The 46563-nt window shown below is 60.6% G+C and carries 49 protein-coding genes, 2 tRNA genes and 1 pseudogene; 26 read left to right on the top strand and 26 right to left on the bottom strand.

All coding sequences use genetic code 11. From position 1 onward, the window contains the following. Window positions 1–183 precede the first annotated feature (183 nt). Entirely contained in the window at window positions 184–627 is a 444-nt protein-coding gene (locus AC2VNM_RS03480) for a rhodanese-like domain-containing protein (RefSeq protein WP_483189994.1), read from the top strand. A 55-nt stretch (window positions 628–682) separates the two neighbouring features. On the opposite strand, the gene AC2VNM_RS03475 is transcribed toward AC2VNM_RS03480, so the two are convergent. Then, window positions 683–1483: a DNA-formamidopyrimidine glycosylase family protein gene (locus tag AC2VNM_RS03475; RefSeq protein ID WP_483166170.1), complete on the bottom strand. Its 801-nt coding sequence runs from the start codon at window positions 1481–1483 to the stop codon at window positions 683–685. A gap of 124 nt (window positions 1484–1607) precedes the next feature. On the opposite strand from AC2VNM_RS03475, the gene apaG reads away from it, so the two are divergent. Further along, window positions 1608–1985, top strand: coding sequence for a Co2+/Mg2+ efflux protein ApaG (gene apaG, locus AC2VNM_RS03470; RefSeq protein ID WP_483189993.1), 378 nt, complete (start codon window positions 1608–1610; stop codon window positions 1983–1985). Next, window positions 1982–2590 (top strand): class I SAM-dependent methyltransferase, encoded by a 609-nt coding sequence (locus AC2VNM_RS03465; RefSeq protein WP_483166172.1) that lies wholly within the window; start codon window positions 1982–1984, stop codon window positions 2588–2590. The genes apaG and AC2VNM_RS03465 overlap by 4 nt, the downstream gene beginning before the upstream one ends. 20 nt (window positions 2591–2610) lie before the next feature. On the opposite strand, the gene typA is transcribed toward AC2VNM_RS03465, so the two are convergent. The 5 genes from typA to AC2VNM_RS03440 all read right to left on the bottom strand — a co-directional run bounded on the left by typA (window position 2611) and on the right by AC2VNM_RS03440 (window position 8968). Further along, entirely contained in the window at window positions 2611–4431 is a 1821-nt protein-coding gene (gene typA, locus AC2VNM_RS03460; protein ID WP_483166173.1) for a translational GTPase TypA, read from the bottom strand. A 145-nt stretch (window positions 4432–4576) separates the two neighbouring features. Continuing rightward, window positions 4577–5842 (bottom strand): porin, encoded by a 1266-nt coding sequence (locus AC2VNM_RS03455; protein ID WP_486912883.1) that lies wholly within the window; start codon window positions 5840–5842, stop codon window positions 4577–4579. 106 nt (window positions 5843–5948) lie between these two features. Then, the gene (locus tag AC2VNM_RS03450) at window positions 5949–6254 is read right to left on the bottom strand and encodes a hypothetical protein (RefSeq protein ID WP_483166175.1); all 306 of its coding nucleotides are present in this window, start codon (window positions 6252–6254) and stop codon (window positions 5949–5951) included. A gap of 114 nt (window positions 6255–6368) precedes the next feature. Beyond that, window positions 6369–7457, bottom strand: coding sequence for a cytochrome d ubiquinol oxidase subunit II (cydB, locus tag AC2VNM_RS03445; protein WP_483166176.1), 1089 nt, complete (start codon window positions 7455–7457; stop codon window positions 6369–6371). Between the two features lie 53 nt (window positions 7458–7510). Continuing rightward, a complete protein-coding gene (locus AC2VNM_RS03440; protein WP_486912882.1) occupies window positions 7511–8968 on the bottom strand; it encodes a cytochrome ubiquinol oxidase subunit I in 1458 nt (485 codons plus the stop codon). A 300-nt stretch (window positions 8969–9268) separates the two neighbouring features. On the opposite strand from AC2VNM_RS03440, the gene pgi reads away from it, so the two are divergent. The 5 genes and pseudogenes from pgi to AC2VNM_RS03415 all read left to right on the top strand — a co-directional run bounded on the left by pgi (window position 9269) and on the right by AC2VNM_RS03415 (window position 14857). Continuing rightward, entirely contained in the window at window positions 9269–10888 is a 1620-nt protein-coding gene (pgi, locus tag AC2VNM_RS03435) for a glucose-6-phosphate isomerase (protein WP_486912881.1), read from the top strand. Between the two features lie 69 nt (window positions 10889–10957). Further along, on the top strand, window positions 10958–12109 hold the full coding sequence (locus AC2VNM_RS03430; protein ID WP_486912880.1) for a D-alanyl-D-alanine carboxypeptidase family protein: 1152 nt from the start codon (window positions 10958–10960) through the stop codon (window positions 12107–12109). Between the two features lie 35 nt (window positions 12110–12144). After that, window positions 12145–13467, top strand: a pseudogene (locus AC2VNM_RS03425) (transglycosylase domain-containing protein); the annotation flags it as partial. A gap of 413 nt (window positions 13468–13880) precedes the next feature. After that, window positions 13881–14624, top strand: coding sequence for a penicillin-binding transpeptidase domain-containing protein (locus AC2VNM_RS03420; protein WP_486912879.1), 744 nt, complete (start codon window positions 13881–13883; stop codon window positions 14622–14624). 8 nt (window positions 14625–14632) lie between these two features. Then, a complete protein-coding gene (locus tag AC2VNM_RS03415) occupies window positions 14633–14857 on the top strand; it encodes a hypothetical protein (protein WP_483166181.1) in 225 nt (74 codons plus the stop codon). Window positions 14858–14860: 3 nt separating this feature from the next. On the opposite strand, the gene AC2VNM_RS03410 is transcribed toward AC2VNM_RS03415, so the two are convergent. From AC2VNM_RS03410 to AC2VNM_RS03390, 5 genes are all read right to left on the bottom strand, one after another. Continuing rightward, window positions 14861–15808: a ribose-phosphate pyrophosphokinase gene (locus AC2VNM_RS03410; RefSeq protein ID WP_483166182.1), complete on the bottom strand. Its 948-nt coding sequence runs from the start codon at window positions 15806–15808 to the stop codon at window positions 14861–14863. Between the two features lie 39 nt (window positions 15809–15847). Then, a tRNA-Gln gene (locus AC2VNM_RS03405) sits at window positions 15848–15922 on the bottom strand. Continuing rightward, window positions 15913–16779: a 4-(cytidine 5'-diphospho)-2-C-methyl-D-erythritol kinase gene (gene ispE, locus AC2VNM_RS03400; protein ID WP_483166183.1), complete on the bottom strand. Its 867-nt coding sequence runs from the start codon at window positions 16777–16779 to the stop codon at window positions 15913–15915. The genes AC2VNM_RS03405 and ispE overlap by 10 nt, the downstream gene beginning before the upstream one ends. After that, window positions 16776–17390: a lipoprotein insertase outer membrane protein LolB gene (gene lolB / locus AC2VNM_RS03395; RefSeq protein WP_483189989.1), complete on the bottom strand. Its 615-nt coding sequence runs from the start codon at window positions 17388–17390 to the stop codon at window positions 16776–16778. Before lolB ends, ispE begins: the two co-directional genes overlap by 4 nt. Beyond that, window positions 17387–19036, bottom strand: coding sequence for a tetratricopeptide repeat protein (locus tag AC2VNM_RS03390; protein ID WP_483189988.1), 1650 nt, complete (start codon window positions 19034–19036; stop codon window positions 17387–17389). Before AC2VNM_RS03390 ends, lolB begins: the two co-directional genes overlap by 4 nt. Before the next feature lie 122 nt (window positions 19037–19158). Here AC2VNM_RS03390 and hemA point away from each other — a divergent pair, with 122 nt between their 5' ends. Genes hemA through AC2VNM_RS03365 form a run of 5 tightly spaced genes read left to right on the top strand, consistent with a single transcriptional unit; the run spans window position 19159 to window position 25146 of the window. Beyond that, on the top strand, window positions 19159–20418 hold the full coding sequence (gene hemA, locus AC2VNM_RS03385; RefSeq protein WP_483166227.1) for a glutamyl-tRNA reductase: 1260 nt from the start codon (window positions 19159–19161) through the stop codon (window positions 20416–20418). Then, window positions 20415–21512 (top strand): peptide chain release factor 1, encoded by a 1098-nt coding sequence (gene prfA / locus AC2VNM_RS03380; protein ID WP_486912878.1) that lies wholly within the window; start codon window positions 20415–20417, stop codon window positions 21510–21512. Before hemA ends, prfA begins: the two co-directional genes overlap by 4 nt. Then, window positions 21502–22362: a peptide chain release factor N(5)-glutamine methyltransferase gene (prmC, locus tag AC2VNM_RS03375; RefSeq protein WP_483166228.1), complete on the top strand. Its 861-nt coding sequence runs from the start codon at window positions 21502–21504 to the stop codon at window positions 22360–22362. Before prfA ends, prmC begins: the two co-directional genes overlap by 11 nt. Further along, entirely contained in the window at window positions 22355–23167 is an 813-nt protein-coding gene (gene mutM, locus AC2VNM_RS03370; protein WP_483189986.1) for a bifunctional DNA-formamidopyrimidine glycosylase/DNA-(apurinic or apyrimidinic site) lyase, read from the top strand. Before prmC ends, mutM begins: the two co-directional genes overlap by 8 nt. Window positions 23168–23187: 20 nt before the next feature. Further along, window positions 23188–25146 carry a dynamin family protein gene (locus AC2VNM_RS03365; protein ID WP_483189985.1) on the top strand — a complete coding sequence of 653 codons (1959 nt, stop codon included), beginning with the start codon at window positions 23188–23190 and terminating at the stop codon, window positions 25144–25146. A 26-nt stretch (window positions 25147–25172) separates the two neighbouring features. On the opposite strand, the gene AC2VNM_RS03360 is transcribed toward AC2VNM_RS03365, so the two are convergent. From AC2VNM_RS03360 to rsmD, 3 genes are read right to left on the bottom strand one after another with little or no spacing between them, the layout of a single operon-like run. Continuing rightward, entirely contained in the window at window positions 25173–25424 is a 252-nt protein-coding gene (locus AC2VNM_RS03360; protein WP_483166189.1) for a YfhL family 4Fe-4S dicluster ferredoxin, read from the bottom strand. Between the two features lie 43 nt (window positions 25425–25467). Then, window positions 25468–25971 (bottom strand): pantetheine-phosphate adenylyltransferase, encoded by a 504-nt coding sequence (gene coaD / locus AC2VNM_RS03355; protein WP_483166190.1) that lies wholly within the window; start codon window positions 25969–25971, stop codon window positions 25468–25470. Then, window positions 25968–26537, bottom strand: coding sequence for a 16S rRNA (guanine(966)-N(2))-methyltransferase RsmD (gene rsmD / locus AC2VNM_RS03350; protein ID WP_483189984.1), 570 nt, complete (start codon window positions 26535–26537; stop codon window positions 25968–25970). Before rsmD ends, coaD begins: the two co-directional genes overlap by 4 nt. A 42-nt stretch (window positions 26538–26579) precedes the next feature. Here rsmD and ftsY point away from each other — a divergent pair, with 42 nt between their 5' ends. The 6 genes from ftsY (at window position 26580) to AC2VNM_RS03320 (ending at window position 31833) form a co-directional block, all read left to right on the top strand. Beyond that, window positions 26580–27848, top strand: a complete 1269-nt coding sequence (gene ftsY / locus AC2VNM_RS03345) for a signal recognition particle-docking protein FtsY (protein ID WP_483189983.1) — start codon at window positions 26580–26582, stop codon at window positions 27846–27848. Continuing rightward, complete coding sequence (gene ftsE, locus AC2VNM_RS03340) at window positions 27845–28504, top strand: cell division ATP-binding protein FtsE (RefSeq protein WP_483166193.1); 660 nt, start codon at window positions 27845–27847, stop codon at window positions 28502–28504. The genes ftsY and ftsE overlap by 4 nt, the downstream gene beginning before the upstream one ends. Further along, the gene (gene ftsX / locus AC2VNM_RS03335; protein WP_483189982.1) at window positions 28501–29406 is read left to right on the top strand and encodes a permease-like cell division protein FtsX; all 906 of its coding nucleotides are present in this window, start codon (window positions 28501–28503) and stop codon (window positions 29404–29406) included. Before ftsE ends, ftsX begins: the two co-directional genes overlap by 4 nt. Before the next feature lie 98 nt (window positions 29407–29504). Then, window positions 29505–30362 (top strand): RNA polymerase sigma factor RpoH, encoded by an 858-nt coding sequence (gene rpoH / locus AC2VNM_RS03330; protein ID WP_483189981.1) that lies wholly within the window; start codon window positions 29505–29507, stop codon window positions 30360–30362. Continuing rightward, the gene (locus tag AC2VNM_RS03325; RefSeq protein WP_483189980.1) at window positions 30359–30697 is read left to right on the top strand and encodes a DsrE family protein; all 339 of its coding nucleotides are present in this window, start codon (window positions 30359–30361) and stop codon (window positions 30695–30697) included. The genes rpoH and AC2VNM_RS03325 overlap by 4 nt, the downstream gene beginning before the upstream one ends. 47 nt (window positions 30698–30744) lie before the next feature. Then, entirely contained in the window at window positions 30745–31833 is a 1089-nt protein-coding gene (locus AC2VNM_RS03320) for a mechanosensitive ion channel family protein (RefSeq protein WP_483189979.1), read from the top strand. Here AC2VNM_RS03320 and hslU read toward each other — a convergent pair. The 6 genes from hslU to dapF are packed head-to-tail and all read right to left on the bottom strand — an operon-like array spanning window position 31830 to window position 36299. Next, window positions 31830–33158: an ATP-dependent protease ATPase subunit HslU gene (gene hslU, locus AC2VNM_RS03315; RefSeq protein WP_483189978.1), complete on the bottom strand. Its 1329-nt coding sequence runs from the start codon at window positions 33156–33158 to the stop codon at window positions 31830–31832. The two genes, AC2VNM_RS03320 and hslU, sit on opposite strands and share 4 nt — an antisense overlap. Then, on the bottom strand, window positions 33155–33697 hold the full coding sequence (gene hslV / locus AC2VNM_RS03310; protein WP_215871363.1) for an ATP-dependent protease subunit HslV: 543 nt from the start codon (window positions 33695–33697) through the stop codon (window positions 33155–33157). The genes hslU and hslV overlap by 4 nt, the downstream gene beginning before the upstream one ends. Next, window positions 33690–34595, bottom strand: a complete 906-nt coding sequence (locus AC2VNM_RS03305; protein ID WP_483189977.1) for a tyrosine recombinase XerC — start codon at window positions 34593–34595, stop codon at window positions 33690–33692. Before AC2VNM_RS03305 ends, hslV begins: the two co-directional genes overlap by 8 nt. After that, window positions 34588–35253, bottom strand: coding sequence for a DUF484 family protein (locus AC2VNM_RS03300; RefSeq protein ID WP_483189976.1), 666 nt, complete (start codon window positions 35251–35253; stop codon window positions 34588–34590). The genes AC2VNM_RS03305 and AC2VNM_RS03300 overlap by 8 nt, the downstream gene beginning before the upstream one ends. 3 nt (window positions 35254–35256) lie before the next feature. After that, entirely contained in the window at window positions 35257–35433 is a 177-nt protein-coding gene (locus tag AC2VNM_RS03295) for a hypothetical protein (protein WP_483166201.1), read from the bottom strand. Continuing rightward, window positions 35430–36299 (bottom strand): diaminopimelate epimerase, encoded by an 870-nt coding sequence (dapF, locus tag AC2VNM_RS03290; RefSeq protein ID WP_483189975.1) that lies wholly within the window; start codon window positions 36297–36299, stop codon window positions 35430–35432. The genes AC2VNM_RS03295 and dapF overlap by 4 nt, the downstream gene beginning before the upstream one ends. 150 nt (window positions 36300–36449) lie before the next feature. Between dapF and AC2VNM_RS03285 the strand changes: the two genes are divergently transcribed. Together AC2VNM_RS03285 and fdhD are read left to right on the top strand one after the other, a co-directional pair. Beyond that, window positions 36450–37346: an NAD(P)-dependent oxidoreductase gene (locus AC2VNM_RS03285; RefSeq protein WP_483189974.1), complete on the top strand. Its 897-nt coding sequence runs from the start codon at window positions 36450–36452 to the stop codon at window positions 37344–37346. A gap of 14 nt (window positions 37347–37360) precedes the next feature. Beyond that, entirely contained in the window at window positions 37361–38176 is an 816-nt protein-coding gene (gene fdhD, locus AC2VNM_RS03280) for a formate dehydrogenase accessory sulfurtransferase FdhD (RefSeq protein WP_483189973.1), read from the top strand. A 961-nt stretch (window positions 38177–39137) separates the two neighbouring features. On the opposite strand, the gene AC2VNM_RS03275 is transcribed toward fdhD, so the two are convergent. The 6 genes from AC2VNM_RS03275 to AC2VNM_RS03250 all read right to left on the bottom strand — a co-directional run bounded on the left by AC2VNM_RS03275 (window position 39138) and on the right by AC2VNM_RS03250 (window position 44184). Then, a complete protein-coding gene (locus AC2VNM_RS03275) occupies window positions 39138–41282 on the bottom strand; it encodes an AAA family ATPase (protein ID WP_483189971.1) in 2145 nt (714 codons plus the stop codon). Further along, window positions 41269–41562 (bottom strand): hypothetical protein, encoded by a 294-nt coding sequence (locus AC2VNM_RS03270; RefSeq protein WP_483189970.1) that lies wholly within the window; start codon window positions 41560–41562, stop codon window positions 41269–41271. The genes AC2VNM_RS03275 and AC2VNM_RS03270 overlap by 14 nt, the downstream gene beginning before the upstream one ends. A 1-nt stretch (window position 41563) precedes the next feature. Beyond that, on the bottom strand, window positions 41564–41773 hold the full coding sequence (locus AC2VNM_RS03265) for a hypothetical protein (RefSeq protein WP_483189969.1): 210 nt from the start codon (window positions 41771–41773) through the stop codon (window positions 41564–41566). Window positions 41774–41964: 191 nt separating this feature from the next. After that, the gene (locus AC2VNM_RS03260; protein WP_483189968.1) at window positions 41965–42672 is read right to left on the bottom strand and encodes a hypothetical protein; all 708 of its coding nucleotides are present in this window, start codon (window positions 42670–42672) and stop codon (window positions 41965–41967) included. Further along, window positions 42669–43718: a tyrosine-type recombinase/integrase gene (locus tag AC2VNM_RS03255; protein ID WP_483189967.1), complete on the bottom strand. Its 1050-nt coding sequence runs from the start codon at window positions 43716–43718 to the stop codon at window positions 42669–42671. The genes AC2VNM_RS03260 and AC2VNM_RS03255 overlap by 4 nt, the downstream gene beginning before the upstream one ends. Before the next feature lie 392 nt (window positions 43719–44110). Beyond that, window positions 44111–44184: transfer RNA gene (locus tag AC2VNM_RS03250), tRNA-Gln, on the bottom strand. A gap of 155 nt (window positions 44185–44339) precedes the next feature. On the opposite strand from AC2VNM_RS03250, the gene mntA reads away from it, so the two are divergent. The 5 genes from mntA to AC2VNM_RS03225 all read left to right on the top strand — a co-directional run. Further along, entirely contained in the window at window positions 44340–44735 is a 396-nt protein-coding gene (gene mntA, locus AC2VNM_RS03245; protein WP_483189966.1) for a type VII toxin-antitoxin system MntA family adenylyltransferase antitoxin, read from the top strand. Then, window positions 44725–45153, top strand: coding sequence for a type VII toxin-antitoxin system HepT family RNase toxin (gene hepT / locus AC2VNM_RS03240; protein ID WP_483166206.1), 429 nt, complete (start codon window positions 44725–44727; stop codon window positions 45151–45153). The genes mntA and hepT overlap by 11 nt, the downstream gene beginning before the upstream one ends. A gap of 166 nt (window positions 45154–45319) precedes the next feature. Then, window positions 45320–45868 carry a GspH/FimT family pseudopilin gene (locus tag AC2VNM_RS03235; protein ID WP_483166207.1) on the top strand — a complete coding sequence of 183 codons (549 nt, stop codon included), beginning with the start codon at window positions 45320–45322 and terminating at the stop codon, window positions 45866–45868. Between the two features lie 32 nt (window positions 45869–45900). Continuing rightward, entirely contained in the window at window positions 45901–46323 is a 423-nt protein-coding gene (locus AC2VNM_RS03230; RefSeq protein WP_483189965.1) for a type IV pilus modification PilV family protein, read from the top strand. Between the two features lies 1 nt (window position 46324). Continuing rightward, window positions 46325–46563: PilW family protein (locus AC2VNM_RS03225; RefSeq protein WP_486912877.1), on the top strand; the 239-nt coding region annotated here is incomplete at its 3' end.

Below are 46563 nucleotides of genomic sequence, written 5' to 3'. Positions count from 1 at the left end.
CCACCGTAGATCGTCCTGGAAAGTAATCCATACCCAGGAGAACCGGACATCTCTATCTTGCCCAACACCGGACATTTCTAATGTGCTTTGACAGGGCTTGATCGAGCCGCCAAGCGCGTCGCTACAGCCGAACGCGACAATTTCTCTTATACTACAGTGCTACGCAAAATTAGGAGGCACACTATGGACACTGCAGAAATCCTCGCCCGCGCTGCGCAGCGGACCCAAGACAAGAAGCACGCAGGAGACCTGACTCCGGAAGAGGCCCATGCGCTTCTACGCGAGCATCCCAAGGCCAAATTGATCGATGTGCGCTCGCATCCCGAGCTGGAGTTTTCCGGCTTTGTCGAAGGATGTTGCCATGTGCCTTGGAAGCTCTATCCGGGCATGACCCCCAACCCGGATTTCGACCGACAGATCCAGTCCATCGCTCAGCCAGACGCTTTGTTGCTGCTGCTTTGCCGCACCGGCGGCCGCTCCACCGAGGCCGCCGAGCATCTGGCCGACCTGGGATATACGCACGCCTACAACATCCTTGGCGGTTTTGAAGGGAAGGGCGACGAACTCGGACAGCGCGGCAAGCTTGAGGGCTGGAAGGCTAGCGGTTTGCCCTGGCGTCACCCGTGAGCAGCACTCGGCCTGGCGCGGACTGATCCTCGCGCCGCACCAGCAGCAGACCCTTTCAGATCTGGCAGGCAGGGCAAAACAGCGCCGTTTTGCCCCCGACCGGCAACGACTCCAACGCTCCCCCACAGGTCGGACAGTGCCCATCCTCCCGATGGCGAGTGAGGAAGGTCTTGGGCAACAAGGGAATCTTTGCCTGCGAGCGTAGCGCCCGTTGCAAGACCTGCGGAATCTGTTCAAGAAAACGATCCCGTTCCTCTTCACTGAGGCTGGGAACCGTCCGATCTGGGCGCAAACGCGCCTGAAACAGAATCTCATCGGCCCACAGAGGACCGATGCCGGTCACGAAGCTGTCATCCAGCAGCACATTGCGCAGGGCGCTACGACGCCGCGCCAACGATTCGCGCAGATGACTCAGCCCATCTGCCGGAACGAGCAACGGATCCGGCCCCAGCTTGGTGAGAAAATCCACATCACTGCTCTCGTCCAGCAGGCGCAGGCGACTCCCCAGTTGGGTCCCCTGCAAGCGCAGGCGCAACTGTGCATTGATGGCCAGTTCCAGGCCCGCGCGGTTATCGTTGCCTTCTTCCGCTGGAGCACCGCGCTCCAGATCCATTACCAGATCTCCGCCCAACTGCAGGGCAAGGATCTCGCGTCGGTCCAGCTCGCAAAAGACCTGGGTACCGTAGCGATGGATATCGGTGATTTCCTTCCCTTGCAAGGCATCCTCCGCCAGTCCACCGGCCTCGGCAAGCTGCTCGCCCTTGGCATTCTGCAGACGCAAGGCACCGAGCTTTTTGCGCAGCACACTACGTTGCAGTTTTTGTTTGAACAATTCGATTTCGGGCAATTCTGCCATAGTCTGTACTCACTTCATTGTCATCTCGGCCCTAGTCTACCGCGCGCACCGGCCAGTCGGAAACTTGGCAGGCCGAAAGCGGGGGAATAGACTGGCAAGAACGCTAGTGAAGGAGCCATGATTTATGAGCGTCCCGACCGAGATCCAGATTCAGGTCGACACCCGCTATATTCCCGAGCAATCCAGCCCGGAGCAGGAACATTACGTCTTTGCCTACCATATTCGCATCGAGAACCATGGTCCGAAGACGGCGCAGCTGCGCAACCGCCACTGGATCATCACCGATGCGGAGGGGCGAATACAGGAAGTGCGCGGCCCCGGCGTCGTCGGCGAACAACCCACCCTCGCGCCAGGCGAGCGCTTCCAGTACACCAGCGGCACCGTGTTACCTACCCCAGTCGGCAGCATGCATGGCAGCTACCAATGGGTAAGTGAAGACGGCGATGAGTTCGAGACCCCAATCCCCGCCTTTCGCCTGGCCGTGGCCACCGTCTTCCATTGAGCTACCGGAGCCTGCAGCGCGCCTATGGTTTGTGGGCGCCCATCTACGACCGCGCAGTAGCGGGCTTTTCAGCGGCCGCACGGGCTGCCAACATTGCCAATATTCCAGCAGAGGCGCAGCGAATCCTGATCATCGGCGCCGGAACCGGTCTCGATTTTCCCTATCTACCTCCACAGACCTTCAACGTTGCAGTGGATTTCAGCGCGGCTATGCTCGCGCGAGCGCGCTCGCGGGCAGCGCAGGTGCGCCTCCTGCAGGCCGACGCCGAGCGTCTGCCGCTGCGGGATGTCAGCTTTGACGTCGTTTTACTACACCTGATTCTGGCAGTGGTACCGCACCCTTCTCGGGCCCTTGCCGAGGCGAGTCGCGTGCTGCGCCCCGGCGGCACGCTGCTGATCTTCGATAAATTTCTGCGGCCGCAGCAAAGGGCACCCCTGCGCCGACTCCTGGCCCCCCTTTCGGCGAGTCTGGCGACGCGCACCGACGTCGTCTTCGAGGACTTGCTGGCGCAGCGCCCGGAATTACGTCTGCTGGACGACCAAGCGGCCGCCCTGGGCGGCTGGTTTCGTCGCCTACGCCTGAAAAAGGCAGAAAGTCCCGCCTAGAGCGGGGCCACGTTAGCAGCTCAAGCGCCGCTGCGCGCCGCTTTTTTTCGATCGTTTTCCTTGAGAAAGCGCTTGCGGATGCGGATCGATTCCGGCGTCACTTCCACCAACTCGTCATCGGCAATGAACTCCACTGCCGCTTCGAGGCTCATGCGGATCGGCGGCGTGAGCAGGATGTTTTCGTCCGAACCCGAGGCGCGCATGTTGGTGAGTTTCTTTTCCTTGAGGGGGTTCACCACCAGATCGTTGTCGCGACTGTGGATACCGATGACCATGCCTTCATACACCTTGTCACCCGGGCTGACGAAGAGCCGCCCGCGATCCTGCAGGTTGAAGAGGGCGTAGCCCACCGCTTCCCCCTCCTCGGCCGAGATCAGCACTCCGTTGATGCGTGCCGGAATGGCTCCCTTCACCGGACCATAGCCATCGAAGATGTGACTGATGACACCGGTACCCGAGGTAGCGGTCATGAATTCCGTGTGAAAGCCAATGAGGCCACGAGCGGGGATCCGATACTCCAGACGCACCCGACCACGGCCATCGGGCTGCATGTCCTGCAACTCGCCGCGCCGCGTCCCCAGGCGCTCCATGATCGTGCCCTGATGGGTCTCTTCGACATCGATGGTCAGCGCTTCATAGGGCTCTTCCGCGACGCCATCGACAACCCTCTGAATGACCCGGGGGCGGGAAACCGCCAACTCATAGCCCTCGCGGCGCATGTTCTCGATAAGGATGGTCAGATGCAGCTCCCCCCGACCGGATACCTGAAACACATCGGCGTTGTCGGTATCTTCCACCCGCAGGGCGACATTGGTGAGGAGCTCTTTGTAGAGCCGCTCGCGCAGTTGGCGGCTGGTCACGAACTTACCCTCGCGCCCAGCAAAGGGACTGGTATTGACCTGAAAACTCATGTTCAGGGTAGGTTCGTCGATGGGTTTCCATGGCAGCGGTTCCGGTGCTTCGGGGGCAGCGATGGTGGCACCAATGGACGGCGCATCGAGGCCAGTGACGGCAACAATATCGCCAACACCGGCACCATCCTCCCAGGGAATCCGCTTCAGGCCCTCAAAGCCCAGCACCTGCAGAATTCGGCCTTTTATGGGCTTGGCTTCCTGCCCCTGCAGCATGACCACGTCCTGGCCTGGTCGGATGCGTCCGCGACGCACCCGGCCAATGGCGATCTGTCCCACATAGCTGGAGTAGTCCAGATCGGCAATTTGCAGTTGCAACGGCGCTTCCGGATCGCCCTCGGGCGCTGGTACATGGCTCAGAATCAGTTCGAAGAGCGGGCGCATATCGCCTTCGCGCACGCTTGGGTCTTCTCCGGCATAGCCCTGCAAGCCCGAGGCGTACATCACCGGGAAGTCCAACTGCTCCTCCGTGGCACCGAGCTTGTCGAAAAGGTCCAGCGTCGCGCTGATGACGTAATCGGGACGCGCGCCAGGCCGGTCGATCTTGTTGATGACGACGATTGGCTTGAGCCCTAGCTCCAGGGCCTTGCGCGTCACAAAGCGGGTTTGCGGCATGGGGCCTTCTACGGCATCCACCAGCAGCAACACCCCATCCACCATTCCCAGTACCCGCTCTACCTCGGCACCAAAGTCGGCATGGCCGGGGGTGTCGACAATATTGATGTGGGTTTCACCCCACTGCACCGCGGTGTTCTTGGCCATGATGGTGATGCCGCGCTCCTTTTCCAAGGCGTTGCTGTCCATGACCCGCTCTTCCACCTGTTGATGCGCGGCGAAGGTACCGGATTGCTTGAGCAGTTGATCGACCAGGGTGGTCTTGCCGTGGTCGACGTGGGCGATGATGGCGATGTTACGAAGTTGACGTGACACAAATTTCCCCAATAAAGACAGAGCCGGCTGGCAGCGGGCTCTCTTATAACGACATGCCCCCCAAAAAGCAAACCGCCCCGCCACGAAAACTCGTGACAGGGCGAAGAAACGAGGCGCCGAAGCGCCCCGCTAGGCTTAAGCGAACTTAGAAGCCAGCCTGGAACTGCAACATCAGCGTGTTGTAGGCCATGCCGTTGATGGGGGCACCATTGCCGCCAAAAACGCCACCCAGGGTCCCAGTACCGAATTTGCCGTTGCGAGCCGTGGGGATGATGTAGTTCACCTGAATCTCCGCTGCGTGCGGGTTATTCGGATTGACATAATAATTCAAGCCGACCGTGGTGTTATCCAGCTTCGCATCGTAACCCTGGTAATTGTTGTAGCTGAAAGAATCGAAGCGAACCGCAGGCTCAATATCGAGCCATGATGGCGTTAGCGTCATCTGGTAAAGATTTACGCCAAGTCCAACATTCCAGTCCTGCGCCATGTAGCCAGGATTGCCGTCGCGGGTCTGACCGGTATGCAGGTTGGTATAACCGGCAACGTAGTGGATGCCCATCAGTCCACCGTGGACGCCGACGTTCCAGGTGTAAAGGGAATCAACGTTGTTGGCAACACCAAGGGCATTCGGCTTGTTTGGCAAAGTCATACGAGAGCCACTGATTTCAGCTTTGACCAAGGGACCCATGAAATCGTAGGTTAAGCGTGCAGATGCCAGATAGCCGCCACTACCATTCAGGAAGCCACCCTGACCACTACCAAAAGGATTGGAACCGGAAACCTCCCAGTTGTAGGCGCTGCCGTAATCCAGAGAGGTCTCATCGGCGATAGCGACAGCGTAGCCAATACCCGTGCCCATTACGTCATTAGCGTGCAGCATCGCACCGGCACTACGTCCCGGCAACAACGACTGGGCCATAGAACGAAAGATAAAGGGCAAGGCGTTGCCTTGCGTGTCGATATACTCATTGCCTACAGGCTGCTTGAACTTACCCACCTCCAGCTGCACGAAGGGAACTGGGGCAAAGTTGATCCAGGCATCCAGAATGGAAGCATTGCCACCATTACCCAGACCATTGTTCAGAGCATTGGTACTATATCCAGGAATGCCTTGATTGCCAGCATTGTTCCCACTGATAGCGGCATTATCCCAGCCAGCCATGATGTTATACGTCACACCATCCGTTGCCTCACCCTTCACACCCAAGCGGATGCGATTGGCACCGAAAACTAGGCCATTGGAGCCAGACTGAGAGCCGTTCGTTGACGTACCAAACTGCTGGCTGCCGGTGATCTGGGCATAGCCATACAGGATCGGGCCGTTGTCCTTGGCGGAACTGTCGGCCGCAAAGGCCGCACCGGGGACCAGTACTGCAGCAGCAACTGCAAAAGCTACAAGATTCTTCTTCATGACAAAGCTCCTCCTCATGAGCCGTTGTTACAATACAACGATAGAAGTTATAGCACCCCTTTTGCGCCTTTGCAACGGCACGCCAAGAACTTTTTGCAACGAGCCACTAAGAAAGGGAATTCTGCGGGACCCGTACGCTTTCCCCGCTCGCCATAGCGGCGCGACGCGCGCTCAGGTTGGCGCGCAAAAAGGTGATGGCGCGGCGGTACTGTCCGAGTTCGCGGTCCACCTCCAAGACCTGATCGAGGAGCTCCGCTGGCGAGGCACCCGGCAAACCGCGCAAGAGGCGGTGCCAGCGGTCGTCGACGCGCTCCTGGCCTGCGAGCAGGGCATCCAGAACGGAAAGGGAGTCCAGGCACTCGGCCGGACACTGGGAGTCACAGAGCTGATGAAGGAGATGAATGCTATCCATGGCGGTCTGCTTTGCGGTGACTAGGGTTATAACACTACGACCGTGGGCAAAACGGAAAGTTGCGCGCCCACAAAAAAACCGGGGCAGTGCCCCGGTTCTTTGACACTGCCCCGATCAGTGGGCAGCGTAGATGCTCTTTTTGGTGAAGCGTCCGCGGAACACCCAGATCTGGTACCAGTTGTACATGATCATGATGGGTACAAAACCCGTCATGAACAAGGTGAATACCGCCAGCGAATTGGCAGGGTTAGCGGCCTCCTGAATCGTCCAGGTGCCGGGCACGATATAGGGGTACATGGTTGCCCACATGGCAGCCCAAAGGAGTACTACTACGCCTTCTCCCCAGAGCAGAGCGACGAAGTTGTGCCCTGCCGAATGATTGCTCATCGACTTGAAGGCAAAGAACAGCACAATCACCATCCAGGCCGCCCAGACCCACCAGTTCGGCCCGGTCCATTTGGCCGCAGCCCAAGGAAAGATGGCGTAGGACCAGACGAGGGTTACCACGATGGCAGCCAGGGCCAGGAGCGAGAAGAGGCTGGTCCAGCCCTTGGCGCGCTCGTGGATCACATCGCCGGGGACAAAGCGCGCGCAGAGGTACAGGCCACCGGCCAGCCCCGCGGCGATGACCGCACCAAAACCCGTCCAGATGCTGAAAGGCGTCAGCCAGGTCAGTGCGGTGCCTGAGAAGTGCATGACCGGGGTGCTGTAGTCCCTCCCGGCAATATGCGCCATGGCCAGGCCGTTCTGCATGGGGAAACCCTGCAGGCTAGCGCCCAGGGCGACACCAGCAAAGAACGGCGCCAGCAGACTGCCGATAGCAAAGAACCAGCCCCAGACCTTGCGGCTGGAACGGGCATGGACATGGAACTCGAAGGCCACAGCACGCATAATGATGGCCCAAAGGGCGATCATCAGCGGGATCATCAGGTAGTTGAACGCTGAGCCATAGACCAGCGGAAAGGCGCCAAAGAGCACGCCGCCGGCCACGACCAGCCAGGTCTCGTTGCCGTCCCAAAAACCAGCCATCGACGCCATGATCGCGCCGCGCTCGTCTTCATCCTTAGAAAACAATGCAAAAATTCCGGCACCCAGATCGGCGCCATCCAAAGCGATATAAAACAGAAACATCAGCCCCAGCAAAATCCACCACCAAGTAGATAGAGCTGAGGTAATCCGCACGATGTCGTGGGTAAAATCCATGGTAACCTCCGTCAAAATCAGTAAATGGAGTGGCACAGGCCACCCCACGAGGCTTAGCGCTCAGCCTTCAGCATTGGCTTGGCGAAGCTGGCCTGCGCGTGTCCACCGCCGGCGTGCGCATCGCCCTCTTCCCCGTGGTGGAAGAGCTGATCCGATGGGGCAATACCGTCCACCCCCTTGGCAATGACGCGGGCGAAGAAGTACCAGGCACCCGCCCACACCAGAAGTTCAAAGACGATGTAGCCAGCAAACCAGATGACTTCCTGGGCCACGCTCATGTGGCTGACCCCCTGATAAGTACGCATCAGGCCGTAGACCACCCAAGGCTGGCGGCCGATTTCACGTACCCACCAACCGGTCCAGATGGCGAGGTAGGGCAGGAAGGCAGAGAAGACTACTACCCGCAGGAACCAGGGACTTTTACGGAGCGATTCAGCATGGAGCTTGCCACGCAGGCGCAACCAGTTGCCCCAGAACGCCACGAAGAAGAGGAAGAAACCAATCGCCACCATCATGCGGAAGGAGTAGAAGGGCACCCAGACATCCGGGCGATCCTCGGGCGCAAACTGGTCCATGCCCTTCACCACACCGTTCCAGGTATGCGTTTCCAGTAGACTCAAGACATGCGGGATGGAGATCTGGAAGAGGTTGCCGTCGTTGTTGGCATTGGGGATGGCGATCAGGTTCCAGCTGGTGTTCGGCTTTCCATCCGGCAAATAGGTATGGTAGTGCCCTTCCATGGCCGCCAGAGAGGTCGGCTGGGTATCCGCCACATCCTTGCCAACGCTATCACCGATAAAGATCTGGATGGGCGTCACGATGAGCAAGGCGAGAAGGGTGGGCTTGAGCATCTTGGTGAAGAGATCGGCGTTGCGATTCTTGAGAATGAACCAAGCACTCACGCCAGCCATGACGAAGAGAGACAACTCCACCGTTGCCACCCACATGTGCGGGAAGCCCCAGACAAAGTTGTCATTGAGGATGGCGTGCCACCAGTTCTCGACCTGGAAGAGGCCATCCTTGAGCACGACACCGTTGGGGGTCTGCATCCAGGAATTGGCGACCAGGATCCACATTGCCGAAAGACTAGAGGACAGGCCGACGTTGAAGGTGGCAAAGGCGTGCATGCCCTTGCTGACCTTACCCCAGCCAAAGACCATCAGGCCAATGAAGCCAGCTTCGTACATGAAGGCGGTAATGGTCTCGAAGCCCAGGATATTGCCAAAGAACGGGCCCGCGGCCTGAGAGAAAGGGCCATAAAGGATACCGAAGGCCATCTCCATGGTCACCCCGGTCGCCACACCGGCACCAAAGTTGATGATAAAGATCTTCTCGAAGAAGCGATTGAGCTTATACCAGCGCTCGTCACCGGTACGCAGCCAAGCAATCTCCAGGAAAAATAGCAGCCAGGACATGCCGATGGTCAACGGCGTCCAGAGGATGTGCATGGTCGTGATCCACGCAAAGTCCAGCCGACTGAGCAGGACGGGTAAACTGTTTTCGATGATCATTGCTGATTCCTCGACTCGCTAAGGTTATAGGTGAACTACTGCCCCCTGGCGAGCAAAGGGCGTGCCACATTTCTGGCGGAGGGAACGGCAGAAAGAATAAGGAATTGGTGATATAGCCAGTCGCAGCCCGTTCAAATGCACCAAAAGCATCGGTTCATTTGCACCGCACCCGTCCAAATAACCCAATATAATCATATATCTAGATATTTTGTTCAATTTTTATCCTTGCGCCTGCCATGTCCTTCTCCTACTCTTTCTGAAGAATCTCCCAATCAACTTGGCAAGCCCAGGAGAGTGAACATGTGCGCAACAAGATTGCAGGATTTATCGGCCTGGCAGCGAGTGCAGAAGCAACGAGAGGATTGGGGTAATGCGAAGATCGTCGACCTCTTCGACGCGGATCCCGAGCGCGGCAGCCACATGACCGCCGAGGCCTGTGGCATCTACCTGGACTATTCGAAGAACTGGCTACGGCCGGAAACTCTAGCGGCACTGATCGATCTGGCGCGAGAGCGCGGTCTGGAAGCGCGGCGCGCCGCCATGTTCGCTGGCGAGCATATCAATAGCACCGAAGATCGCGCTGTCCTGCATTGCGCCCTGCGCGCACCGAAAGATGCCCAGATCTGCGATCAGGGCGTCAACGTCGTGCCCGAGGTGCACGCGGTTCTGCAGCGCATGATGACCTTCTGCGACAAGGTCCACCAGGGCGAGTGGCTAGGCGCGACGGGCAAAGCCCTGCGCCAGATCGTCAACATCGGTATCGGCGGCTCTTACCTGGGGCCGGAGATGGCCTATCGGGCCTTGCGCCAGCAGCGGATGGCAGGTATCCGCGAGCACTTCGTGGCGAACGTCGATGGTGCGGCGCTCGCTGCGGTACTCGCCGAGATCAACCCCGAAGAAACTCTGTTCATCATCGCCTCGAAGACTTTTACTACCTTGGAAACCATGACCAATGCCCACGCCGCCCGACGCTGGCTGGTAGCGGCCCTGGGCGAGGCGGCGGTGGAGCAACACTTTGTTGCAGTCTCTACCAATGACAAGGCGGTCGCCGCCTTTGGTATGAATCCGGAGCATAGCTTTGGCTTCTGGGACTGGGTAGGCGGGCGCTACTCGATGGATTCCGCCATCGGCCTGGCCACCATGCTGGCGATCGGTTCGGCGGCCTTTACCGAGATGTTGCGCGGTTTCCATGCCATGGATGAACACTTTCGGCATGCCGAACTGGCGCAGAACCTGCCTGTCCTGCTAGGTTTGATCTCGGTCTGGTACAACAACTTCTGGGGCGCTCAGAGCCAGGCGATCCTGCCCTACGCCCACGACCTCGCCCGCTTTCCCGCCTATCTGCAGCAACTGCAGATGGAGAGTAACGGCAAACGGGTAGATCTGGCAGGGAACCCTCTCTCCGTAGATAGCGGCCCGATCATCTGGGGGGAACCAGGCACCGACGGCCAACATTCCTTTTATCAGTTGCTGCATCAGGGAACCCGTTTGGTGCCCTGCGATTTGATTGGTTTTATTGCGCCCCTCAGCGAATACCGCGATCAACATGACCTGCTCATGGCCAATCTCTTTGCACAAAGTGAGGCCCTGGCCTTTGGCCGTTCGGCGGACGAACTGCGTGCCCTGGGGGTACCCGAAGCACAGATTCCCCACCGGGTTTCCCCCGGCAATCGGCCCAGCAATCTGCTCCTCGTCGATGCCCTCACACCGTTTTCTCTGGGTGCCCTGGTCGCCCTCTACGAACACAGCGTCTTCACCCAAGGGGTGATCTGGGGCATCGACTCCTTTGACCAGTGGGGGGTAGAGCTCGGTAAGGTCTTGGCCACGCGCGTCGAATCGGACCTACAGGGCAAAACCCATCATCCCCACGACAGCTCTACCCAGGCACTGATCGAGCGCTACCGCGCCAGTCGCAGCTAGGCGGCGGGAACTTTTCCCGGCGGCAGTTTTTCCAAAGGGAAATCTTTCCTGAAGAGTTCTGCCGCCCCTATGAAGAAAACCGCCGCGTTTTTTGCTGTTTTGCTGGTCTCCAGCACTGCCTATGCCGTCGTACCCACCCCCACCCTGCCCGCCGCACCCCCCATGCCGGCGCCACAGATTTCTGGGGTCAAGGCGGCGGTGCTGATCGACGTGAATACCGATCAAGTCCTGCTCGACCAAAATGGGCAAGCGAGCCATGACCCCTCGGGCCTGGTAAAACTAATGACGGCCTATCTGCTCTACCAGGCAGAAGCGCAGAAGATGTTGCAATCCGACCAGCAGGTCTCGGTAAGCGTCGATGCCTGGCATGCCCCTGGCTCGCGCATGTTCATCCAGCCCGGGCTGCCGGTTACCGTCGACCAGCTTACTCATGGCCTGCTGATCGACGGGGGTAATGACGCCGCCATTGCCATCGCCCAATCAGTGGCAGGTAGTGTTGCCGGTTTTGTCGACCTGATGAACCGCGAAGCCGCCAGCATGGGGCTGGCCCAGACCCATTTCGTCAATCCCGATGGCATGCCGACGCCCGGACAGCGCAGTACGGCGCTCGACATCGCCCGCTTGGCACGCGCCCTGGTGGTGAAATTCCCGCAGATAGAGAAGGTCGCAGGGCAGGCAAGTTACCGCTACAACCACATCACCCAGTACAACTACAACCCGCTGGCAGGGCAGCACGGTATCACTGGTCTGGGAGTGGGCTTGGCCTCCGCCAACAACTGGGATCTGGCCGTCAGCGCCAGCCAGGACGGCCGGGGCCTAGTAGCGGTCATCCTGGGCGCCAGCTCCCGTGCCGTCGCCGGTACCGATGCCGCCGCCATGCTCCACTACGGTTTTCATGGCTGGCAGCAACAGCAGGTCTACCCGGCCGGCGCGATGGTGGCACAAATCAAGCGGATCGGCTGGAGCCCGGAGACTCTCTCGATCATCACCCCCAAAGCGATCAACGTGGCCATTCCCCGGCCCAGTCAAGGTAAGGTGGAAAGCCGCTTCGTCGCCGCCAGCAACCTGCAGGCCCCGATCAAGGCCAACAGCAACGTGGGCACCCTCGACATCCTCTGGCAGGGCAAAGTCCTGAAGTCGGAGCCGGTTCTGGCGAAAAATGCGGTGGCCAAGGCCGGCTGGTTCGGCCGTCTCTGGCATCGCGCGCAGGGTGCATTGTGAGCGGCGTACGATCGCGCTCCCGCGAGGCCTGAACGATGACTGCGACTACCTTCTTCCGCCAGCGCAGCTGGCGGTTCTGGCTGGTCTTTGTCGTTCTCTTCGTATTGGTGAACGCCGCTGTTGCCGTTGCTTTCTGGACCTATCGTATCTACCAGGAACTTCCTCCGGTGCAAGCACTGGAACATTGGCATCCGGCCGAGCCGCTACGAATCTATGCCGGCAACGGTAAGCTCCTGCAGGTCATCGGTCCGCAGTTGCGCTACGCCCTGCCCATCCGTCAGGTTCCGAAGCGCCTGCAAGATGCCTTCATCGCCGCCGAAAATTCCAAGTTCTACAGCCACAACCCGCTGTATTATCCGGTCAGTTTTCCCGGCATCGTTCGCGCTGCCTGGGTGGACCTCATTCATTGGGGACCAGTGCAGGGGGCCAGCACGATCACCGAGCAGGTTGCCCGCAATTTTTATCTGACCCCCAAAAAGACCATCACCCGCAAGGTGGCAGAGATCCTGCTCGCCTATAAACTGGCGCAACATCTCGATCGCGCGCAGATCCTCGATCTCTACGTCAACAAGATTTATCTGGGCGAAGGCGCCTACGGAGTGCAGGCCGCCGCCGAAACCTATTACGGCAAGACGGTCTCGCAACTGAGTTTGGGCGAGATGGCGACTCTGGCAGGCTTGCCGGCTGCCCCGTCGGTGTTCAACCCCATCGCTTCGCCGGCCTCGGCCAAGACCCGGCGCGATTATGTACTGCGACGCATGGCAAAACTGGGGTTCATCAGCGAGGCTGCTGCGCAACGCGCCATGGCCGAGCCGATTCGCGCCCGCTACCACGCCCCGGCAAGCAATCTGGCTCCCTACGCCACCGACTGGATCCGTAGCTGGCTGGAAAAGCATTTTGGCCCCGACTTTACCTATCGTAGCGGCCTGCGGGTCTATACCAGTATCGATCCGCGCGATCAGCGGGCAGCCAACCAGGATGTGGCAATTGGCCTGGAAAATTACGCCATGGGCCTCGATAGTATGGACCCGAAGGCTTGGCGTGGCCCGATTGCGCAACTGCGCGGAGAGATGCTCCAGGCCGCTCTGCATGGACAGCGTCCGCCCATGTTACCGGACTTCGACCCGGCCAACCTGCGCTGGGCGGTGGTGGAAAATGTCGATGCGCAGAGAGCGCGAATTGACATCGAAGGAGAACGGCAGGCCGACCTGCGTCTTCCAGACGTGGCCTGGGCCCGGCTACGCCCCAACGGCCAGCGCCCGACGAGCGTGAATCAGGTACTGGCAGCTGGCGATCTCATCTGGGTACGGCACTATGTCGCCGCAGCGACGGAAGGCACCGGCAATCCTGTCTGGGGTACCAAGGTCTGGCACGCTGTTCCGCACCCTGGCTGGCAGTTGGCGCAGATCCCCCACGTCCAGGGCGCCCTGGTTTCGCTGAATAGCCACAGCGGCGCCATCCTTGCCCTGGTCGGCGGCTTCAGCTACGAACTCAGTCATTTTGATCGCGCCCTGTATTCTTACCGACAACCGGGATCCGGCTTCAAGCCCTTCGTCTACGCCTCTGCCATCGACGCGCCAACGCTGCTGGCCAGTGGTCACAAGGGCTACTACACCCCAGTTTCGTTGATTGCTGACACGCCCCTGATCATCCATCTGGCAGATGGACAGATCTACGCGCCCACCAACTACAGTCCACCTTTTCCAATACCCCCTTCCCCATTTGGGAGGATCTGGCAGATTCCCACAATGTGCCGAGCGTGCGCCTGCTCATGGATGTGGGCATTCCTTATGCGAAAACCTACGTGCACCGCTTTGGCTTTCCCGCCAAACAGGTACCAGCAACCCCGTCCATGGTGCTCGGCGCCGGCGATTTCACGCCCCTACAAATGGCGCGCGCCTATGCCACCTTCTCCAGTGGCGGCTTTCTGCCCCATCCCTATCTCATTCGCAAGGTGGTCACCGCCAACGGCACCGACGTGGCGCTTCTGCACTGCCCCTTGGCCTATAAGCCACCCGCCCGGCAGACGGTCATCCCCCCGGGGGTGGCCTATCTGATGACGCGGATGATGGAGAGGGTGATACGGGTCGGGACGGGGGTCGCCGCGCAGATCCTGCATCGCCATGACCTCGCCGGAAAAACCGGCACCACCAATGCCGAAGAAAACGCCTGGTTCAATGGTTTCAATCCGGATATCACGACCTCGGTATGGGTGGGCTACGACGATAACCATAGCATGGGGACCTGGGCGGCGGGGGCCCGCGAGGCCCTGCCGATCTGGATACGCTATATGGGGACGGCTCTACAGGGCATGCCGGATACCGGCTTTTTCCGACCGCCCGACGTCGTCACCGCGCGCTACGATCCGCAGACTGGCACCCTGGCCGATCCTGGGACAGATGGCAGCCCTAGCAAGCTGGGATACTTTTTGGCGGGCTATCTGCCTCCCGCAGCCCAGACGCCACGACAGGAACAAGAGCAGAGTTTCGTGCGCGCATTGATGAAAATTTTTTAGGAGCAAGAATGACGAAAGAGGGCAATAATGCCAGCGCTTACGCCTGGGTTTGGAGTACGCTGGTCCTTCTCTTAGCGGTGGTCGCGTACTTTTTTCTGCATACTTGGTTGGTGAACGATGTTGACCGGCCCGACCCACATCCGTTGACTGTCATCGAAGGAAACGCCGCAACGCCCGCCCCGCAACTCCCCAATCACAAAACCCTCGACGGTCAGGCCGCTCCGTACTCCTGAAAATCAGTCCATGAACAGGGAACTGACGGAGTCTTCCTCGGCAATCCGGCGGATGGTTTCGGCAAAGAGTTCAGCGACCGAGAGCACGCGAATCTTGTCACAGGCGCGCGCCTCGCTGCTCAGGGGGATGGTATCGGTCACCACCAGTTCGTCGAGGTCGGAGCCGCTGATGCGCTCGATCGCCTTGCCGGATAGCACCGGGTGAGTGCAGTAGGCGCTCACGCGCAGTGCCCCCCGCGTCTTCAGGGCATGGGCTGCCTCGCAAAGGGTATTGGCGGTATCGACCATGTCATCCACCAACACACAACTGCGCTCATCCACTTCACCGATGATGTTCATGACCACCGATTCGTTGGGACGCGGCCGGCGTTTGTCGATGATGGCGAGATCGACTTCCAGACGCTTGGCGATGGCACGGGCGCGCACCACACCACCAACGTCGGGGGATACCACCATGAGATTTTCCGGATTCTGCCGCCAGATGTCGCCGAGCAGAATGGGGGAGGCGTAGATGTTGTCTACCGGAACGTCGAAAAAGCCCTGGATCTGGTCCGCATGCAGGTCCATGGTCAGGACGCGGTGCGCGCCGGCGGTGGTTACCAGATCGGCGACGAGTTTGGCGGTGATCGCTGTGCGGGCACGGGATTTGCGATCCTGCCGCGCATAGCCAAAGTACGGCATGACGGCAGTAATGCGATTGGCCGAGGCGCGCTTGAGGGCGTCGATCATGGCCAACAGTTCCATGAGATGATCGTTGGTCGGGGCACAGGTGGGTTGCAAAACGAAAACGTCGTGACCGCGGACATTTTCCAGAATCTCGACGAAGACCTCGCCGTCACTGAAGCGGCTGACCTCCGCCCGCCCCAGGGGGATCTGGAGAAATTTGACGATCTGTGCTGCCAGGGCGGGATTGGCGTTCCCGCTGAATACCATCAGGCTACCGTGAGACATGAAAGGATGGATACCTCTGCACTGTCCGCAAAAATAAAATGGCTGGGGCGCCAGGATTCGAACCTGGGAATGCCGGAATCAAAATCCGGTGCCTTACCGCTTGGCTACGCCCCAGCAGGGATTTCCGGGAGAAGTTCGAGAAGCGGGTGGCGGTTACATCCTCTCACCAACCACCCACGCCACGACGCTGGCAGACGGTCGAGAAGGACGCCATTCGCCGTCTCTTCCGGAACTTCGGCAAAACAGCAGGCACCGCTGCCCGTCAATCTTGCATTCCGCAGGCCCTGGGCACGCAGCCAATCGATGCACTCGGCAATGACAGGGTAGCGACTCCGGACCAGGGGCTCCAGGGTGTTCTCCTGCTCTCCCCCCAAAAACGCCGATATTGTGCTGGGCGGGTGTTGGCGTGTCAATTCGGGGGCGCGGAAAATTTCCGCGGTGGCGACGGATACGCCGGGGTGCACGAGCAGATACGGGAGCTCCGGGATCGGCGGCATGGGCTGCAGGATCTCGCCGATGCCTTCCGCCCAGGCGCTGCGGCCAAAGAGGAAAATGGGTACATCGGCACCGAGGGTAGCACCCAGAGAGATCAATTCCGCCCGTGACAGGGCGCAGTTCCAGAGATGGTTGAGCACCAGCAGGGTAGTGGCGGCATCAGACGAACCTCCGCCCACGCCGCCTCCCTCGGGCAAGTGCTTGCGCAGGGTAATCTCCACGCCTTCGCGCACGCCGCAGCGCTCGGCGAGGAGGCGCGCAGCGCGCAGAGTCAGTTCCTTTTCCGGCGCCAGGCCTGCAGGCCCGCCAAAGGAGCGAAACACGCCGGATGGCGCCGAGGCAAAGTGCAGATCGTCGCGCAGGTCCAGAAACTGAAAGACGCTTTGCAGAAGGTGATAGCCATCGTCGCGCTGACCGATGACCCGCAACATCAGATTCAGTTTGGCCGGCGCCGGATACCATTGCTCGTACATCATTGCCCCAGTTGCCAGTTGCTGACCGCGATGCGCAACTGCAGGTCATCTGGCCCGGAGGCCTGCAGAAGGGCCGGCATCTGCAAGCCTCCCACAGCGTCAAAGCGCAGATATTGCAATTGCCAGCTGCCCCAGCGCGCACGCTGCGGCAGCCCGGCGGCATCGTAGGCATCCACTTGCCCGGCTGGCGGAATGCCGAGCAGCCACTGGGGGAGTTCCGCAACGGGCAATGCAACCCCGAGTAGCCGTTCGAGCAAGACGCTCATGGTACTCGCCGTCAGGCGCTTACCACTGGCTTCCAGCAGCTCGGCCTGCGTACCGTCATCGCGTAATTCGGCGACCGTGTTGCCCAGGGGCCCCAGAATACGGAGCTGCTCGCCGCTTGCCTGCTGCCGCCAGACAAAGCCAAAACTCTGGCTCTCACGCGGGCTGCGCAGGGAGGCCTGGCCCGTAGCCGTCCAGCGCGGTACCGAGGCGAGAACCTGCGCCCGCTGCTGCGCCGGCAGGACGAGCTGCGCCCGCCCCGTCGGGGCGGGTAGCTGGGCGCAGGCGCCGAGCAAAAGCAGGGCGGGAATGGCCAAGGCCCGCCAGTTCTGCCGCATCAGACCTTTCATGGGTGCAACAGGGCCTCCTGTAACTCCTTACTGTCGGGATGCTTTTCGAGGCCACGCTGCCACAGGGCACGCGCCTCCTGCTGACGCCCCAGCTGCCAGAGGACCCGACCCAGATGATCGAGTACTTCCGGCTCGTCGCCCAGCTGGGCATGGGCTTTTTGCAGGTAGACCAGAGCCTTCTTTTGATCACCCTGCAGGTGGTAATACCAGCCCATGCTATCCTGGATGTTGGCGTCTTCGGGGGCCAGCTGGATGGCCTTTTCGAGATACGCCCCGGCCTGCGCCAGTTGCTGGCGTCGTTCGAGCAGGCTGTAACCGATGAAGTTATAGGCTTGCGCATCATCTGGGCGCAGCTCGATGACGATGCGCATGGCCTTTTCCATGCCGGCATAGTCCTTTTGCAATTCGGCGATGGCGCCACGGGCATACCACAGGGCGGCATCGCGGGGGTGGTGCTCCAGGGCCTGATCGAGCAGCTGCGCGGCAGCGGCATAATCGCCCTCTTCCTGCAGTAATTGCGCACGCAGGAGAGGAATCTGCGCATCGTTCGGGTGTCGTGCCTGCAGTTTCTGCAGCTCCGCCAGCGCCTTGCTCTTTTGCCCTTGCGCATAATAGGTCTGGGCGATGCGCAACTGCGCCTCATCTGCCAAAGGCGTACCAGCCAGCTTGGCATACGCCTCCCGCGCCTTCGACCATGCCTTTTGACCTTCCGCGATACGCCCTTGGTAGTAGGGAACCAGTGGCGAGTGCGGAGCCAGCTCGCGGAAATGCTCCAGCGCCTGCTGGGCCCCCGGCCAGTCCCTTTCGGCAATGGCCAGGGGTAGCAACTGGTTCCAGACCTTGGGTTGATCCGGCTGCAACAGGCTGATCTGCTGCAATACCCGATAGGCTTGTGTTTGTCCACCGAGACTGAGGTAGAGCGTGGCCAGATAGCTACGCGCCTGCACGGCGCTCGGATGTGCGGCACAGAAGCCCTGCAGCATCTGCAACGCCGCCAGGGAGTTCCCCTGTTGGCGTAGACTTTCGGCCTGCAATACCGCCGCCTCTTCCCAGTCCGGGCGCAGTCGCAGTGCCGCAGCAAAGGCCTCGGCTGCGCGTTTCGGCTGCTTCTGCAGCAAGGCAAGGCGACCCAGGGCGAGCTGCGCGGCAGCAGAATGGGGATGATTCTGGATGACCGTGTGGAGCAGTCGTTCTGCATCACCAAAACGGCCATGCTGTGCCAGCAATTCGGCCAGTTGGCTACTCACCCGCTCCTCATCGGGAAAACGCGCCAGCGTCGCCTGCAGCAGTTCCAGGGCCGCCGGCTCCTGACCATCGGCAAGGAGCAGACCGGCTTCAAAGCGCGCGGACTCGCTGTCCTCGGGTGCCAATTCATGCCATCTCTTGGCCCAAAGCAGTGCCTTGGGCAGATCTCCAAGCTGCGCTGCGGCCTTGGCTGCCGCCGCCAATATGGGCGCCGTGGGGAGTTGGTCAACGCTGTGCTGCCAGGCCGGGATGGCGACTGCGGGATCCTGTTGTTGGGTGGCAAACTCTGCACTGAGGAGGTAGTACAGACTCTCCCCCGTCAACTGGACGCTCGCCCCGGCCCAGGGAGACAACCCAAATACTATCAAGGCCAGCCAACGCCACTGCATCTTCCTGCCCATACCATTCCCTGCCCACCGCGATGCGCCGACAATAGCGCCAGCCCCAGCGGCTTGCAATCCGGACACGCCTTGCGGACAATGCGCGGGTATTATCAGGTCCCAATGTTACGGATGGTACCACCATTTTTTGCTACGGTTTGAGTCATCACAGCGCACCCATCGAGGTTCGCGAAAAAGTCGCATTTGCGCCGGAGCAACTGGCAGCGGCCCACCGGGATCTACTGGCCCAAAATCTGGCCAGGGAAGCCCTGATCGTTTCCACCTGCAACCGCACCGAAATCTACACCTACGGCGGGTCGGGCCCCAGAGAAAGTCATCTGCAGCATTGGCTGGCCGACTTTCACGGTATCGACGCCGATCTCTTGACCGGCAACAGCTTCAGCTTTCATGACGCGGCAGCCGTACAGCATCTGTTTCGCGTGGTTTGTGGCCTCGATTCCATGATCATCGGCGAACCGCAGATTTTGGGCCAGGTGAAAGACGCCTACCAGATCGCAGCGGACAGCGACAGTACCGGGCCCGTCCTCAACCGTCTGCTGCACTGGGCCTTCCGTGTCGCCAAACAGGTGCGCACGGAAACCGCCATTGGTGCAGCGCCGGTGAGCGTGGCCTATGCGGCAGTGACCCTGGCGCGGCAGTTGCTGGGTTCCCTGCAGGGCAAGCGGGTGCTGCTCATCGGTGCGGGCGAGACCATCGAACTGGTCGCCACGCACCTGCGCGAGCATGACCTGGATGGATTTCACGTCGCCAACCGCAGTCCCGAGCGCGCTCGCCTGCTCGCCAATCGCCTGGATGGGCAGGCGCATCCCCTGGAAGATGCGGCGGCCCTGCTTCCCAAAGTCGATCTGGTTCTGAGCTGTACCGCGAGCCCCCAAGTGATCCTGCACTCCGCTGACGTTCAGCCCGGGTTGCCACACGAGCGTGGCAGTCTACTCTTTCTCGATCTGGCCGTGCCGCGTGACCTCGACCCTGCCATTGACGAGCTCGACGGCTGCTATCTGTATACCATCGACGACCTCAACGACATCGCCCAGGCCGGCATGCAGGCGCGGCGCGAAGCGGCGACCGAGGCGGAGCAGATCATTGCCCAAGAGGCCGATGGGTTTCAGCAATGGCGCGACAGCCTGGAAGTGGTGCCCGCCATTCGTCGCTTGCGGGAGCACGTCGAGCAGGCGCGGCAGGTGGAGTTACAGCGTTTCCGACACTATCTGCAGCATGGGCAGGACCCCGAGGCAGTGCTGGACGCCTTCTCGAAGGCGCTCATGAACAAGGTCCTGCACGACCCCATCTCGACCTTACGCCAGCCCTGCCAGGAAGCCACCAGCGAGGCCCTGGTCGCCTCTCTCGACATCCTCTTTCATCTCAGCGACGCAGAAGGATGAGTCTTAGCCCCCGTTTGGCGGGCCAGCTCGAGCAGTTGAGCCTGCGTGCCGAAGAACTCGAACATCGTCTTGCAAGCCCCGAAGTTTTACAGGACCCGCAGCAATATCAAGCCTTGTCCCGTGAGCTGGGCGAACTGCAACCGTTGCGTGACCTGCTCGCGCAACAGGAACGCCGGCAGGCAGCACGTGACGATGCCCTGCGCATCCTGCGCGAAGAGAGCGATGTCGAACTGCGCGGCCTGGCGAGCGAAGAACTGGCCGCGGCGGAGAGCGAACTTGCCGAACTCGAGGCGGAGCTGCGCCTGCGCCTGCTCCCCAAGGATCCGCAGGACGAACGCAACGTCTTTCTGGAGATCCGTGCCGGCACCGGTGGCGAGGAGGCAGCGCTGTTTGCCGGTGATTTGGCGCGTATGTATACCCGCTATGCCCAGACCAAGGGTTTCGGCGTCACCATCCTTTCCGCCTCGGAGTCCGAGCGCGGCGGCTACCGCGAGGTGGTACTGGAAATCTCCGGGCGGGGCGCCTATTCCCGCTTCAAGTTCGAATCCGGCGGGCACCGTGTACAGCGGGTGCCGGATACCGAGGCGCAGGGGCGCATTCATACCTCGGCCTGCACCGTGGCCGTTCTGCCGGAGGTGGACGAGATCGAAGGAATAGAGATACAGAGCAGTGACCTGCGCATCGACACCTTCCGCGCCAGTGGCGCCGGCGGCCAACATGTCAATAAGACCGATTCGGCGGTGCGCATCACCCATCTGCCCACGGGGCTCGTGGTCGCCTGCCAGGAAGACCGTTCGCAACACAAAAATCGCGCCAAGGCCATGGCCCTGTTGCAGGCCCGCCTGATGGAAATGGCGCAGGAAAAGCAACAAAGCGCCACTGCCGCGACACGGCGCTCCCTGGTCGGCTCGGGTGACCGCTCGGAACGCATCCGTACCTACAATTTTCCCCAGGGCCGCGTAACGGACCATCGCATCAATCTGACCCTGTATCGCCTGGAGGCAATCATCGCCGGGGATCTGGACCCTCTCTATGAGGCACTCCTGCGTGAACATCAGGCCGATCTTCTGCAAAATCTAGGTGATGATGCCTGAGGTACCCGCCGCCGAAGATTCTCTGCGGCACTGGCTTGCCTGGCTCGGCACCCAACTTGCGGCGCGTAGCGATGCGCCGGCGCAAGAGGCCCGCTGGCTTCTGGAGGAGATCCTGGACAGCGGCACCGAACTCTGGAGCCATCCCCAGGCGCCTCTAGGAGAAACGCGCCGTAGCCACTTGTTGGCGCTGCTTGCCCGCCGCATGGTTGGCGAGCCTCTACCCTATTGCCTTGGCCACTGGTCGTTCATGGACCTCGATCTGCGCGTCGATCCCCACGTCCTCATTCCCCGCCCAGATACAGAAACCCTGGTACGTTGGGCCCTGGAGCATCTGCCCGAGAAGGGGTCAGTGCTCGATCTCGGTACCGGTAGCGGCGCCATCATCCTCGCCCTGGCTCGGGCGCGACCGGATCTGGAGTACTGGGCCGTGGACCGGTGCGAGGACGCCCTGGCCGTCGCCCGCCAGAATGGGGCGGCCCTGGGGCTGTCGGTGCATTGGTGTGCCGGAGACTGGTGTCAGGCGTTACCGGCAGGACAGCACTTTTCACTCGTGTTGAGCAACCCGCCCTATCTGGCGACTGATGATCCCCATCTGGCCGAGCTCGGCGCAGAGCCCATCAGCGCCCTGGTGGCCGGAGAGACCGGACTGGAGGCCTACCAAGCCATTCTCGCCGGACTCCCCGCCCACCTGGAGCCCCAGACCCAGATCGCTTTCGAGCACGGCCACGAGCAAGGGCCGGCGCTACGCCAACTCTTGCGCGCGTATGGCTGGGAGGGAGTGGAGACGCATCGGGATCTGGCCGGTCGCGAGCGGGTGAGCAGCGCCTTCTGGAGTACTCTATATGCCTGAATTGCCCGAAGTGGAGGTCACGCGGCGCGGCATCGAGCCGCATCTCGTGGATCGGCGCATCGCGGCGGTCACTGTGCGTGAAGCGCGTCTGCGGCGCCCTGTCAATGACGATCTCGCCGCCCGCTTACAGGGACAAAGGATCGCCCGTCTGCGCCGTCGCGGGAAATACCTACTGGCCGATCTCGATCAGGGCCAACTCCTGCTGCACCTGGGCATGTCCGGGCATTTGCGCGTCGTGCCACAAGATACCGTCGCGCAGCGACATGACCATGTCGATCTGCTTCTGGAGGACGGCAATTGCCTGCGTTTTCATGACCCCCGACGCTTCGGTCTGTTCCTCTGGGGCGAGGACTGGGCCAGCGATCCGCTGTTACAGGGCCTCGGGCCGGAACCCTTGGGCAGCGAATTTGATGCAGATTATCTCTTTGCTCGCAGTCGCGGGCATCAGCAGCCCATCAAGAGCTTCCTCATGGATGCCCACGTTGTGGTCGGCGTGGGCAATATCTACGCCAACGAGTCGCTGTTCCGTGCCGGGATCGATCCCCGCCGGGCGGCCGGGCGCATCGCTCTGCCCCGCTTTCGCCGCTTGCATCAGGCAATCGTGGAGATCCTACAGGAGGCTATCACCGCCGGCGGCACCACCCTGCGCGACTTTACCCGCCCCGATGGCAGAAAGGGCTATTTTCGACTATCTCTGGCCGTGTACGGACGCGAGGAGGAACCCTGTATCCGCTGCGGCAAAGCTCTGCGCGCCGCGCGTATCGGGGGCCGCTCGTCATTTTACTGTGGACATTGCCAGCGCTAGAGGCAGCGAACGGGAGCGACATGCCAAATTCATTGAATGATTCGCCGATTCTGCAAGGCTTGCGATCCTTTCGGCTGTGGCGAGAGGAGGTAGCACAATCGCTGCATCAACTGGCCGAGCTCACCGGCGATCTCGGGTTGCTTCCCGGGGGGAGCATTCTTCAGCTTGAAAACCTCGCCTTCGAGGTCGAACAGGACAATCTACGCCTGGCGGTGGTGGGTGAGTTTTCCCGTGGTAAGACCGAACTGATCAACGCCCTATTGTTTGCCGATCTCGGCCAGCGTTTCCTGCCCTCCAGCACCGGCCAGACCACCATGTGCCCAGTAGAAATCCGCGGTGCCCCACAAGGCCGCGCGGGACTGCAGCTCTTGCCCATCGCCAGCCGCAGCATGGATGTCAGCATCGAAAAGCTCAAACGGGCGGGCAGCGCGTGGGTACGGCTCAGTTGTGAGGAAGGCGGCAACCAGGGCCAGCGTTTGAAGGTCTTGACCGAGACCATTTGTGTCGCAATCGAAGAAGCCAGGCGCCTGGGACTCTGTCCACCCCTCAACCGCGTGGCCAAGGGTCAGGAGAGCAGCGTCTGTCCCTCCTGCGGGCTGGGCAAGGTCCTGATTCCGCGCTGGCGGCACTCCATGCTCTTTCTGCCCCATCCGATCCTCGACGCCGGCCTGACCGTGCTCGATACGCCCGGTTTGAACGCCATCGGCGCGGAACCCGAACTGACCTTCAGCATGCTCGCCAATGCCGATGCCCTGCTCTTCATTCTCGGGATCGATACAGGGGTTACGCAAAGTGACCTGACCATTTGGGAGCAATACCTCAAACGCAACCGGAATCAACACCAACTCGTCCTCTTGAACAAGGTCGACACCCTCTGGGATGAGCTGCGTGATCCCTTCGAAATCGAGGAAGAAATCGAGGCCCAGGCACAGCGCACGGCGGAGCGTTTGGGAATTACCCGTGCGCAGGTGATCCCCATCAGCGGCCAGAAGGCGCTTCTGGCTCGCATCCGCGGCAATGAGGAAGTATTGCAGCGCAGCGGCATTCTGGAGCTGGAAAAAGCCATCGCCGAATTGATCATCCCGGGCCACCGCGCAGCCCTGGAGCAGAAGAGCAGGACTCTAGCAAAGCGCATCCTGACCGAGCAAAAAGCACAGCTGGCCGAGCAGGACCGGCATCTGGTCACGCAAATCCAGGGCCTGCAAGAGCTCAAGGACCGCACCGGCGAAAAAGTACCGAAACTGGTTCGCCAGCATCAACAGCGTCTGGCGCATTTCGAGCAAGACCGAAGCACCTTCGAGGGACGGAAGCTGGCCTTTCAGGAATCTGTCCAGGAACATTTGTTCGCCCCGCTCTCCACCGCCACCTTTGACTTGATCATCAGCAATGCCAAGGGCGAGATGCTTTCCGCCTGGACCACGGCGGGTATCGTCGATCGCTTTCGCAACTTTTTCGCCGAGGCCACCCGGCAATTCGACCTGGCGCTGGCTGGTGCGGAAAGGGTCAATGGTGAAATCACCAAGGAGTACGCCGCGTTGCAGCAACGCTATTCCTTACCGGCCTTGGCCACCATCCCCTATGCCATACTTCCCCGTCGCGCCGAGCTATTGGCCATGGCAGAGAGTTACGAACGTTTCGGCATGATGCTGGAAATTGCGGTGAACACGCAAAGCTCCGTCGTTCGCAAGGCGTTTCTCACGGTGGCTGGCAAGGTGCGTGACTATATCGTCGACACGCGCCGCGACGCGCAGAACTGGGTGGACGAGGTCATGGCCGTCATGAATCAGTACCTGGAAAGCTACCATCGCAAAGCGGCCGAAGAGCTCGAGGCACTGGAGCGCATCTCACTGGCCATGGATAGCATCGACGGTCGGGTAGAACACTTGCAGACACAGCGCAGCAACACGCAGCAGCAAGTTCAGGAACTGGAAAGAGTCAGCAATTTGGTACAGAACGCCCTGGACGCGAAAGCCATCTGATTCAGGCAGCGTCGCTGCCGCAAAGATCAGATCTGGCCGGTCAGGAGCAGGAATTTTTCCTGCAAGGCCTCTGCCGATTCCGGGTTGGCGGGATCGAGCTCGATGCAGTCTACCGGACAAACCTCCTGGCACTGCGGGGTATCGTAGTGACCCACACACTGGGTACAAAGCCCTGGCTCAATGACATAGATCTGCGGCCCCATGTGAATGGCACCGTTGGGACATTCGGGTTCGCAAACGTCACAATTGATGCAGTTGTCAAGAATGTGCAACGACATGGAAAAGCACCCCAAGAAGAAACTGGACTGATTCTACGCTTTCCTAGCCTTGCGGGGCAAAGCGCCGACGCAGGGCATCGGCAACGACGGGCTGCACAAAGGCGCTCACGTCACCGCCCAGACGACTGATTTCGCGCACCAGACTCGACGACAGGAAAGTGTGGGCGTCCGAAGTCATGAGAAACAAGGTCTCCACACGCAGATCCATGCGTCGCTGAATCGATGCCAGCTGAAACTCATGCTCAAAATCGGAAACCGCGCGCAGTCCACGGAGAATGACCCGTACCCCCTCAGCCTGCAGCAGATGCAGGAGGAGCCCCTGAAATGGCCGGACCCGCACCCCCGGGATTCCCGCCAAGCAGGCCTCGGCCAACGCTACCCGCTCGTCCAGAGGAAAAATGGTCCGTTTGGGTGTCTCGGCGGCGACGGCGACGACTACCTCATCAAAAAGGCCGGTAGCACGACGCACCAAGTCCTCATGTCCGAGAGTGATCGGATCGAAGGTGCCAGGATAAACGATACGGCGCGGACTCTCGTTCTGGCTCATGCTTCCCCCTCCTGCAAGTGCAGCAGCACATAGTGGCTGGCGCCGCAACGACCGCTGCGATACCACTCCCAGCCGGCGGGTAGTTCGCTTTCCCGCCAGAGCTCCACAGCATTGGCCTCCAGATATAGCCACCCTCCCGCATGTACCGGGCTGTTTTCGCCCAGCAGGAGGGGCCGCAGGCGCTCCGGCCAGCCCGCCGCAAAGGGCGGATCGGCAAGCACCAGATCGTACTGCCGTGCCAGCCGGGGTAGGATGCTGAGCGCATCGTGGCCGAGCAGGCGGAGCTTTGCGTCGGGGTCACAACTGGCAAGGTTTTTCTCCAGAATTCGTCGGTGCGCGGCCGCACTCTCGACAAAGTCCACCCGTTCGGCACCTCGCGACCAGGCCTCCAGCCCCAAAGCGCCGGTCCCAGCAAAGAGGTCGAGCACCCGGGCACCCGCATTTTCCGTCGCCAGCCAGTTGAACAGACGCTCGCGCACTACGCCTGGTGTAGGCCGGATACTGGCACCGCTGGCCGTCTGTAATTTCTTGCCGCGCAACTTCCCGGCAATGATGGCAACCGACATCGCGTCTCCAAGAGATTGTTCGAGTTCGTCCTTCGCGAGATAATGCGGGCCGACAGCGACAATGAGGTTGGCCCACAGATCATGGTTTTTTCTTGGTTCAAGCGTAACAAAAGCACCCCCGCAGAGGAAACGCCATCGGTTCCCGAACCCGCGGAGCCAAGCCAAGAGCCGCTACCTTCCGTACCCGACACTCCGACCAGCCCGGTTCCTGCCGCCGAGCCCCCAGAAGAAAGCCAGCCGGCGCCGGAAGCGCCCCTCGCGGAGCCCGGGACTACGCTGAACGAGGCGCAGCCGGCTCCCGCCACGACCGCAGGCGATGAGATCGAGAGGGCGGCTTCCCCGACGGTAGGGGAAACCGACACGCAACCGCCTGCAGAGGCACCCAAGAAAAGCCTCTTTGCCCGTCTGAAAGCGGGACTGAGCCGCTCCCGCGAACAACTGAGCGAGGGTGTTGCACGCCTCGTGCTCGGCAAAAAAGAAATCGATGACGAGCTTCTGGAGGATCTGGAGGCCATCCTCTTGCAGTCTGATGTCGGCGTGCCTGCCACCCGCAGCATCATGCAAGCTGTCACCGAAAAGGTCCGTCGCAAGGAGCTGAGCGACCCGGCGGCGCTGCAGCAAGCCATCCGTCAGTCTCTCCTCGATCTCTTACAGCCCCGTTGCGAGCCTTGGGCGCCAAAACAAGGGCAAACCCAGGTGCTGATGATGGTGGGCATCAACGGTGCCGGCAAGACCACCACCATCGGCAAGTTGGCCGCGCGCTGGAAAAGGGAGGGCTTTGCGGTTCTGCTGGCGGCTGGAGATACCTTCCGCGCCGCGGCAGTGGAGCAGTTGCAGGGATGGGGGACGCGGGTGCAAGTACCGGTGATTGCCCAAGGCAGTGGTGCCGATAGCGCCTCGGTGATCTTTGATGCCTTTGCCGCGGCCCGCTCGCGCGGTGCCGACCTCCTCATTGCCGATACGGCCGGGCGCCTGCATACCCAGGGCCATCTGATGGAAGAGTTAAAAAAGGTGAAGCGCGTTCTTGGCAAGCAGGATCCCGGCGCCCCGCAGCAGATCTGGCTGGTGCTGGATGCCGGTACCGGCCAGAATGCCTTGCAGCAGGCCCAACAGTTTCACGCTGCGGTAGGCCTCACCGGCATTTGCATCACCAAGCTGGATGGCACCGCCAAGGGCGGCGTGGTGGCGGCCATCGCTCAGGCGCTGCCCATTCCTATCCGTTTCATCGGCGTCGGCGAGGGGGTGGAAGACCTCCGTCCCTTCGATGCCGAGGCCTTTGTCGATGCCTTGTTTGCGCGGGAGTCTGCATGATCGAGTTCATCAATGTCACCAAGCACTATCCAGGACGTCGTCACGTCCTGCGCGAGCTCAATCTGCAGTTGGGCAAGGGCGAAATGGCCTTGCTTACGGGTCCATCCGGCGCGGGCAAGAGTACCCTGCTGAAGCTGTTGACCCGGCTGGAAGCGGTGAGCCACGGCACCCTGCGCGTCGCCGGGGTAGACTTGGCCACCCTGCGTCGCCGCCACATCCCGGCGTATCGACGGCGCGTCGGGGTCGTCTTTCAGGACCACAAGCTGCTCATGGACCGCACCGTCTACGCCAATGTCGCGCTGACCTTGCAGGTGGCGGGCATGTCCGCGCGGCAACTCGACCATCGCGTGCGTGCTGCCCTCGACAAGGTAGGGCTGGGAGAACACTGGCGGGAATTTCCCGAGACCCTCTCGGGCGGTGAACAACAGCGGGTGGGTATTGCCCGGGCCATCGTGCACACCCCGGAGATCCTGCTGGCCGATGAACCGACCGGCAATCTCGATCCCGAACTCAGTAGCGAAATCCTGGACATGTTCCGCGATTTTTATCGGCACGGCACCACGGTGCTGGTGGCAACCCACGATCAGGGTCAGGTGGACCGCATGGGCGTACGCACCCTGCACCTTGCCCACGGACAGTTGCAGGAGAAAGCATGAGCCTTCACATACGCCTGCAGGCCCTTGGCAATGCGCGGGATACGCTGCTGCGCCAACCCATCGCCACGGCACTCACCATCATCGCCCTCGCAGTCGTATTCGCCCTGCCCGTCGGCTTGTTTACCGCGCTGAGCAACCTGCAGCAGCTCCTCGCCAGCTGGCACAATCAGGCGCAGATTTCGCTCTATCTGCACGATGATGCCAGTCCCCAGGCCGTCGCCCAACTTCGTCGTCAGCTCCAGCAGAGCCCTGGCGTCGTGGCCGTGCGCTTTGTCGACAAGAATCGCGCCCTGGCGGATTTTCAGCGCTATGCGGGGATGACCGCAGCCATCCAGACACTGGGCGAGAACCCCCTACCGGCCTCCCTGATCGTCGAACTGAACCCTCTGGCGCAAAGCCCCAGCAGTCTGGAAGCGCAGGTCCAGCAGTGGAGCCACGAGCCTATCGTGCGCAGCGCCCAGTCGGACCTGAAATGGGTGGCCCGACTGCAGGCCATCGTGGCCCTCGGTACACGGGCAGTCTACATCCTCGCCATCCTGTTGGCCCTGGGTGCGGTGCTGGTGATGGGCAACACCATCCGCCTGCATATCGAGCAGCGTCGCGACGAGATCGAGATCAGTTCCCTGGTCGGGGCAACCAAGAGTTTCATTCGCCGCCCCTTTCTGTATCAGGGCCTGATCCAGGGCATACTCGCCGGATTCCTGGCCTGGTTGATCGTGGCCATCGCCTTTGCCATCCTGCAGGGGCCCGTCAATCATCTGGCGAGCCTCTACGGCACGAGCTTTCCCCTGCATGCTCTGACAGTCGGCGAGGGGTTTCTCCTGGTGCTCATCAGCGCCGCATTGGGCTGGCTGGGTTCCTTGGTGGCGGTGGGCCGACATCTCAACAATACCGTCTCTTGAAATCCCGGATGCACGTCCCCATGTAGAGAAAAGTTGTTCGGAGTAAACCTTTGCCCATGGCACGGGTCTATACTCAGAGCGGAAACAGGAGACAGGCAATGAATGAACTGGCGATCGCGAACAGAGATTTGGCGAGTGTAGACGGCATGGCGGCATACCTGCGCTTTGTCAATGCGCAGCCGTTGTTGAGCGCCGAAGAAGAGCGGGACTATGCACAGCGTCTGCGCGAGCGGGACGATATGGAGGCAGCCAAGGCCCTCGTGCTGAGCCACCTGCGTTTTGTCGTGCGCGTCGCCCGCGTCTATCGTGGCTATGGCCTGCCCGAGGCGGATCTGATTCAGGAAGGCAACATCGGTCTGATGAAGGCGGTCAAACGTTTTGACCCCGACCACGGGGTGCGCCTGGTGTCCTTCGCGGTACACTGGATCAAGGCCGAGATGCACGAATTCATCCTGCGCAACTGGCGGATCGTCAAGGTGGCAACCACCAAGGCGCAGCGCAAGCTCTTCTTCAACCTGCGTTCCAGTCGCAGCGATACGGGCTGGATGAACCTGAGTGAGAGCGAGGCCATTGCCGAGGAACTCGGGGTAAGCCAGCGCGAGGTGCTAGAGATGGAAGGTCGCATGGCGGGGCATGACTATTCCCTCGACCACAGCAGCGAGGACGAGGAAGGGCACGCTCGTACCTTCGAGTTGGCGGATCAGGGCGTGTCTTCGGTCGAGCAGATCATCGAAAGCGATTGGGACCGCTCACGCGAGCGTGGGCTGCGCAGCGCCTTGGCCACGTTGCCGCCTCGCGATCGCTACATCATCGAGAATCGCTGGCTGAGTGAGGAACCCAAGACCTTGCAATCCCTTGGCGAGGAGCTCGGGGTTTCGGCGGAGCGCGTGCGGCAACTGGAAAAGAGTAGCATGAACAAATTGCGGCAGAGGCTGCTAGAGAACGCCGCAGCTTGAAACCTGTCGCTACACTGGTCTTTCATATCGATGAGCCGGGCAAATGGCCCTTGCTCCTCGGCAATCTCCGCAATGCACTGCGCTCTGATGCCGGCGTTCGGCTGCGAGTGATCGCCAATGGTTCTGCCCCCATTCCCCTGTGGGCAGAAGGGCTCTGGCGGCGGGAGGCCACTGCCTTGGTCGCCCAAGGGGTAGAATTTTTCTTTTGTCAGAATAGTCTGACGGCCTACGAGCTTGATGCCGCAGGCCGCCCAGAAGGGAGCCAAGTGGCACCTGTCGGCGTCCTCGCTTTGGGCGAGGCGCAGGCGCAGGGGTTCGCCTACATCAAGCCCTAATTTCCGCTCCCTTCCCCATTTTCTCTACGATCTACGGGAGGGCTTCCTTGCTGATTCAGCATCTGTGGACGAGTGCCATCATTGTCGTCGCTGTGGGACTACTGTGGTGGCTACAGCGCAGCTATTTTCGCCATTATCCCCACAAGGGTTCCCTGCCTTTCTACCTGCTGCGAGTGATTGCGCAGCTCAGCATCCTCTGCGCTGGAGTCGTTGCCCTGGCCCTGAACTGGGGCATGCCCAAAGAGGGTCTGCGCTATATCGGACACTATTTTCTGGATGGTTTTACCGTCAGTGGCGTCAGAATCGTCCCCGCACATGTCGTCGCTGCCATCATCATTCTGGCGCTATTACTGCGTCTGGTGGAATTCAGTACCCGACGACTCGACAATTTTCTGGGCATGTTTTCTCTGGACAGTGGAGCACGCTACTCCTTGGTTATCCTGAGCAAATATGTCTCCATCACCCTGAGCCTGTTGATTGGCATTGGGCTTGCCGGGGTGCCACTGGAAAAGCTGACCCTGATTGCCAGCGCCTTATCGGTCGGTATTGGCTTTGGCCTGCAGACCATGGTCAACAATTTCGTCTCGGGCATTATTTTGATCTTCGAACGACCGATCAAGGTAGGAGACTGGATCAAGGTCGGCAGCGCCGAGGGTTATGTCCAGCGCATCAGCATCCGCTACACCCTCATCCTCACCTTTGACCGCACCGAAGTCTTTGTGCCCAATTCCGAGATCATCTCCGGGCAGGTCACCAACTGGATGCATTCCAATAGCGTGGTACGCCTGATGTTACCCTTTACGGTGGAACATAACGCCAATCTCGATCGGGTCAAGGAACTCCTGGTGGCAGTTGCGCAAAGGCACCCGGACGTCATGCAGGATGATCCCAGCATCATCCCGCCCTCGGCCCTGATTCTCGACGTGAATACGAACGGGATCGTGGTCTATCTGCGTGTGTATCTGCGCGATTGCAACCTGATGTTCAATGTGCAGACGGATCTACGCGCCGGCGTCATGGAGTCCTTGCTGGCGGAAGGTATCCCGGTGGCGCGTCAGCAGCAGGATGTGCGGATTCTCAACAGCCAGCTCGAACTCCTGCGGCTGACAGACGCCGAGGCGGGGAACAAGGCCTAGAGGATGTAGCGGGACAGGTCCTCGTCGGCAGCCAGGTCATTCAGGCGGCCATCGACATAGTCGGCGTCGATCCGCAGCGGCTGGCCGTCGTGGTCCGGCGCCTGAAAGGCAATCTCTTCCAGCAGGCGTTCCATTACCGTGTGCAGGCGGCGGGCACCGATGTTTTCGACCCGCTCATTCACCTGCTGGGCAATCTCGGCAATGCGGCGGATGCCGGAGTCCTCGAACTGCAGGGTGACGCCGTCCGCCGCCAGCAAGGCGCTGTACTGGCGGATCAGGGCGTTTTCCGGCTCGCGCAGAATGCGCTCCAGATCGTCTGCCTGCAGCGCCTGCAATTCGACACGAATGGGCAGACGCCCCTGCAGCTCTGGGATCAGGTCGGCGGGCTTGCTGAGATGAAAGGCCCCCGAGGCAATGAACAGGATATGGTCGGTCTTGACCACGCCATAGCGAGTGCTGACGCTCGCCCCTTCGATCAGCGGCAGGAGATCGCGTTGCACTCCCTCGCGGGAGACCTCTGCCGCGCTTTGCCCACTGCCCCGCGAGGTAACCTTGTCGATTTCGTCGATGAAGACGATGCCATCCTCCTGCACCCGCTCCAGGGCCAGGCTGCGCACTTCGTCCTCATTGACCAGTTTGGCCGCCTCCTCCTCACAGAGCAGCTTGCGCGCCTCGGCAATGGGCATCTTGCGCTTGGCCGTCTTTTGCGGCGCCATGTTGCTGAACAGATCGCGTAGCTGAGCACTCATTTCCTCCATGCCGGGCGGGGTCATGATCTCGACACTGGCCTTAGGCGCCGCCAGTTCGATCTCGATCTCCTGCTGGTCCAGACGTCCTTCGCGCAGCATCTTGCGGAACTTCTGCCGCGTGCCTTCGTCCTGCCGCGGGATACTGCTGTCGCGCGGTCCAGGAACGAGGATATCAAGCAGGCGATCCTCCGCCAGCTCCTCGGCGCGCTGGCTATTGGCGGCCTGCCGCTCGCTGCGCAGCAGATTCACGGCGATCTCCGCCAGGTCACGAATGATCGATTCGACATCCTTGCCCACATAGCCCACCTCGGTGAACTTGGTGGCCTCCACCTTCAGAAAGGGAGCACTCGCAAGCTGAGCCAGTCGCCGCGCGATCTCCGTCTTACCCACCCCGGTAGGGCCAATCATGAGGATGTTCTTGGGGGTGATTTCCTTCCGCAGCGGACCATCCACCTGGGCGCGACGCCAGCGATTGCGCAGGGCAACGGCAACGGCGCGCTTCGCCTCCGCCTGGCCGATGATATATTTGTCGAGCTCCTGCACGATCTCGCGCGGGGTCATTTCACTCATTTTCATGACAATTCTTCCACGGTACGTTGTTGATTGGTGTAAATGCAGATGTCCCCGGCAATCGCCAAGGCCTGCTCGGCAACCGCGCGGGCGGGCAGATCGCTGTTTTCCAGAAGGGCGCGGGCGGCGGCGAGGGCGTAGGGGCCGCCCGAGCCAATGGCGATGATGCCATGCTCCGGTTCGAGGACGTCGCCTTGCCCGGTGATGATCAGGCTCTGACTGCGATCCGCCACCGCCAGCATCGCCTCCAAACGGCGCAATACCCGGTCGGTGCGCCACTCCTTGGCGAGCTCCACCGCAGCCTTGGCGAGCTGTCCCGGATGCGCCTTGAGTTTGGCCTCGAAACGCTCCAAGAGCGTAAACGCGTCGGCGGTGGCTCCGGCAAAGCCGGTCAGCACCCCCGGCTCGATGCGTCGCACCTTGCGCGCATTGCCCTTCATGACGGTATTGCCAAAAGTGACCTGACCATCCCCGGCCATCACCACGTTCTCCCCACGGCGTACCGAGAGGATGGTGGTGCCGTGCAGGGTTGTTGCTTCACTCATGCGACTGCTCCTTGTGCTTGGCGTGCGGGTGCGCCTGATCGTAGACCTGGGCCAGATGCTGATAATCCAGATGGGTATAAATGGCGGTGGTATCAATCTGTGCATGGCCGAGAAATTCCTGGACGGCACGCAAATCGCCGGAGGACTGCAGCAGATGGCTGGCAGCACTGTGGCGCAGACTGTGAGGATGCAAACGCTGCCCTAGACGCTCTCGTCCGGCCTTGTCGACCAGATACTGCACGCCCCGCACGCCCAGAGGACGACCAAGGCGATTGAGAAAAAGGGCTGTCTCCGTGCTTTCTGGTCGCCGCGCCAGATAGCGTTGCAGGGCCCCCCGCGCCATGCGACCCACGGGCACGATGCGCTGCTTTTGGCCTTTGCCGAGAACGCGCAGCAGGCCCGCCTCCAGATGGAGATCGTGGCGCTGCAGCTGCACCAGCTCCGAGACCCGCAAGGCACTCGAATAGAGCAGTTCGAGGATGGCTTGATCGCGCAATTGCAGCCAGTCATTCCCGGCGTCTGCCTGGGTGTCGAGGAGCTTCTGCGCCACATCGATCCCCAGCCAATCGGGAAAATGCTGTTCGCCCTTGGGCATGGGCAGGCCGCGACTCGGATCTACAATTTGTGGATCCTGCTGGCGCAGCCAGCGGAACCAGGCGCGCAGGGCAGCAAAGCGGCGGCGCAGACTGCGCACCGACACCCCTCGCTGGTGTTCGCGGAGCAGGAAATGACGAAGCTGAGGGGCCTGGATGTCGGTCAGGGAAGAGATCTTTTCCGCGGTGAAAAACGCCTGCCACAACTGCAAATCCTCGCGGTAGGCGACGACGGAGCGGGCGGCCAGGCACGTCGGGGCGCTCTGTAAAAACGCCTCGATCTGCAAGTCGATTTCGCTAGGCATCACGATCGCTGCCGGCGCAGCGTTGCAGGGCCGCAGAGAACAGCCGGGAGATTTGCTCGAGCAGGTCGGTTGCCATGTCGGCGCCATAGCGTTCGGGGTCTGCACTGGCCAGCAAAATCAGCGCGCTACAGCCTGCGCCGCATACGCGGATACTGGCCAGCGACGCCGGCAGGGATGCCGCTGCCGGAAAATACCGGCGCAGTTCGCCTTCCTCCAGTTGCACGCCGGCCCGGGCCTCTCGATCATCCGCCAAGCGTTGCCAGTCACTTTCCTCCAGGGTGATGGCATCGGGCAGGCAGGATTGCGGCCCCGTCAGCATCACAAAGGACTCCACGGCGAAATCTTCTTCCAGACTGCGGCGCAAGGCCGCCACGCAAGCGCCCGGACTCTGCGCCAGTAACAGCTCGACGGCGAGGCGGCCGAGATGCCGTCCCAACTCCGTTTGCCGCTGCGCCTGACGGAGCAGCGTATCGACATAGTGCTGCAACTGATCGCGTTCGTCGCGCAGGCGCTGCACCTGGCGTTCGAGCAGAGAGCTGGCAGAGCCAACGCCCAGATGGGGCAGCGTCAGTTCTTGCAGCAGATCCGGTTCCTGCAGCAAAAATTCGGGGTGCGCCTGCAGATAGGCGCGGCACTGTGCGGCAGCCTCGTCCTGCATCCCTCAGTCATCCTCCCAATGGGTGTCGCTATACTGCTCGGATCGTGCATGGATCTCGAGCTGGGCGATGAATTGCGCGAGCAGTTCCAGCTCGTTCTCTTCCAGCTTGTGCAGAAAAGCGATCTGCCCGGCAGGTACCTGCAGATTGCGGGCAATGGCATCCAGAAGCTGCTGACTCATGTCTTTTCTCCTTCGGGGATCCAGGTACCATCAAAAACCACTTCTGCGGGCCCTACCATATACAGTGGCGTACCAGGACCCGCCCAGCGAATTTCCAGTGTACCCCCGGGAAGGGTGACTTGCACCGTATCGGCTAGCCGCTCCCAGAGCTGGCCCGCCACCACCGCCGCACAGGCGTTACTACCACAGGCGAGGGTCTCCCCCGCCCCGCGCTCCCAAGTACGCAGGCGCAGGTGTGCAGGGTCCTGAATTTCGAGAAAGCCGACATTGCAGCGCTCGGGAAAGGCGGGGTGCTGCTCCAGCTCCGGGCCCCAGTCGGCAACCGGGGCGCTGTCGCATTGGTCGACCGCCAGCAGCAGGTGCGGATTGCCCATGCTCACCGCGGCAATCGGCAACGCCTGGCCGCGGAAAGGCAACGCATACTCCTTGGCAGGGGCTTCAGCGCGAAAAGGGATGGCGGCAGGGTCGAGAATCGGCACTCCCATATCCACCTCCACCAGACCATCCGGCCGGCTGTGGAGCGACATCTGCCCAGCACGGGTCTCCACCCGGATGGGATTCTTGTCGCTCAGACCACTGCGCCGCACGAAAACGGCAAAGCAGCGCGCACCGTTACCGCACTGATTTACCTCACTGCCATCGGCGTTGAAGATGCGATAGCGAAAATCGCAATCGGGGTCGGTGGCCGGTTCCACCAATAAAATCTGATCACAACCAATGCCAAAGTGACGATCGGCAATCCGTCGGCAATCCTCCGGCCGCAAGGAAAAGGACTGACGCACACCATCGAGCACGACAAAGTCGTTACCCAGGCCATGCATCTTGGTAAAGGTCCAGGGTTGGGAAAGGGCGGAGTACTGTTCCATGATTTTGCTCATATAGGGAGTGTAACAGGTTGTGGCAGACTGCATAGTGTCTGCCAGGCGCAGATGCTTACGGGAGGCTATGGATTTCTTGACCGCAGGCTGCTGAGGGCCTAGCTTTAAACCAACTGGTATGAATGTTTAGGAGGTGGCATGAAAATCGGTTTTTTGGGACTCGGACGGATGGGTAGCGGAATGGCGCAACGCCTTCTGGATTCGCAGGCGGATCTGGTCGTCTACAACCGTAACTCCGCGGCGTCGAAGCCGCTGCTGGCCAAGGGTGCCAGGGCCGTCGCTCATCCCGGAGCAATGACAGATCGTGAGCTGGTCTTTACCATGCTGGCGGACGATCAGGCGCTGCGTGATGTCGTGCTGGCACCAGGGGCCCTGCTGGAAAGCCTGCCCGAAGGCGCGGTCCATGTGTCGTGCAGCACCATCAGCGTGGCTCTGGCAGCCGAACTTGCCGAGCGTCACGCGGCGGCTGGGCAGCACTTCGTTTCCCTGCCGGTGTTCGGGCGCCCCGACGCCGCGGCTGCTGGCAAACTGTTTCTGGTAGCCGGTGGAGAGGAAGAAATCGTAGAAAGATTGCGGCCAGTCTTCCTGCGGGTGGGGCAGGACCTCTGGTGGGTTTCGCCGCGGCCGGAGCTCGCCAATCTGGTCAAGCTCAGTGGCAATTTCCTGATTGCTTCCACCATCGAATCCATGGGCGAAGCCATGGCCTTGGTCGAGAAAGGCGGCGTCGACCGCTATGCCTATCTCGATTTCCTCACCCGATCCCTCTTCACCGCCCCCGTACATCGCAATTACGGCAAGCTCATTGCTGATCGCGCCATACGCCCCGCCGGCTTTGCCGCGCCCCTGGGGCAAAAGGATCTTCGCCTGGTGGGCGAAGCCGCAGAGAAGCTGGCCGTGCCCATGCCTTTTTTTGGCGCCCTGCGCGAGCGCTTTCTGGCCCTTGCTGCCCGTGGCGAGAGTGATGTCGATTGGGCGGCGCTGGGCGTCGAAGCGGCGCGCAGCGCTGGACTACACTCTACGAATAGGGATGACTGAAGGCTAGGTACCCGGTGGCGGCAGAAAAATCGCAGATAGCTGATGACAGTCCCGGCCTCAAGGCGAGTTGGCAGGGGCAAGCGCAAAGCCTGGTCGAGGAGTCCCCGGTTTCCTTCGTGCTCAGCGGCGAGGTTTATGCCGTCATGCTCGCAACTCCCCACGATCTGGCGGATTTTGCGCGGGGCTTTCTCTGGACCGAGGACATCGTACGAACGCCCGAAGAGATTCTGGCACTGGAAATCGAGAGTACAGCGGAGGGCACCGCCATCTATTTGCAGTTGCATGCGACTGCCATGGATCGCGCCGCCAGCCACCGCCGGGCACTCCCCGGCGCCAGCGCCTGCGGGCTTTGCGGTTGTCCCGACTTTCGCGGCCTGCAGCCCTTCGCGCCGTTACCCGCCGCCCGGAATTTGCCTGATCCGGAGCAAATTCATGCAACCATGGCGGAACTCGCGGCACAGCAGTGTCTCCACCAGCAAAGCGGCAACTGCCACGCTGCCGCCCTTCGCTTTACCGACGGAGAGATCCTGGTGCGCGAGGACATCGGTCGCCACAATGCCGTCGACAAGGTCATCGGCGCCGCCTTGGCCCGCGGTGCCGTTCCCGGCTCGGCAGATATTCTGGCAGTCTCCTCACGACTGCCCTTCGAGATCGTGCGCAAGGCTCTCGCCTGGCGAATTCCGTTGGTAGCAGCCATCTCCGGTGTGAGCAGCATGGCGGTGGACATTGCCAGAAAAAATCACGTGCAGCTGGTAGGTTTTGTCCGCGACGGTCGCGCCACCTTGTATTGCGATGGCGGAAGGGAACTCTCTCAGAGATTTTCACGGTAACGCCGCGTAGTAGCAGCCCTGCCAGTGTCCCACGGCCAAGAGAAAAGGCCCCAGCATTTCTGCTAGAGCCTTGATTTTACTTGGCTGGGGGACGTGGATTCGAACCACGGTTAGCGGAGTCAGAGTCCCTTATAGATCAACAAGTTACAACACAAGGTAGCATGAAATAACAGGAAAAACAGGACCATAGATGAAAGCGGATACTATGCCGTGTTGCCGAATATCGCCACTTTTCCCCCTCGATTCCCCCAAATTTCCCCCAAGAATAGATCTCGAAGAACACCATCCAAGGATGGTCTGCAGGGCCTGGCGCGGTGCCCATGAGCCCAATTCATCCAGCCGCTCACGATACTTTCAAGATAACCGTGAAACACCCGCCGCCGCTATGTTTCAGCGTTCACAATGGCGCTCACGATGGAGCCGGAAACAGCGCCGAAGTCGGGGCCGTTTTTATAGTTCCGAAAATTCTCGCCGCGCAGGGGGAGAGAACCGGCCAGAGTGACCGAATGCCTGTTGCTGGCGCATAGATGGCTTCTGAGCCGTTTTGCTGCCGCTGTGGTGTAAAGGGGTTGCCATGCCCACGAAAGTGGCTCACAACGCATCTATGGCCGATATTTCTTGCTTGGTGTGCCGGGTGCCTCGCGCGTGCGCGCGCGCGTGTACATGTGACGAAACTGGGCACCTCACGCGCGCGAGATTTTCATGATTTTTCAGTATCGCCCCCGCGGTCGGCCACCAGGCGGAACTTTGACCGCCGCAACTCCACTGCCCGGGCTCGATCTTTCTGCGCGGCCGCGTCCTCGATCTCCTCTTGCAGCCATCGGGCAAACAGCTCGACGGCGGCGGGGATGCCGTGCCCTCTGGCCCAACTAACCAGAGTTTCCGCGCCGTCATCATCGAAGATGCAAAGCCCCCCCCAGCTCGGCGGGGTCTCGCATGGTGCCGAAGGAATACGGACCGCTCATGCTTGCATCTCCTCTGCTACTTTTTCTTCATCATTGGTGATAGACCCGACCCACTCCCCAAACCCCCCATGCCTAAAGGCATTTGGGGTATTGGGGGAATTGTGGGCATCCCCATTTGCCCCATTCGGGGTGTTTGGGGTTTTGGGGAGAGTCCAGGCAAAGAGACCATCAAAGCCGATTAGTTCCCGGTCCTGCAGGCTTCTCCTGATTCTGGAGAAATGCTTGACCGCGATTTCGCCCTCTTTGCAGGCATCGCGCCAGTCTTTGAGAACGACCCGCGCCGCCTCGGGGTCTCTTCCATCGGCGGCAAGGTTGCGCTGGTACTCGGCCTCCAGACGTTGCAGTATTGCCAGTGCCTGCCGCTGGGCGTCTTTCAAACCCTTCGTTTGGTCATCATCTTCTGGATTTTCCAGCGGACTGCACGCCTCAACGATGGCGTCATAAACCGGTTCATTCGGCGCTTCTGGGTCTCGCCATCCTTCGGGCAATTCCGCTTGGCGGAATCGGAAAAATTTGGCCTTTGATGGCTGGCCGCCTCGTTGTTTGGTGTTTATCAGCGCAACGCCGTCCTGCCGGGCCTCCAACAGAAAAAGGCTATCGATCGCACCCCGCAGGCTGCTATGACCGCGTGGGTCTCTGGGGTCTGCCTTGCCTGGATGATGCAAGGCAAGGACGGTTGCTCCTGTCTCATCCCGTAGCCGGTCCATAGCTTTTACAAAACCGCCCATAGGCTCCGGCGCGTTTTCGTCGCCGTCTAGACATCGGGCCAGCGTGTCAATGATGACCAGACCTGGAGGCTCCGGCATTTCTAAAATCTCGGCCATAACCGCCTCGAAAGCATCAGAGTTCAGCGACACAGCGCCACGCGAGATGTTCAGGGGGGCATCGTCCAGGCCGCCGTGGATGGTGTGCCAAGCCACAGCACGACGGATTACAGCTTGCTGACCTTCGCCAGCAATTAGCAGGACCGGCGCTTGCTGGACCCGTTGTCCAGCCCAATCGCTGCCAGTTGCGACCGCGCAAGCCCATGAAAGAGCAAGGTAAGTTTTTCCCCGGCCAGGTTCACCAAGCAAAACCGAGACGCTGCCTTTTTCTAGGTAGTTTTTGACTAGCCAGTCAATTGGCTTGGGATTGGAGATAAGGCCGCCGATTGGCTCAAAAAATGGCTGGCGCTCTCCGGCATCTGGGCGCATCTCTTCACGGTAGCTTTTGCCTGGGTTGGTCCAGCCTTGCCGTTGTGCCTCAGCAAATACAGCTTCATGACTGGTGCTGGTCGGTCTGAGAGTTTCCCAAGTACGCGAGGCGTCAGCAGGGTCGAACTTTTCCGACGTGCTGGACCATTCAAGCCAGAGTCCGCGGCCAGTCTCGCCTAGGGTTTTCAGCGCATGGCCCATGCGTATCCATAGGCCGCGATCATCGGACCGCAGGAAGAGCAACGCGGAACGCAGATCGCGCACGGTTGCCGGGTGGACGTACTGCCCGGCATCCTCTGGAGCTGGTCCAGATGCCCCATTGCTGGCGTCAGGGCGCTTCAGACGGGCACGGATTGGGCGCAGGCTACCCCAGCCCCCGGGATTGAAGCGAACGCGGCCAGTGACGGTTAGAAATCGCCCTTTTGCATAGTACTCAACGCCCGTAGCGGCATCCTTGAGAGGCTCGAGAATCGTTGATTCGCCGAAGATTCGCAGCCCTCTGCGAGATGGTGAGGTCTCTGCATATAGACCGGCGTTCGTCGCTTCTTGGGCGATCTCCTCAGCAGCGGTGCCCGCGATCAAATCTCCGGCATCGTCCAGACAGGCATCTAGATCGAACGCGGCAATTCCCTCGCCGGTGACAGCAAAGCCAATGCCTGCCCATCGGTCAGGCGCGCCATTGTAGATGCTCCAGGCGGTCTCAAAGGTCGAGAGACGGGCAATGTCCTCTGGCGAGTCTAGCGGCCCTTGACGGCGTTCCCCGGTGGCATAGTAAGGGACCTTTCGCGGTTTTCTGGTTGCGTCATCGGCAAAAGGCTCAGCACGCCACAGTAACCAGCGCGGCAGGGCTTTTATCTGCTCCGGCAGAACTTCCGGCAACGCTTCGGATGGCGGTGCAAATGTCATTGCACCTTGCGACGGCTCCTTAAAAGCGTCAACATTCTGCATGATCGTCCTCCTTGGCGGTCTCTCCGTTGTGATCTGGCCCGGTTGCCGCCGGGCCTTCTCCCGCGAATAGATCAAGCTGCCTGTCATCTGGAAGATGGTACTTGGCAATGCCGCCGCTTCCGCGTGCCGTCAGAATTCGGTGGCCTTCTTTCCGAAGATCGTAAATCCGCGCTGCGAGCCGCCACCCATGCCCGCCAATAATGGCCTGCGGGTGATCGATGACCTTCCCGGATTGCAGGCACTGCAACGCCCATTCTTTTGCAGATGCTTTATCTCTCATGTCACGCCACCCGCTTGGCGTTTCCAGCGCGCAGCCATTCAACTAACCTGATGCGGTCGATCAAAATTTTTCGACCAAAGCGGACGATGACGCCCTCGGCCTCCAGATCGGAGCCTCGATGAAAAATCAGGTGGCGCAAACCGCCGACCGTCAAGCCGGGTTCAATCTGAGCGAGTTCATTAACCGTGAAGAGTGTTTGCTGTGTATCCATACGACGCATTCTCCAATTTCGCCCCATGTGGCGATGGTTTGCAGAATAACGCCATAACTTATTGTTTCAACGGTGGAAATGCGTGTTTCTAGGGTGGGGAAATTGGTGGGAACTCCAGACCGTTACCGCTATTGGGTTTGTGCTGGGGGTGGAAAAAATGGGGTGGAAAATTTCCACCCCTGAGCATAACGCTAGCGCTTCTGTTCGTGACGAATCAGGCCGCGCTCGCTGGCCCTTTTCCAGGCAGTTCCCGCTCCAGTTTTGGGCGGAAAGGTGGTCGGGAATCGCTCGACGGCGAGCCTCAAAACCTTACTTTTGCTTCCGTCTGGCAAGGACATCCGGTCGTACCCTTCGGCGTCGATGACCTCTAGCAGCTTCTCTATCTGGGCATCCATTGCCCGCCCTCTTTGCGGTTTCGGTTCTTCCTCGGCGACTCTTGCCGCTTCCAGGACTTCGGCAAGCACCTTTGCCGCTGGGCGCTCCAGTATCCGGGCGATCTGACGACGATCAATCCAGAGGGCACCTAGACGGGCCTTGATTGCCTTCTCTAGGACCAAATAGCGGCCAAAATCCAGCATGGCCCCATCATTCCCAAAAAGTGGCGGCGACCATACCGCAGAGACCTCGGCAACGTCCCCGGCGCTGAATTGCGCGATGGCCTCTTGAGGAAGCCGCAGCGGGCCGCCGAGGTGGATGTAAACTGGCGGATTACTGCCTGGGTCGGACCAAAACTCGCAAGGGGCGATCTCGATAGCAACCTCGATGCGCTGCTCTCTCCATGCGCTCAGCACCTGCCCATCGGTGATGCCGTGCTCTCGTTGAGCATCTTCGACCCTGACCCATTCGGGAGCCTGTTCTTGGCGGATTGCTGCCAGTGTTACCGGGTCGATCTGGCTCATGCTGCACCCCCTTTAATCTTTCGATCTAGCCGCGCGCCTAGGTGGGCCAGATGTTCCGGGGCAAGGTGCGAATACCGACGGGTCATTTTCAAATCACGATGACCGAGCAACGCCGCGACCTGCACTAGCGAGATTCCCTCTTGCACCAGATAGGATGCCGCGCTATGCCGCAGATCGTGAAAGTGTAGGTCTTTGATCTCGGCAAGTTCCAGGGCCTTTAACCATGCGTTTCTTACGTTGGTTGGCTTCTCCGGGTCTCGCCTGCTAGGGAATACCAATCGCACCCCTAGGCGACGAATACGGGCCGCCAAGAGGGGTCTGGCCGCCTCTGGTAGGGGGATGGTTCGGGGGTCCCCGTTCTTGGTCTTGTAGAGCGTTATCAGGCCGCGCTTTTGATCGATCTGGTCCCATGCAAGGGATAGCAATTCCCCCGCGCGCGCTCCCGTTCCCAGCGCCAGCACGGTTAGCAGTTCCAGGTCTTGATGACCCTTGACCGCCGCCAGCAATCGGGGGAGTTCTTCATCGGTAAGGTATCGCTGGCGGTCGTTATCGACCTTGGGCTTGATGACTCGCTCAGTGTCTGGATGCTGTATCCATCCCCACTTGCGAGCCATGTTCAGCAGGTGAGTTATCGCTATCTGATAATGCCTGATCGTGCTAGCTGCCAGCGTACCGCCGCGACGGGTAGGGGTTTGGGCGAGTTCCTGAATCTTCGCATTGACGACCTCTGGCCGTAGATCGACCAGACGCATTTCCCCTACCTGATCTATCCACCAGCGAATATGCCGGGTTCGATCTTCGGGATGCGCCATGCCTGGGACGTGCTCGGCGAGATATTTCTTGGCGGCATCCTCGACCGTGCGCTTCTGGGCCTCTCTTTCGGGGAATAGTTGGCCGCGCTCCAGGTCCGCTTCTGTCTTGCGCGCCCATGATTCCGCGTCGGTCTTGCGGGCAAAACTCTGGGTGATGGTGGGATGACCTTTCCGCCGTATCTGTACTTTGTAGGTGGTCCCTTGTTTTCCGGTTCTCTTCTCGATGTATGCCATAGTCAGGCCCTCCAAAAGGTGAGGGGGGCGGCGCTGGCTGGTATGATCTGGGTATCCATTGGCGGCCTCCTGTCAGGTTTGCCGGTGGTAGGGTCGGGCAGGTGTTGGCGCACCTCTCGGCCTGATCTCATTATGCGACTACACACAAAAAACCGCAACAACGGATATACTATCCGTTGACCATTCAACCTATCGAATTGTTTTTACTGGTTTCTGGTCCCGAGCATCGGCGATATGGGGGAATAATGGGGGAATCGACCTCCAGAATTGCCCTCGATGCAGGTCTCTTGGGACAAGCTTCGTCTCGCCGGTTGTTGTGGGCAATTCCCCCAAATTTCCCCCACGGCCAAAAGAAAAGGCCCCAGCATTTCTGCTAGAGCCTTGATTTTACTTGGCTGGGGGACGTGGATTCGAACCACGGTTAGCGGAGTCAGAGTCCGCTGTCCTACCGCTAGACGATCCCCCAATCGAGCGCGAAAGCATACTGGTTGGCCCGGCTTCCTGTCAAATTCCGGCATCGGATTCTCGACAAGCGGCGACTGTCTATGGCGCTGCCGCATCGGTATACTTTTGACCTTCCAACGCAAAGCCCAGGGGAATTTCGATGAAGCGGGATCTCGCATGAACCGCCCGGCAATCATGCAAACCTTGCAAGTCCGCGTGCCCAAGCTGCTGGCGATCTACGCCTTTGGTAGCCGCATCAGCGGCACGGCAGGGCCGGACAGTGACCTGGATCTGGCCGTGCTGGTGGAGGGCTATGCTGATCCTCTGACCTTGTTTGAGCTGGCGGGAGACTTATCCGATGTGGCGGGCTGCGCAGTCGATCTGCTCGACCTACGTGCGGCTTCTACCGTCCTGCAATACCAGATCCTCAGCACCGGCCAGCGCTGGTGGACCAAGGATGCCCAAGCAGCCTTGTTCGAGGCCGCCGTGCTCAGTGAAAAAACCGCACTGGACGCCGCCCGCGCCGGGCTGCTGGCGGATATTCGCCAAAGAGGAACCGTTTATGGCCGATGACGTGTTACTGAACAAGGCCGCAATCATCGAGCGCTGTGTGGTGCGGGCTCGGGAAGAATACACTGCCGACCCCGCCACCTTCGCCAGCAATTTCACCCGCCAGGATGCCGCTATCCTGAACATCCAACGTGCCTGCGAAGCGGCGCTGGACATGGGCCAGCACCTGATTCGCCGCGAACGGTTGGGCGTACCCCAAAGCGCGCGCGATGTATTTGCGCTGCTGGCGCAAGGCGGCTGGATCGAGGCGGCGCTGGCTGACAGCCTCAAACGCATGGTTGGCTTTCGCAACATTGCCGTACATAGCTACCAGGAACTGCAACTCTCCATCACGATCAGCATCCTGGAAAAGCACCTGGACGAGTTTTTGCAGTTCAGCCAGACGGTCTTGCTGCACGACGCCACGCAGCCGGGGGAGTGACCATCCCCAACACTCGCCATTCCCAACGAACGTCACGGTTCAGCAGCAGGCAGCTTCCCCCGCTGCAAAATCTGGCAATCTGTGTCGTTTCGACTATTTAGACGTTCATGACATGGAAGGGGAGCATGAGCGTGGCAGATATTGGAACGAGGGAGGCGGCGGGGACGTGATCGCGAAGCACGGGCGGATGCGCGTCACAGCCATGGGTTTCACTCTGGTGGAACTCATGATCCTCATTGCCATCATGGCCATCGTAGCCGCCGTTGCCATTCCCCAGTTCAACATCTGGATGACCCGGGCGCGCATCCAAGGGGCTTCCGGACATCTGCAGCAGGATCTCGCCTGGGCGCAGGGCTACGCGATCCGGTCAGGATATCCCGTGCAGGTAACCATTCAAGGTAACCCCTGCTCCTGGACCATCACGCCAGCGGCTCCCAACGTCTCGCAGTCAGCACCTCAGATGCCGGCCACCTCCTTTGCCAGCCGTTACCCCAATACCGTCTGCAATGTTCTGACTGGCAGCACCTTCAGTATTACACCCACCGGGATGGTATACGGCTCGACAGGCACCGTCACCAGCGCCAACGTGACCTTTGGAACGGTGGGCACCAATGCGGCCTACTACGGCTACTGGCTGGTGCAGCTCAGCGGCGCCGGCAACCTGCGCAACTGCGCCACCGCGTCCTCCAACAGCAGCGTGTGTACCCTCCAATGAGCGCCAAGACGCACACCAGCCCAGCTCAGCAGATGAGCTCAGCCCAGCGTCAACAGGGGCTGACCCTGATTGAAGCGATGGTCGCCCTCGTCATCTTTGCCATTGGCTCCCTGGGAATCATTGGCCTCTTTCTGAACAGTTTCAGTATGTCGGCACAAAACCAGAACCTCACCTCCGGCTTCGAGATCGCTCAGAGTGCTGTAGGCGTGTTACGAGCCAATGGGGCGAATGCCTTGAATCTGAATGGCGCCACCGCGAGCGCCACTTCAGCCAGTAACTCCTTGCTGGCACCGGTGTCTTCGGTAATGAGTGCCTATGGGATGCCACTGCAGGCGACCGTTTCGATCACCGCAAGCGCCATGAGTGGCGCCAGCCAGTGCCCCTGCAATGCTTCGGTGATAGTGAGCTGGGGTAATGGCGCCAGCTATCAAACCCAAACCATCGTGGGATACTGATATGAGAGCGACCAAGGAATTCCTTGCAAGCAAAGCAGATCGCCAGTTCGGTCTCTCACTGGTCGAACTGTTGGTGGCGCTGGCGGTGGTGGGCCTGCTCTCCACGGCGATCTTCAGCTTCTTTTTACACACCAGCCAGGGCGTCAGCCAGCAATCCGCCAATGGCGAGATGTGGCAACGGGGCCGTAATGCCATGGCCATCATGCGCCAGGCCATCGAGTCGGCGGGCTACGGGCTGCC

The sequence above is a fragment of the Acidithiobacillus sp. TH-A67 genome (assembly GCF_057473545.1).
The sequence above is the reverse complement of the archived record's forward strand: the minus strand, read 5'-3'. Positions and strand labels throughout refer to the sequence as shown.

Bases quoted from the DNA above. Each gene is read 5' to 3' on its own strand.
- AC2VNM_RS03480 (WP_483189994.1), top strand. From the start codon at position 184: ATGGACACTGCAGAAATCCTCGCCCGCGCTGCGCAGCGGACCCAAGAC.
- AC2VNM_RS03475 (WP_483166170.1), bottom strand. From the start codon at position 1,483: ATGGCAGAATTGCCCGAAATCGAATTGTTCAAACAAAAACTGCAACGT.
- apaG (WP_483189993.1), top strand. From the start codon at position 1,608: ATGAGCGTCCCGACCGAGATCCAGATTCAGGTCGACACCCGCTATATT.
- AC2VNM_RS03455 (WP_486912883.1), bottom strand. From the start codon at position 5,842: ATGAAGAAGAATCTTGTAGCTTTTGCAGTTGCTGCTGCAGTACTGGTC.
- AC2VNM_RS03450 (WP_483166175.1), bottom strand. From the start codon at position 6,254: ATGGATAGCATTCATCTCCTTCATCAGCTCTGTGACTCCCAGTGTCCG.
- cydB (WP_483166176.1), bottom strand. From the start codon at position 7,457: ATGGATTTTACCCACGACATCGTGCGGATTACCTCAGCTCTATCTACT.
- AC2VNM_RS03440 (WP_486912882.1), bottom strand. From the start codon at position 8,968: ATGATCATCGAAAACAGTTTACCCGTCCTGCTCAGTCGGCTGGACTTT.
- pgi (WP_486912881.1), top strand. From the start codon at position 9,269: ATGTGCGCAACAAGATTGCAGGATTTATCGGCCTGGCAGCGAGTGCAG.
- AC2VNM_RS03430 (WP_486912880.1), top strand. From the start codon at position 10,958: ATGAAGAAAACCGCCGCGTTTTTTGCTGTTTTGCTGGTCTCCAGCACT.
- AC2VNM_RS03420 (WP_486912879.1), top strand. From the start codon at position 13,881: ATGGATGTGGGCATTCCTTATGCGAAAACCTACGTGCACCGCTTTGGC.
- AC2VNM_RS03415 (WP_483166181.1), top strand. From the start codon at position 14,633: ATGACGAAAGAGGGCAATAATGCCAGCGCTTACGCCTGGGTTTGGAGT.
- AC2VNM_RS03410 (WP_483166182.1), bottom strand. From the start codon at position 15,808: ATGTCTCACGGTAGCCTGATGGTATTCAGCGGGAACGCCAATCCCGCC.
- ispE (WP_483166183.1), bottom strand. From the start codon at position 16,779: ATGATGTACGAGCAATGGTATCCGGCGCCGGCCAAACTGAATCTGATG.
- lolB (WP_483189989.1), bottom strand. From the start codon at position 17,390: ATGAAAGGTCTGATGCGGCAGAACTGGCGGGCCTTGGCCATTCCCGCC.
- AC2VNM_RS03390 (WP_483189988.1), bottom strand. From the start codon at position 19,036: ATGGGCAGGAAGATGCAGTGGCGTTGGCTGGCCTTGATAGTATTTGGG.
- prfA (WP_486912878.1), top strand. From the start codon at position 20,415: ATGAGTCTTAGCCCCCGTTTGGCGGGCCAGCTCGAGCAGTTGAGCCTG.
- prmC (WP_483166228.1), top strand. From the start codon at position 21,502: ATGATGCCTGAGGTACCCGCCGCCGAAGATTCTCTGCGGCACTGGCTT.
- mutM (WP_483189986.1), top strand. From the start codon at position 22,355: ATGCCTGAATTGCCCGAAGTGGAGGTCACGCGGCGCGGCATCGAGCCG.
- AC2VNM_RS03365 (WP_483189985.1), top strand. From the start codon at position 23,188: ATGCCAAATTCATTGAATGATTCGCCGATTCTGCAAGGCTTGCGATCC.
- AC2VNM_RS03360 (WP_483166189.1), bottom strand. From the start codon at position 25,424: ATGTCGTTGCACATTCTTGACAACTGCATCAATTGTGACGTTTGCGAA.
- coaD (WP_483166190.1), bottom strand. From the start codon at position 25,971: ATGAGCCAGAACGAGAGTCCGCGCCGTATCGTTTATCCTGGCACCTTC.
- rsmD (WP_483189984.1), bottom strand. From the start codon at position 26,537: ATGTCGGTTGCCATCATTGCCGGGAAGTTGCGCGGCAAGAAATTACAG.
- ftsY (WP_483189983.1), top strand. From the start codon at position 26,580: ATGCGGGCCGACAGCGACAATGAGGTTGGCCCACAGATCATGGTTTTT.
- ftsE (WP_483166193.1), top strand. From the start codon at position 27,845: ATGATCGAGTTCATCAATGTCACCAAGCACTATCCAGGACGTCGTCAC.
- ftsX (WP_483189982.1), top strand. From the start codon at position 28,501: ATGAGCCTTCACATACGCCTGCAGGCCCTTGGCAATGCGCGGGATACG.
- rpoH (WP_483189981.1), top strand. From the start codon at position 29,505: ATGAATGAACTGGCGATCGCGAACAGAGATTTGGCGAGTGTAGACGGC.
- hslU (WP_483189978.1), bottom strand. From the start codon at position 33,158: ATGAAAATGAGTGAAATGACCCCGCGCGAGATCGTGCAGGAGCTCGAC.
- hslV (WP_215871363.1), bottom strand. From the start codon at position 33,697: ATGAGTGAAGCAACAACCCTGCACGGCACCACCATCCTCTCGGTACGC.
- AC2VNM_RS03305 (WP_483189977.1), bottom strand. From the start codon at position 34,595: ATGCCTAGCGAAATCGACTTGCAGATCGAGGCGTTTTTACAGAGCGCC.
- AC2VNM_RS03300 (WP_483189976.1), bottom strand. From the start codon at position 35,253: ATGCAGGACGAGGCTGCCGCACAGTGCCGCGCCTATCTGCAGGCGCAC.
- AC2VNM_RS03295 (WP_483166201.1), bottom strand. From the start codon at position 35,433: ATGAGTCAGCAGCTTCTGGATGCCATTGCCCGCAATCTGCAGGTACCT.
- dapF (WP_483189975.1), bottom strand. From the start codon at position 36,299: ATGGAACAGTACTCCGCCCTTTCCCAACCCTGGACCTTTACCAAGATG.
- AC2VNM_RS03285 (WP_483189974.1), top strand. From the start codon at position 36,450: ATGAAAATCGGTTTTTTGGGACTCGGACGGATGGGTAGCGGAATGGCG.
- AC2VNM_RS03275 (WP_483189971.1), bottom strand. From the start codon at position 41,282: ATGCAGAATGTTGACGCTTTTAAGGAGCCGTCGCAAGGTGCAATGACA.
- AC2VNM_RS03270 (WP_483189970.1), bottom strand. From the start codon at position 41,562: ATGAGAGATAAAGCATCTGCAAAAGAATGGGCGTTGCAGTGCCTGCAA.
- AC2VNM_RS03265 (WP_483189969.1), bottom strand. From the start codon at position 41,773: ATGGATACACAGCAAACACTCTTCACGGTTAATGAACTCGCTCAGATT.
- AC2VNM_RS03260 (WP_483189968.1), bottom strand. From the start codon at position 42,672: ATGAGCCAGATCGACCCGGTAACACTGGCAGCAATCCGCCAAGAACAG.
- AC2VNM_RS03255 (WP_483189967.1), bottom strand. From the start codon at position 43,718: ATGGCATACATCGAGAAGAGAACCGGAAAACAAGGGACCACCTACAAA.
- mntA (WP_483189966.1), top strand. From the start codon at position 44,340: ATGAACCGCCCGGCAATCATGCAAACCTTGCAAGTCCGCGTGCCCAAG.
- hepT (WP_483166206.1), top strand. From the start codon at position 44,725: ATGGCCGATGACGTGTTACTGAACAAGGCCGCAATCATCGAGCGCTGT.
- AC2VNM_RS03230 (WP_483189965.1), top strand. From the start codon at position 45,901: ATGAGCTCAGCCCAGCGTCAACAGGGGCTGACCCTGATTGAAGCGATG.